This window comes from Lujinxingia sediminis, from assembly GCF_004005565.1.
Classification (GTDB): domain Bacteria; phylum Myxococcota_A; class Bradymonadia; order Bradymonadales; family Bradymonadaceae; genus Lujinxingia; species Lujinxingia sediminis.
The window spans coordinates 1-57,671 of sequence record NZ_SADD01000020.1 but is presented as its reverse complement, the minus strand read 5'-3'; the positions used below and the strand labels follow the sequence as shown (position 1 = coordinate 57,671).

General features: G+C 63.5%; 42 protein-coding genes (1 of these 42 running past the window's edge). 23 read left to right on the top strand and 19 right to left on the bottom strand.

Annotated elements, in window-relative coordinates:
• Positions 1 to 348 carry the start of a WD40 repeat domain-containing serine/threonine protein kinase gene (locus tag EA187_RS19680; protein WP_127781406.1) on the bottom strand. Its footprint begins 1,620 nt before the window's first position, so 348 of the gene's 1,968 nt are visible here — the first part of the coding sequence; the start codon lies at positions 346 to 348; its stop codon lies off the left edge, out of view.
• 19 nt (positions 349 to 367) lie between these two features.
• Entirely contained in the window at positions 368 to 2,941 is a 2,574-nt protein-coding gene (locus EA187_RS19675; protein ID WP_127781405.1) for a serine/threonine-protein kinase, read from the bottom strand.
• 322 nt (positions 2,942 to 3,263) lie between these two features.
• Between EA187_RS19675 and EA187_RS19670 the strand changes: the two genes are divergently transcribed.
• The 3 genes from EA187_RS19670 to EA187_RS19660 all read left to right on the top strand — a co-directional run bounded on the left by EA187_RS19670 (position 3,264) and on the right by EA187_RS19660 (position 10,557).
• Entirely contained in the window at positions 3,264 to 5,798 is a 2,535-nt protein-coding gene (locus tag EA187_RS19670; RefSeq protein ID WP_127781404.1) for a 5'-nucleotidase C-terminal domain-containing protein, read from the top strand.
• A gap of 215 nt (positions 5,799 to 6,013) precedes the next feature.
• A complete protein-coding gene (locus EA187_RS19665; RefSeq protein ID WP_115608392.1) occupies positions 6,014 to 6,595 on the top strand; it encodes an outer membrane protein in 582 nt (193 codons plus the stop codon).
• 263 nt (positions 6,596 to 6,858) lie between these two features.
• A complete protein-coding gene (locus EA187_RS19660; RefSeq protein WP_164856426.1) occupies positions 6,859 to 10,557 on the top strand; it encodes a serine/threonine-protein kinase in 3,699 nt (1,232 codons plus the stop codon).
• Positions 10,558 to 10,615: 58 nt separating this feature from the next.
• Here EA187_RS19660 and EA187_RS19655 read toward each other — a convergent pair whose 3' ends face one another.
• Positions 10,616 to 10,900 (bottom strand): YiaA/YiaB family inner membrane protein, encoded by a 285-nt coding sequence (locus EA187_RS19655; RefSeq protein WP_115608389.1) that lies wholly within the window; start codon positions 10,898 to 10,900, stop codon positions 10,616 to 10,618.
• Between the two features lie 265 nt (positions 10,901 to 11,165).
• Between EA187_RS19655 and EA187_RS19650 the strand changes: the two genes are divergently transcribed.
• The 7 genes from EA187_RS19650 (at position 11,166) to EA187_RS19625 (ending at position 19,598) form a co-directional block, all read left to right on the top strand.
• Positions 11,166 to 12,677, top strand: coding sequence for a sigma-54-dependent transcriptional regulator (locus EA187_RS19650; RefSeq protein ID WP_127781402.1), 1,512 nt, complete (start codon positions 11,166 to 11,168; stop codon positions 12,675 to 12,677).
• Between the two features lie 227 nt (positions 12,678 to 12,904).
• Entirely contained in the window at positions 12,905 to 14,074 is a 1,170-nt protein-coding gene (locus EA187_RS19645; protein ID WP_164856425.1) for a THUMP domain-containing protein, read from the top strand.
• Positions 14,075 to 14,160: 86 nt separating this feature from the next.
• Positions 14,161 to 14,790 (top strand): hypothetical protein, encoded by a 630-nt coding sequence (locus EA187_RS19640; protein WP_115608384.1) that lies wholly within the window; start codon positions 14,161 to 14,163, stop codon positions 14,788 to 14,790.
• 1,502 nt (positions 14,791 to 16,292) lie between these two features.
• Positions 16,293 to 16,631, top strand: a complete 339-nt coding sequence (locus EA187_RS20515; protein WP_164856424.1) for a hypothetical protein — start codon at positions 16,293 to 16,295, stop codon at positions 16,629 to 16,631.
• A gap of 168 nt (positions 16,632 to 16,799) precedes the next feature.
• Positions 16,800 to 17,144, top strand: a complete 345-nt coding sequence (locus EA187_RS20510) for a hypothetical protein (protein WP_164856423.1) — start codon at positions 16,800 to 16,802, stop codon at positions 17,142 to 17,144.
• Positions 17,145 to 17,415: 271 nt separating this feature from the next.
• Complete coding sequence (locus tag EA187_RS19630; protein WP_164856422.1) at positions 17,416 to 18,285, top strand: hypothetical protein; 870 nt, start codon at positions 17,416 to 17,418, stop codon at positions 18,283 to 18,285.
• 311 nt (positions 18,286 to 18,596) lie between these two features.
• A complete protein-coding gene (locus EA187_RS19625; protein ID WP_127781399.1) occupies positions 18,597 to 19,598 on the top strand; it encodes a hypothetical protein in 1,002 nt (333 codons plus the stop codon).
• A 790-nt stretch (positions 19,599 to 20,388) separates the two neighbouring features.
• On the opposite strand, the gene EA187_RS19620 is transcribed toward EA187_RS19625, so the two are convergent.
• Positions 20,389 to 21,282: a pseudouridine synthase gene (locus tag EA187_RS19620; RefSeq protein WP_127781398.1), complete on the bottom strand. Its 894-nt coding sequence runs from the start codon at positions 21,280 to 21,282 to the stop codon at positions 20,389 to 20,391.
• 364 nt (positions 21,283 to 21,646) lie between these two features.
• Here EA187_RS19620 and EA187_RS19615 point away from each other — a divergent pair, with 364 nt between their 5' ends.
• On the top strand, positions 21,647 to 23,983 hold the full coding sequence (locus EA187_RS19615) for a DUF1156 domain-containing protein (protein WP_164856421.1): 2,337 nt from the start codon (positions 21,647 to 21,649) through the stop codon (positions 23,981 to 23,983).
• Positions 23,984 to 24,189: 206 nt separating this feature from the next.
• On the opposite strand, the gene ubiE is transcribed toward EA187_RS19615, so the two are convergent.
• The 8 genes from ubiE to EA187_RS19575 all read right to left on the bottom strand — a co-directional run bounded on the left by ubiE (position 24,190) and on the right by EA187_RS19575 (position 30,624).
• A complete protein-coding gene (gene ubiE, locus EA187_RS19610) occupies positions 24,190 to 24,930 on the bottom strand; it encodes a bifunctional demethylmenaquinone methyltransferase/2-methoxy-6-polyprenyl-1,4-benzoquinol methylase UbiE (protein WP_206524435.1) in 741 nt (246 codons plus the stop codon).
• Between the two features lie 2 nt (positions 24,931 to 24,932).
• Positions 24,933 to 25,724, bottom strand: coding sequence for a LytR/AlgR family response regulator transcription factor (locus tag EA187_RS19605; protein ID WP_127781396.1), 792 nt, complete (start codon positions 25,722 to 25,724; stop codon positions 24,933 to 24,935).
• Positions 25,725 to 25,760: 36 nt separating this feature from the next.
• Positions 25,761 to 27,086, bottom strand: a complete 1,326-nt coding sequence (locus EA187_RS19600; protein ID WP_115608371.1) for a sensor histidine kinase — start codon at positions 27,084 to 27,086, stop codon at positions 25,761 to 25,763.
• A 681-nt stretch (positions 27,087 to 27,767) separates the two neighbouring features.
• Positions 27,768 to 28,019, bottom strand: coding sequence for a hypothetical protein (locus EA187_RS19590; RefSeq protein WP_127781394.1), 252 nt, complete (start codon positions 28,017 to 28,019; stop codon positions 27,768 to 27,770).
• A gap of 2 nt (positions 28,020 to 28,021) precedes the next feature.
• Complete coding sequence (locus EA187_RS19585; protein ID WP_127781393.1) at positions 28,022 to 28,393, bottom strand: hypothetical protein; 372 nt, start codon at positions 28,391 to 28,393, stop codon at positions 28,022 to 28,024.
• 49 nt (positions 28,394 to 28,442) lie between these two features.
• Positions 28,443 to 28,985: an RNA polymerase sigma factor gene (locus EA187_RS19580; RefSeq protein ID WP_164856420.1), complete on the bottom strand. Its 543-nt coding sequence runs from the start codon at positions 28,983 to 28,985 to the stop codon at positions 28,443 to 28,445.
• Positions 28,986 to 29,022: 37 nt separating this feature from the next.
• The gene (locus EA187_RS20505; protein ID WP_164856419.1) at positions 29,023 to 29,196 is read right to left on the bottom strand and encodes a hypothetical protein; all 174 of its coding nucleotides are present in this window, start codon (positions 29,194 to 29,196) and stop codon (positions 29,023 to 29,025) included.
• Positions 29,197 to 29,463: 267 nt separating this feature from the next.
• Positions 29,464 to 30,624 carry a phosphopentomutase gene (locus tag EA187_RS19575; protein ID WP_127781407.1) on the bottom strand — a complete coding sequence of 387 codons (1,161 nt, stop codon included), beginning with the start codon at positions 30,622 to 30,624 and terminating at the stop codon, positions 29,464 to 29,466.
• A 175-nt stretch (positions 30,625 to 30,799) separates the two neighbouring features.
• Here EA187_RS19575 and EA187_RS19570 point away from each other — a divergent pair, with 175 nt between their 5' ends.
• The 5 genes from EA187_RS19570 (at position 30,800) to recD (ending at position 43,917) form a co-directional block, all read left to right on the top strand.
• On the top strand, positions 30,800 to 31,795 hold the full coding sequence (locus tag EA187_RS19570; protein WP_164856418.1) for a hypothetical protein: 996 nt from the start codon (positions 30,800 to 30,802) through the stop codon (positions 31,793 to 31,795).
• Positions 31,796 to 32,334: 539 nt separating this feature from the next.
• The gene (locus tag EA187_RS19565) at positions 32,335 to 34,026 is read left to right on the top strand and encodes a ribonuclease H-like domain-containing protein (RefSeq protein WP_127781392.1); all 1,692 of its coding nucleotides are present in this window, start codon (positions 32,335 to 32,337) and stop codon (positions 34,024 to 34,026) included.
• Between the two features lie 214 nt (positions 34,027 to 34,240).
• Positions 34,241 to 37,834 (top strand): exodeoxyribonuclease V subunit gamma, encoded by a 3,594-nt coding sequence (locus EA187_RS19560; protein ID WP_127781391.1) that lies wholly within the window; start codon positions 34,241 to 34,243, stop codon positions 37,832 to 37,834.
• Positions 37,834 to 41,598, top strand: a complete 3,765-nt coding sequence (locus tag EA187_RS19555) for a UvrD-helicase domain-containing protein (RefSeq protein ID WP_164856417.1) — start codon at positions 37,834 to 37,836, stop codon at positions 41,596 to 41,598. Before EA187_RS19560 ends, EA187_RS19555 begins: the two co-directional genes overlap by 1 nt.
• Positions 41,599 to 41,718: 120 nt before the next feature.
• A complete protein-coding gene (gene recD, locus EA187_RS19550) occupies positions 41,719 to 43,917 on the top strand; it encodes an exodeoxyribonuclease V subunit alpha (RefSeq protein ID WP_164856416.1) in 2,199 nt (732 codons plus the stop codon).
• Between the two features lie 7 nt (positions 43,918 to 43,924).
• Here recD and EA187_RS19545 read toward each other — a convergent pair whose 3' ends face one another.
• From EA187_RS19545 to EA187_RS19535, 3 genes are all read right to left on the bottom strand, one after another.
• Positions 43,925 to 44,182: a type II toxin-antitoxin system Phd/YefM family antitoxin gene (locus tag EA187_RS19545; protein WP_127781388.1), complete on the bottom strand. Its 258-nt coding sequence runs from the start codon at positions 44,180 to 44,182 to the stop codon at positions 43,925 to 43,927.
• A gap of 138 nt (positions 44,183 to 44,320) precedes the next feature.
• Entirely contained in the window at positions 44,321 to 44,575 is a 255-nt protein-coding gene (locus EA187_RS19540; protein WP_127781387.1) for a type II toxin-antitoxin system RelE family toxin, read from the bottom strand.
• A gap of 131 nt (positions 44,576 to 44,706) precedes the next feature.
• A complete protein-coding gene (locus EA187_RS19535) occupies positions 44,707 to 45,075 on the bottom strand; it encodes a helix-turn-helix domain-containing protein (protein WP_127781386.1) in 369 nt (122 codons plus the stop codon).
• A 353-nt stretch (positions 45,076 to 45,428) separates the two neighbouring features.
• On the opposite strand from EA187_RS19535, the gene EA187_RS19530 reads away from it, so the two are divergent.
• The gene (locus EA187_RS19530; RefSeq protein ID WP_164856415.1) at positions 45,429 to 46,256 is read left to right on the top strand and encodes a CvfB family protein; all 828 of its coding nucleotides are present in this window, start codon (positions 45,429 to 45,431) and stop codon (positions 46,254 to 46,256) included.
• Between the two features lie 288 nt (positions 46,257 to 46,544).
• Positions 46,545 to 47,318, top strand: coding sequence for a DUF2262 domain-containing protein (locus EA187_RS19525; RefSeq protein WP_127781384.1), 774 nt, complete (start codon positions 46,545 to 46,547; stop codon positions 47,316 to 47,318).
• 537 nt (positions 47,319 to 47,855) lie between these two features.
• Here the strand turns inward: EA187_RS19525 and EA187_RS19520 are convergent.
• Complete coding sequence (locus EA187_RS19520; protein WP_127781383.1) at positions 47,856 to 49,268, bottom strand: pentapeptide repeat-containing protein; 1,413 nt, start codon at positions 49,266 to 49,268, stop codon at positions 47,856 to 47,858.
• 412 nt (positions 49,269 to 49,680) lie between these two features.
• On the opposite strand from EA187_RS19520, the gene EA187_RS19515 reads away from it, so the two are divergent.
• Positions 49,681 to 50,703 carry a helix-turn-helix domain-containing protein gene (locus EA187_RS19515; RefSeq protein ID WP_164856414.1) on the top strand — a complete coding sequence of 341 codons (1,023 nt, stop codon included), beginning with the start codon at positions 49,681 to 49,683 and terminating at the stop codon, positions 50,701 to 50,703.
• Between the two features lie 159 nt (positions 50,704 to 50,862).
• Here the strand turns inward: EA187_RS19515 and EA187_RS19510 are convergent, their stop codons facing one another.
• From EA187_RS19510 to EA187_RS19500, 3 genes are all read right to left on the bottom strand, one after another.
• A complete protein-coding gene (locus EA187_RS19510) occupies positions 50,863 to 52,839 on the bottom strand; it encodes a hypothetical protein (protein WP_115608344.1) in 1,977 nt (658 codons plus the stop codon).
• Positions 52,840 to 52,988: 149 nt separating this feature from the next.
• The gene (locus EA187_RS19505; RefSeq protein WP_127781381.1) at positions 52,989 to 53,819 is read right to left on the bottom strand and encodes a bestrophin-like domain; all 831 of its coding nucleotides are present in this window, start codon (positions 53,817 to 53,819) and stop codon (positions 52,989 to 52,991) included.
• Between the two features lie 65 nt (positions 53,820 to 53,884).
• On the bottom strand, positions 53,885 to 54,499 hold the full coding sequence (locus EA187_RS19500; protein ID WP_115608341.1) for an HdeD family acid-resistance protein: 615 nt from the start codon (positions 54,497 to 54,499) through the stop codon (positions 53,885 to 53,887).
• 673 nt (positions 54,500 to 55,172) lie between these two features.
• Between EA187_RS19500 and EA187_RS19490 the strand changes: the two genes are divergently transcribed.
• The 4 genes from EA187_RS19490 (at position 55,173) to EA187_RS19475 (ending at position 57,363) form a co-directional block, all read left to right on the top strand.
• Entirely contained in the window at positions 55,173 to 55,826 is a 654-nt protein-coding gene (locus EA187_RS19490; protein ID WP_115608339.1) for a hypothetical protein, read from the top strand.
• A gap of 12 nt (positions 55,827 to 55,838) precedes the next feature.
• Positions 55,839 to 56,471 carry an RES family NAD+ phosphorylase gene (locus EA187_RS19485; protein WP_127781380.1) on the top strand — a complete coding sequence of 211 codons (633 nt, stop codon included), beginning with the start codon at positions 55,839 to 55,841 and terminating at the stop codon, positions 56,469 to 56,471.
• A gap of 237 nt (positions 56,472 to 56,708) precedes the next feature.
• Complete coding sequence (locus tag EA187_RS19480) at positions 56,709 to 57,002, top strand: type II toxin-antitoxin system RelE/ParE family toxin (protein ID WP_111730622.1); 294 nt, start codon at positions 56,709 to 56,711, stop codon at positions 57,000 to 57,002.
• A 46-nt stretch (positions 57,003 to 57,048) separates the two neighbouring features.
• Positions 57,049 to 57,363 carry a HigA family addiction module antitoxin gene (locus EA187_RS19475; protein WP_127781379.1) on the top strand — a complete coding sequence of 105 codons (315 nt, stop codon included), beginning with the start codon at positions 57,049 to 57,051 and terminating at the stop codon, positions 57,361 to 57,363.
• The last annotated feature ends 308 nt before the right edge of the window (positions 57,364 to 57,671 follow it).

Below are 57,671 nucleotides of genomic sequence, written 5' to 3'. Positions count from 1 at the left end.
CGCGTCGACTTCGCGCTCGAAGCTTCGCAGCATGTCCTGCTGCACCTCTTCGCTATCGCCATAGCGTCGGGTGTCGACCACTTTAATGGCAAAGAGGCGTGAAACGCGCACGCTTCGCGCGCGGTAGACATGGCCTGAGGCGCCCGACCCTAAGAAGCGATCGATGATGTAGCGACTGTCGAGGATGCGTCCGAGATACGGGTAGGGGCTGGCGTGAATCGAGGTCCACCCCTCGGCCGGGAGCGTTGCGCCGCACTCGGCGCAATGCTGCGCAAGCTGCTCGACCAGAGTCGAGCAGCTCTCACAGTAGTGAGTCAGATCTGACGTTCGCAGCGGGGCGCGAACCACATGGTCCCCCTCAGGGTGGTCATCGGTTGATGATGCGCTCTTCGCCGCCGGGCTTCAGATCGACGTAGAAGGTCTTATTGAGGTTAAACTCGGGGTTCACCAGCACGATTTTGTGGGTACCGGCAGGCAGGCGATGGTTCATCAGCGGGGTGTAATTGCCGGTGTCCACATCGTTGATGTAGATGCGCGCCGCAGGGCGCGAGGCGATCGAGACGGTGCCCGTGCCGGTGCTGGCAGGCTTTGGTGCGGGCTCTTCGCGGCGCGTGGTGGTCTCCCGCGCCGGTTCGGCGCGAGCTGTTTCGGTGCGGCTGGAGCCCGACGAGGCGGAAGAGCCGGTGCGATCGGGCACCGATGCGGCGGTGGCGGGACGTGCGTCGGCGACGGCCGGCTCCGACTCGGTGCGCGTAAGCTCCGCATCAAGCGTGGCGTCGGCCTCGGTGCCCGGCTCAAAGGTGCCTTCCCAGTCGTCGTAGCCACGTCGCGAGATCACAACGCGGTAGTTGCGCGATGCATCGAGATCGCTGGCGGTATCCGGGGTGCGACCGCGGGCGACGCGCTCGCTGCCCTCGGCGGTGTAGATGGTGTAATCAGCGCGGCCGGGATCGCTGGTGACCCGGAGATCGACCTTTGCCGGGCGGAGCGCCACGCTGTGGTCGATGACCTGGTCGAGTTTGATCTCGAGTTCTTTTTCGGCCTCAAAGTACTCATCGAGAGTGACGCGCAGGGTGTAGCTCCCCGGTGCCAGATCGCGGATCTCGACCGGGGTGATGCCTTCAACTTCCTTATCGCCGATAAAGACCTTTGCCCCTTCGGGCGTGCTGGCGACGTTAAAGCCGGTGTTGGCGTAGTTCAGTGGCGTGAGCTCTTCGGCCAGGCGAGTGGGCTCGCCGGCGACGAGTGTGGCTTTGGTCTCGTAGCGCTCAAAGCCATCGCGTTCCACGGCCACGGTGTACGTCCCGGCGCTTCCCTCCCACTCGTAGGGGGTGGGCCCCTCGTGGACGAGCTGGCCGTCGACGTAGATGCGCACCGGCTCTTCGCCAAAGGCGAACATCACCGGCGCGGTGGTATCGCGGGTCATCCAGACCACGCCCAGGCCCAGCGCGATCACCAGCAGGGCCACCAGGGCGATGACACCCGGATTGACGCCGCCTTTTTTGCGTTTTTTGTAGTTGGCAGGGGGGGCCGTCACAGCGCCGGGCACGGTGGTATGGGAGTCACGACGACGTTCCACCGCGGGCATCTGAGAGGTGAGAGGGGCACTGCGTCGAGGCTCAATATCGAGGTCCAGATCGAGCTCTTCGCCCGGTCGGGAGTTATGGCGACGCGGGCTCTGCCCCAGGTCGAGGTTCATATCCCAGCGTTCAAACTCGCGGGTCGACGCTTCTTCGCTGACTGCGGCGTGAGCACCGGAGAGGTGGACCTGGGTGGCGCTCTCGTCGACACGCGCGATGCTCTCGTCGGCGTAGACGATGTCGGCGTCATCGACAATCGCGATGGCGTCTTCACGGCCAAAGATCTGGGTCTCCATCTCCTCATCGCCCCAGCTCAGATCGGCGGCCGGTCGGCGCGGGGCCTGAGGGCGCGGGGCTTCTTCGATGGGTTTGAGGTTGAGCGAGCGGTAATACTCGGTCTTTTTGTTCTCAAACTCGATGTCCGCGCTGAAGGCTTCCTTCATGTACGCGGCCAGATCTTTGTTGGTGTAGTAGTAGCCCTGGTCGCGCATAAAGCGCTCAAGCGCCTCGCCGAATTCGTAGGCGGTCTGGAAGCGCTCCTCGGGGTTGCCGCTGAGCGCGCGAAGCACGATGTCTTCAAGCGCTTTGGGGATGTGCGGGTTGTAGAGCGAGGGGGGGCTCATCTCGACGCGGCGGATCTTCTCGAGCGTCTCAAAGTCGCTCTCACCGGTGAAGAGGCGCTCTAAGGTGAGGAGCTCATAGAGGACCACGCCCATGCTGAAGATGTCGCTGCGGTGGTCGACGTGCAGACCGCGGACCTGCTCGGGGCTCATGTAGCTGAACTTGCCCTTGATCATCCCGTTGTGGGTGTGGCTGGTCTTGCCCTGGGCTTTGGCGATGCCAAAGTCGATGATCTTCACCTCCCCTTCAAAGGAGGTCAGGATGTTCTGCGGGGAGATGTCGCGGTGGATGATCTGGAGGTGGTTGCCCTGGGGGTCTTTCTTTTCGTGGGCGTAGCCCAGCCCCTCGCAGACCTTCATCATGATGTAGCAGACACGCGGGATGGAGATCTTTTCGCCAATGCGGCGTGCGCGCTCGTACTGGGTCTTCAGATCTTTGCCGCTGATGTACTCCAGAGCGATGAAGTAGGAGCCGTCGACCTGCCCAAGATCGAAGATCTGGGCGATGTTGGGGTGGGTGAGCTGCACGGCGATTTTGGCTTCATCGATGAACATCTCGATAAAGCCTTTATCTTCGGCGATGTTGGGCAGAATCTGCTTGATCGCCAGCATGCGCTCAAAGCCCTCGACACCGAAAGCTTTTGCTTTGAAGACCTCGGCCATGCCCCCGACGTTGATGCGTTCAAGGAGGTAGTATTTGCCGAAGGGGACGGGTTTTGGAAGGATTCCCGGTTCGCTCATGAGCCCAAAATTCCGATGCCAGGGCGCGCGGCGCGTCCCAAGGTGAGGCGCGGGCGCGAATAAGAGGTGCGTTGGCTGCAGGGGGCGGGCGACGATGCCCGTCAAAAGAGCCGGCGAGCGTCTGCTCACCAGGGGCGCGGAAATACGCCCGGAAAGGATGCCAACTTCGCGCTGAATCGTAGGAAATCGGCGGTGAGCTTGTCAACGTCGACTGCCGGTCAGGGGAAGTTGACTTGACGTTGGTGAGGCGGCCGTCGACGGTTGGGCAGCGCGCACAGGTCGCGAGTACATGTGAAGAAGAACATGGTGGGTTGAGGTGGGTATGATGGATGAGCGTCGGTGGATGGTCGGATGCGCTGTGATGGGTGCGGCGCTGGCGTGGAGTGTGGCCGGGTGGGCGCAGGAGGAAGCCGTCGGGGTGGAGGCGCCCGCGGTGGAGCACGAGGAGGCGCAGCGAGCCGGCGAGGAGGTGGGGCATGAGGTCGTCGCCGGGGTTGAGATGGAGCCCGAGCCGCGGGCCTCGCAGCTGACGCTGGTGCTCACAGGAAACACCGAGGGGGATCTGGCGCGGGTGGACTGCCGCGAGCCGGCCGAGATGCGCGAGTATTACCGGGCGCGCCAGGTGGGGTATGTGCGCACGCTTGGCGAGCTTTCGCAGGGGGGGAGGTTGCCGGCGCCGGTGGTGATCAGCGCGGGGGATGCGATGTATCCGGCACCGCTGAGCCGCTATCTGATGCGCAGCGGTGAGGAGGGCGCGCGCAACCTGGTCGATCTTCTCAACGCGGTTCCGGTGGATGCGCAGTCGTTGGGGAATCGCGAGCTCAGCGCGCCGCGTGGCGAACTCATCGAAGTGATGCGGGCAGCCCGGGAGCGGGGGCTGGACCTGCAGGCGGCCAACCTGCGCTGTGAGAACTTCGGCGGAGCCGAGGCGATCTGTGAGAGCACCGGTGGGCTTGTGGGGCCGCACTATAAAGTGGTTGAGCGGGACGGGGTGCGTGTGGCGATCACCTCGCTGCTTGCGCCCCACCTTCTCGAAGCGCTGACCGACGCACAGCGCCAGGGCCTGGCGCTGGCCGAGCCGGCCGCAGTCCTACCCGAGCTTCTCCGGGCGATGCGCGAGAAGGCCGACCTCACCGTGGTGCAGTATCACGCCCGCGAGGCCGACGCGCTCGACGGGGCCTACGCGCTGGCCAGTACGATTGAGGGCATCGACCTGATGGTCGCAAGCCACCTCTTCGATGAGCGCGATCTGGAGGAAGGGCGTTTTGGTGTGGTGCAGGCCGAGACCACCGGAACCCCCGTTGTTTCGGCCGATAGCGGGGCGTTTCATGTGCACACCGTAGAGCTGGGCTTGAACTATGGCACGGGGGCTCCCCGCATCCGTGAGGTGCGACCGCGGCGGGTCGACGTGACGGAGATGCCCGAAGATCGCATCACGCGTGAAGTTCTGGAAGTTGTAGCCGACGCCTACTGCGAAGACTGGGGCCAGCCCCTGGCCGCTGATGCCGGGTTGGAGATGCCCTTTGAGGCCGGTGATCTGCAGACCTTCATGATGAATGTGATGCGCTTTAGTGCGGTCGCGGAGGTGGCGTTGATCAACGCCGGGGCCTTTCGCGACCGGGGGCAGTTTCCGCTCACCGGAGAGCTGACGTTGGCCGATGTCTACAGCGCCCTGCCCTTTGATAATGATGTGGTGGTGGCGCAGATGGAGGGGCGGGCGCTCAAACGCATCGCAACCCACCTGGGCGGGAAGTTGCGCGCTGCCGGGCTGGTGCTCGATGGCGAGGAGGTTCGCGTCAATGGCCGCCCGGTTCGGGACGATCGCCTCTATCCGGTGGTGCTCAACGATTACCTGGCTGCCGGGGGCGATGGTGTCATTGAGACCGATGAGCTCAAGGACGCGCGGATCTTTGCGCCGGCCTGGGCCGCGGGCTCCCCGAGCATCGCCGAACTTGTGGTACGTTACGTCGATGCGCGCTCCGGTGTGAATACGAGCGCGGGCGATGAGGTCGGCGTGGGGCTCTCACCGCGGGGGAGTTTTCCCGATCTGCATCGCCGGTTTCTGTGGACGTATACAGGCTCGATCAACGCTTCGTACAACCAGGTCAGCGTGGCCAACCCGCTGGTGGGCGGGGCGGGAGGCTATGAGCAGAGTCAGCTGACGGTGGCCTCCACCGACCAGGTCAATCTGGAGGGGCGCCTGGCGGCCCGGGCCGACAGCCGCGATCACGGCTGGGATAACGATCTTCTGGTGCAGTACGCCACCACGCGCCTGGCGGATACCGAGGGCGCCACCTTTGAGGAGACCCGCGATCTTCTGCGACTGCGCAGCCAGTACCGAAACCTGGCGCTGCGCTCCCATCTGGGAGGGCGCTGGTATGTGCCCGGTCCGCTGGTGGAGGTGCAGGCTGAGTCGGAGTTTAACCGGCCTGAGAGCCGGGCCTGGCATCGCCTGGATGTGCGCGGCATCCTCGGTTTTTCGTTTAAGCTGGCCGAGGCGCTGGATCTGAAGGTCGGTGTGAACATCCGCCGCGATGTTATGGCACCCGACGGGGAGGCCAGCTGGGGTCTGAACACCGGTTATACCCTGCGGCGCATCGACCTGCTTGATGTGCTCGGTCGGCCCGTGCAGGTGGAGAGCGAGCTGGAGTACTTCTACAACGGTATCGCCCGCGAAAATGTGCATGAGCTGCGCAGTGCGAATCGCCTCTTCTTTGCGGTTTTCGATCAGTTCTTCTTTACGGCTTCGTTTAACGCCTACCTCTATCAAAGCGGGGCGGTGGGGGAGCCGGGCACCAACACCGAGCTGACCCTGGGGCTGAACTACCAGTGGGGGGCGACCCGTCAGAGTTTTTGAGGGGCGGCATGGCCCGGGCACCTGTGCGTGGGGAGCGGAGTGCGACGCGTGGTTACGAGGAATGGTGTGTATGATGTTGACGTGAAAGGTTTTTTTGTTCTGTTGAAGCCGGGCTTCTGGCGATGCGTTCAAGTCGCGCGTCACGGCCGGTTGTGCTACATCAGGAGCGCTGAAATCAGGTGTTGAGATATGACCCGAATGTATGAGAGGTAGCTATGAAGATGGCTGAGCAAGCGAAGACGACAACGCGATCGATGGCAGTGGTTCTGGCGGGATGCGCGCTGATGATGGCCAGCGCCGGGGTCGCCTCGGCCCAGGAGCCTGCGCAGAAGATTCAAGGAAACAGTGTCGGGGTGATGGCCGGCTATGACTTCGATCGGGAGTTTCCGCTGCTGGGGATCGACGGCAGATTTACCTTTGCGGTGGCACCCCAGGTGGCGATCTCGGTGAACCCGGCGTTGAGCTACTTCTTTACGGGAAGCTCCGAGCTCTTCGGGGCGCGCGCCAGGACGACGCTTTTGCAGTTTGACGTTAACGCCCTGGCGCATCTGGCGCTCGACGCGGTGGTCACGCCCTATCTGGGCGGTGGTCTGGCGGTGATTTACGTCGATTCGCGGGTGCTCGACAGCAACGATAACGTCATTACCTCCAGCGATGATACATTCACCGCGGCGAACCTCCTGGTGGGAGCCACCTTTGATACCGGCAGTGAGCTTGTGCCTTACCTTCAGGGGCGGATGACCTTTGACGAGGAGTCCGTCTTCAGCCTGATGGTCGGTTTGAACTACGGGTTTTAAGTGCACAGCTCGCTCGCCGATGTTCCTGATGGATGATCCGTCCAGGATGTTTTCGGGGATTGGCGAGCGTGACGTAAGTATAACGCCGTGAGTCACTTTTGACGCCCCTGGATGCGAACTCGAGCGTGATCTGAGCAGGATGCAAACCAAAGGCGATGCTTTCGCATCGTCGAGGATTTGCAACGCAGCTCAGGGGGGCTCTTGATGCAGCAGACATGGCGTCAACGTTGGCTCACGGCGTCGTAGCGCGAGAGCAGGATAGTGTGAGTCAACGTCACGATGAGACCCCCTCGCGTCTGGGGCCATTTGAGCTCGGTGAACTCGTAGGAACCGGGGGGATGGGGCAGGTCTGGCAGGCGCGTCATGTGGGGGAGGGACGCGCGGTTGCCATCAAGGTGATGCGTCGCGCGCAACTCGATGCGCAACGCTTTCGGGAGGCGTTTCAGCGCGAAGTGCGCGCGGTGGCGAGGCTGAACCATCCGGGGGTGGTGCGGGTCTTTGATTCCGGGGAGGTGCCCGCCGGCCTGGAGCGAAGCTCCGGGGGCAGGCTTGTTGAGGGCTGTGCCTATCTGGCGATGGATCTGGCGGTGGGAACGCTTGAGCGCACCGACCTGTCGCAATGGGGCTGGGAGCGTCGCCGCGCGATCCTCATCGCGCTGCTCGATGCGCTGGCGCATGCCCATGCGCGCGGGGTGATTCACCGTGATTTAAAGCCCGCCAATGTACTCTGGGTGCCTGATGCAGCCGGGGACCCGCGGCTGAAGCTCTCGGACTTCGGGCTGGCCTTTGCGCTCCACGATGAGGCGCTCCTCAGGCGCGGGGTGCGAGAGCGGCGAGTGGCCGGCACGCCGCGATTTATGGCCCCGGAGCAGATCACCGGACGCTGGCGCGATCAGGGCCCCTGGACGGACCTCTACGCGCTGGGATGTCTGGCCTACTGGTTGTTGGGCCAGCCGGCGTTCGGAGGGGCGCGCACAGAAGATGTGCTGCGCGATCAGCTGCAAAAACCTCATCCCAGATTAACGCCGGTGGTGGAGGTGCCGGAGGGGCTCCAGGGGTGGCTTGATGGGTTGTTGGCCAAGAATCCCGCCGGGCGCTATCAGCGCGCCGCCGATGCGGCCCATGACCTGCGCCAGCTTCGCCTGGCGGCACCCGCGTCTCAGGAGGCAAGCGCGAGTAACGATGCTGGATCGACCTCTTTCTATGCGGCTGAAGAGGGGGCGTCGAGAGAAGTCATCACGTTGGCTCTGCCCGCCGAGGGCGAGCCCACCGTGTCGCGGGAGAGGATGCGTGGGGGAGGGGGGCTCGGGTTAAAGGGGGAGGCTAAGGGCGAGGAGATGGCTGCGCGCCGGGCCTGTGATCTGGGCCCGGCGCCGCCGCCTCGCACCTGGCAAAAACCCCGCAACGAGGAGAGTGACGGGCAGCTTCTGGGGGTGGGGCTGGGGCTCTTTGGGCTGCGTTCGCTCCCGCTGGTGGGGCGCCAGGGGGAACGCGAGCAGCTCTGGCAGGCGCTGCTCGACGTCTATCAGACGGGGCGGCCGCGCCTGGCGCTGGTGCGCGGTGATGTCGGCGTGGGTGCGAGCCGGCTGGTGCAGTGGCTGGCCGAGCGTGCCCATGAAACCGGCGCGGCCGAGGTCCTCCAGGCCAGTCACAGTCCCACCGGTGGCCCGAGCGACGGGGTGGCGCGAATGATGGGCAATGTCCTGCGCTGTACCGGCCTTTCTCGCGATGAGATCGCCCTGAGAGTGGGGCAGCTCTTTGAAGATCAGGCCGCGCCGGGTTTGATGGCGCGACACCTCGACACTGCCAGCTCCCGCGATCAGGCTGAGCTTGTCGAGCTGCTCTCGCCGGGCTGCGATCCTGACGTTCGAGACGACGCTTTTGCGCTGCGCCTGGTGCGCCCGAGCGAGCGGCATATGACCTGGCGTCGGCTGCTGGAGCGCCTGACGGCGCGGCGCCCCGCCCTTCTGGTGCTTCATGATGTGCAATGGGGCAGCGCCACGCTGAGCTTTGTGCGTCACCTGCTCAATGAGCAGGCTCATGGCGGTCTTCCGGTGCTGATCGTGGCCACGTTGCGGGAGGGCGAGGAGGCTCGAGCGCGGCCGGTCGGTGAGCAATTACGCGATCTTCTGCGTTTTGAGCGCGCCTGGCAGCTGGGACTTGCACCGCTGGCTCGCACTGACCACGAGCGCCTGATCGAAGAGATGCTCGGGCTGGAGCGAGGGCTGGCCGAACAGGTGGCCGAGCGCACCGCCGGAAATCCGCTCTTTGCGCTTCAGCTGGTGGGCGACTGGGTGGAGCGTGGTGTGCTGGAAGTGGGGCCGCGCGGCTTTGAGCTGCGCGCAGGCACCACCTCCGATCTTCCTGATGATATCCATCAGGTGCTGCGCCAGCGCGTCGATGAGCTGGTGGGGGTGGCGGCGATCGCGGCCCACCAGCTGGAGGGTCCGGCCGGGCGCTTTGGTGGAAGTGAGCGTGCGCGTCGCGCCCTGGAGCTGGCCGCCGCGCTGGGGCGAGATGTTGAGGAGCGTCAGTGGCGCCGCGCCTGTGAGCTTGCCGAATGTGTATCGCCACCGGTTTTGCCGGGGTTGCTGGAGGTGCGCCACCTGATCGAGCGCCATCCCACCGGCTGGAGTTTTATGCACGGTGCGCTGCGCGAGACCCTTGAGAAGATGGCGCGGGAGGCGGGGCGCTGGCAGTCGCATCATCGCGTGGCCGCGGCGATGCTGGAGGAGTTCGGCGCCCACCCCGGCGCTTCGGCTGCACGGCGGGGGTATCACCTGCTCGAAGCCGGGTTGCCCGAGGCCGCGCTTGAGCCTCTGTGGCAGGGCGCACGGCTCGCCGTCGACACGTTTGCGCTGCATGAGGGGGTGAAGATCGCCGAGCGCTTTGAGTGCGCGCTGCGGACGGCCGGGATCGGTGCCAACGACCCGCGCTGGGCGGAGAGCTACATGTTGCGCGCCCTGGCGCACCTGCGACCTGGTGAGTTGGACGCCGCCGCCGGTGCTCTGGAGCAGGCGCGCATCTTCGTGGAGACGCTGGAAGCCTCACACCACCCCGACGCCTCCCTTCAGCGCGCCGAGCATACCTACCTGCTCGGGGTGTTCGCTCAGCTCACCGGCGATCCGACGCGGGGGTACGAGCTGGCCGAGCGTGCCTCGGCAACCTTTGACGCCGTGGGGCATGCTGACGGTCTGGCGCGCGCGCTCTACCTGCAGGCCGAGTCGATGTGCTGGCTCGGCGACGATCATCAGGCGTTGCCCATGTACAGGCGCGCCGAGGCCATCTTCGCCTCGTTGGATGATGTGCGCGGGGTGGCCAAGTCGAAGATGGGCGTGGGGAACCTGGAGATGCGCCATGGCGATTTTGACCGGGGCCAGGCGTTGATCGAAGAGGCCCTCACCGTGTTTCAAGAGCAGGGCGACACCTACGCCACGGCCATGTGTTATAGCAACCTCGGTGAGGGCCTGCGGGCGCGCGGTATGCTCGCCGGCGCGCTGGAGATCTGCGAGCAGGGCGTCGAGATGATGCGCCGCGCCGGCCTCTTTGAGGCATCGATTGAGCTCAACCTCTGCTGCGCGGCGCTGGCGATGGGCGATGTGGATCGGGCTGCCCGCGCGCTTAAAGCGCTGCAACCCCGGGTGATCGACATGGGAAGCGAAGGCCTGCTCGGGGTGATCTACGCCTGCTGGCTTCCGATCTACGCTTCGCGTGGCCAGTGGAAGCGCTGGGCGCGCAGCGCCGAGAAGGCCCGCACCCACCTGGAGCGCCAGCCCATTCATGATGGCGACCTGGCCTGGACCTTTGAGCTGGCCGCAGCGATGGCGCGCCGCGCTGGCAGGCTCACCGAGGCGCGCCAGGCGCTGCGCAGCGCCATCGCCCAGCATCGCGCTCTGGGTGCCTCCGAGGCGCTTGAGCGCGCCGAGGCGCTCCTGATCACGTTGAGCGATTCGAGAGTCTGAACGCATGAGCGAGGCTCGCCACGGCGATCGCCGCGCCGCTCACGGCGTACGAAGAGACTCAGGCCACATCGCGCATCTCAAACTCCCGCAAGATCTTCTCGGCCTTGGCGTCGCTCACCCGATTGATCAGACGCTGAGCCTCGTGGTTGTCGCGGATCGTCTTGGAGAGCGTGAAAGATGAGCCCAGGGTAAAGAGCACCCCCATCAGCAAAAAGCCCTTCATCCACAGGTCGACCGGGAGATACGCGATGCCGGTGATGGTGATCGTTGAGGCCAGCAGAAAGGATGCCCAGACCTGAAAGATCCACGCGTTGGTGTCTTTTTGAACCGTCGGATGTTCCATGGTGTGCTCCTGGCGTATCGGTTGAGTCCGTCACGGTGCGGGGGCGAAGCCGGATGCGTTCGCCCCATGTCTCGTCCGTAGAGCACAAGCCATGCCATGGTTTTTAATCAGGCGGTCTTTTGGTCTTAAGCGGTTGATTTTAATGGTGTTTTGATGGGTGTTTTTTGTCGGTGGCGCGCGTGCAGCTGACGAGCTTTTGTTGGAGTGTTGCGCGGTGATATACATATTGTGATCAAAGGATGTTCATTTTATGTAGGAGTGGAAGATGCTGAGTTCTGATGCCCGCGCCTTCTTCCGGGAGGTGGCCGCCGCGGCCTTTGCTAACCCCTTTTCCGAAGAGCGCGCGCGCCGCGATCGGCGCCTTGCTGCGACCCTTCAAACGCCGCGCACCCCCGCTCAGGAGGCGACCTCATCCCTTGCGTCCGGCTCCCCGAACCCGGAGCTCAACGCCGCACTGAGCGCGGTGCGCGCGGAGCTCGACCGCCTCTGGCCCCTGGATCTCAACGCGCTCCAGGGCGAAGACCGCCACCTGGTGGAGGTGGCGCTGCTCTTTGATACCTTTCACGTCTTCGTGCCCGAGTTCGACGATCTGGTCGCCCGCCAGCGGGAGGCGGGCAGCCGCCCGCTCAAAGCCAACTTCGGCCTTGAGGTGGTGCGCCGCCTGGTGGAGCGGGGCATGAGTGCGGAGCGCGCCGCGCGTTTTGTGGGCATCTTTTATCAGATGCGCCGCGCCTTCTTTATGGCGCGCGAGCGCCTCAAGGGGGGCTCCCCCTCGATGCAACGTCTGCGTGCCCGATTGTGGCAGGCGATCTTTACCGACGATCTGGCCCGCTATGAGGCGCGGCTCTGGGATCGGATGGAGGATTTTTCGATCTTTCTCATCGGTCCCACCGGCAGTGGTAAGGGGGCGGCGGCCTCGGTGCTGGGTGCGTCGAGCTGGATTCCCTTTGATGATCAGGCCGGGCGCTTTGCGCTGAGTTTTACCGACCTCTTTGTGCCCTTAAACCTCTCGCAGTTTCCCGAAACGCTGATCGAGTCGGAGCTTTTTGGCCACAAAAAAGGCGCGTTTACCGGCGCCATCGACGCCCACGAGGGGGTGTTCGGGCGTTGTCCGCGTCACGGCGTGATCTTTCTTGATGAGATTGGGGAGACGAGTCTTCCCACCCAGATCAAACTTCTGCGTGTGTTGCAGGAGCGGGTCTTTGTGCCGGTGGGGGGCCATGAGGAGCAGCGCTTTGAGGGGCGCGTGATCGCCGCGACCAACCGCGACATCGGCCGCGCGCGCCGTGAGGGGCGTTTTCGCGACGACTTCTTCTACCGGCTCTGCTCCGATGTGATCGAGGTACCCTCGTTGGCCGCGCGTCTTATCGAGGAGCCCGCTGAACTCGATATGCTTGTGGCGCATAGCGTCGCGCGCATCCTCGGCCAGCCCGATGAGGCGCTGTCCGGCGAGGTGGTCGCTTCTCTACGCGCGCATGTGCCCGAGGGCTACGCCTGGCCGGGCAACGTGCGGGAGCTGGAGCAGGCGGTGCGTCGGGTGCTTCTGGGGGCGCCCTACGGCGGGGATCTTCGCCTGGATTCGCCCGACGTGGCCGAGCTCAGCAGGCCCGCAGCCAGGCTGGGCGCGCGCATCGACGCCGGCGATCTCACCATGCGGGAGTTGCAGCAGGCCTACTGCCGGCTGCTCTACGAGCGCAGTGGCACCTACGAAGAGGTCGCTCGTCAGGCGGAGATCGACCGTCGCACTGCGCGCCGCTACATCGAAGACGAGCTCTAGGATGCGCGCATCCTCAGCGGTGCTCCGGGGTAGGTGCAGTGCCCGGGGTGGATGTAAGTCGTTGATCTTCAGATGATTTTTGTATGTCGATGGTTGCGCCCCCGGGTGAGGGGTGCGACACATGCGCCGGCCGGCGCGATGCTGTATAAGCCAGCCTTCTTTTACCCCGGGCGCGCGACGCGCCGGGCGTCTTGCCCCTGACCTCCTCCCTACCCGCTGAGATGACGATGGCTGCCACCCACTCCTTTTTTGCCACCTGCCCCAAACACCTGGAGCTACTCCTCGAAGAGGAGCTCAAAGGGCTGGGCGCCCGAAAGGTGCGCCAGACCGTCAGCGGTGTGTTTTTTGAGGGGCCGCTTAAGGTGGGTTACCGCGCGGTGATGTGGAGCCGGCTGGCCAACACGGTGCTTTTGCAGCTGAAGCGTTTTCGCGCCTCCAGCCCGGAGGCGCTCTACGAAGGGGTGCGCACCATCGCCTGGGATGAGCATCTCTCGGTCGACGGCACGCTGGCGGTCAACTTCACCTCGCGAAACTCCGAGATCACCCACACGAAGTTCGGGGCGCTCAAGGTCAAAGACGCCGTCGTCGACCAGTTTCGCGACCGTTTCGGGCGTCGTCCCTCGGTGGATCTTCGGCAGCCCGATGTGAAGATCAACTGCCACATCGAGCGCGATGAGGCCACGATCAGCATCGATCTGGCCGGTGAGAGCCTGCATAAGCGCTCCTACCGCGCCGATTCGGGCACCGCGCCGCTCAAAGAGAATGTGGCGGCCGCGGTCTTGATCCGCGCCGGTTGGCCCGAGCTCGCAAAGCAGGGAGCGCCCCTTTTTGACCCGATGTGCGGCTCGGGCACCCTGCTCATCGAAGGAGCGTTGATGGCCGCCGACTGCGCCCCGGGCCTTGTGCGCGAGCGTTTCGGCTTCGATAGCTGGCTTCAGCATGATGAGCTCGTCTGGGCTAAAATCCTGGCCGAAGCCCAGGAGCGCTTTGAGGCCGGCCGCCCCAAACTCGGCATCTACGTGGGCACCGACATCGACGGCAAGATCCTGCGCACCGCCCGCGCCAACACCGAGAAGGCCGGGCTCGACGCCATCATTCGTTACTCGCGTCGTCCGGTCACCGAGATCGCCCCGCCCATGCTCGCCACGCGTCCCGGTCTGGTGGTTACCAACGCCCCCTACGGAGAGCGTCTGGGGGCCGATGGTGAGGCCGAGCAGACCCATCGCGAGCTTGGCGACTCGCTTAAGGGACGCTTCGGCGGCTGGCAGGCCTCGGTGCTTACGGGCTCCAAAGAGCTGGGCTTTAAACTCGGTGTACGCGCCGATAAGGTGTACGCGATCTACAACGGCGCGCTCGAGTGCGTGCTCCTGAATTTTTCGTTGCGAGAGCGACGCTGAGTGAGGTTGGCCCGCGGGCGTTGATCAGGTATAGGTCGAAATGTGCTTAGATCTCAACGAGATAGCCTGACGCCTCAGGAGAGAAGATGCGAAGCAATACGCGGGTGAAAACGATGGCGCTGGGGCTGGCCGCGATGGGCGTGGCGGGGCTCTCTACGGTAAGCATTGCCTGGGCGTGCTCCATCGGCATGGACCAGGAGCGGATGACGATCCTGGAGGAAGAGCCCACCGAGCCGGTCGATTTGCCGCCGGCGGTGACCCTGCGTCAGGAGTACATCAAACGCTCCCAGACCCCCCAGCGCGAAGGGTGCAGCGAAAGGGTGACGAGCTGCGACGACACCGCCTTTTTGAAGCTCTCGGTGCAGGGCTATGATCCTGAGGCCGGTGGGCTGCGCTTTGCGATCGAGGGCGACTATCCCGACACGCTCACGATCGACCCCCACCCGCTCGTTCTCTACGGGGAGGACAGGGATGTTCTCTTTGTCTGGAGCGACATGGATACGATGTACGAGCCGATCGACGCCACGATCACCGCCACCTGGGTCGACGCCTGGGGCCGCGAGGGTGAGACGAGCGCACCGGTGCAGGTGCGCAACGATGGCGCCCGAGGGGGAGGCTGCGCGGTGGCCGGCGGTGCAGGCTCCACCGGCGCCCTGGTGCTGGGCGCGGCGATAGGGGCGATGCTGCTCAGCCGTCGTCGGAGAGTCAGCCCCTGAAGCCAGACTCTTGTTGAGGGGGGATCCACGTTTCGGCGGGGGGAAGGACGCTTTTTTTGCGAGAATCCGTAAAAAAAACGACGTACGAAGTCATGCGCTAAGATGTTGAAATAAAAGCGCAAATAGTCGTTCGTGCAGTGCTCCTACCTGAACATATATCCAAAACCCCTTTACTCGCCGCGCCGCTTTGGGCATCGTCGAGCCACGTCGTACACAACGAACGCGCAAACGCGCGAATCTCTTTGCTCAAAATTACAGGGGGCGAAGTCTGAACGTATCTCCTGCTTTGAGGCAGCGTTGCGCGTGGCGCGATGTGTGTGGCGTCTGACTAAAACAACCGCTGGCGGCCCCTTAAACGCCGGCACCGGGAGCGCCGTAGGCCACTGGAAGTTGGTTGTCGTTGGCCCTGAATCCTGGCTCGACTCAGGAGGTAGGGATGCAACATCACATGAAGGGATGGACGATCTGGATTGCGCTCGTCGCCATGCTCACGCTGGCCGCCAGCGCCTGCGGCGACACGCCGACCGACGACACGCCAGTGAACAACGCTGGCGAGGATGCGGGGGATGAGGATACGGGAGCTCCGGGGGATGCGGGAGCTCCGGGGGATGCGGAGGATGATGATCCTGAAGACGATCCGGTCTGCGAGCCGAGCGTCTGCGGCGCCGACGCATGCGGGATGGTCGATAACGGCTGTGGCGAGCAGATGGATTGTGGGGAGTGCGATGAGGCGTGCGAGCCGACGGTGACCGAGTGCCCGGCCGACAGCTGTGGTCTGATCGACAATGGGTGTGGGGAGTCCGTTTTCTGCGGTGAGTGTAATTGCACAAACGGGGTTGCGGCTGAGGAGACGTGTGGAGTTTGCGGTCTGGGGGTGCGCGTCTGTGGTGAGGGGGAAACTGGCCTGGGCACATGTGATATGCCCGAGGTGCAAAACATTACAGAAGATGTTTGTGATTCAATTGTATATGTAGACCCCTCAGGGCAACCAGGAACCGGCACCAAAATGGCGCCCTTTAATGACTTTCCCACGGCGCTGGAGCTTGCGAATGGCCGAGATATTCGAACTCTTGTTGTAGCGGAGACGCCGGAAGAGCAGCCTATTGCGATGAGATTGTTGATTAGAAATGCTATACAAATTCTGGGTGGTTATCGAGCTGATGGATGGGTGCGACAACCTTCAGGTCGTACGATTTTTCATTATGATGGAGGTAGTGGTGTTGAAATGAAAGCTATGTCAGTTGTCGATGTTCAGGGGAGGGTATATGTTGATAGTATTACGTTGTCCTCAGGAGCTAATTTTATGAAAGGTGGTTCGATGGTGGGGGTGTCGATTGTAGATGGAAACGATGTTGTATTGCATCGCGTAGACGCACTTCCAGGTCCGGGAAGTGTGGGCGAAGATGGTGATGATGGTCAGCCGGGAAACAGTGGTTCTCGAGGGAGAAGTGCTCCGACAAATTCCTCATCGTCAAGTCTTCCCGCGGATGAAGTGGCGGTGAATGAAGAATGTCCCGGCGTTTCAAGCGGAGGAAAGGGAGGAAAGGCAGGTCGGTACGGATATGATTACTTCGGCAATTTCCGTTATTTATCACCAACTTCGGGGCAGTCGCGAGGAGGTGCAGCGGGCGGAGCGCGAGGTGAGAGTGGCTCTCCGGAGGGCGAAGATGGAGAGACTGGAGACAGTGGTGAGGGACGTGGCGAGGCTGGCGCTGGTGGGGTGGCTTCGGGAGAGTTGTTTTACGATGTGTGGGTTTCGGGAGGAGAGGGCGGGCGTGGTGGCGATGGCGCTCCCGGAGGAGGAGGAGCAGGTGGAGGAGGAGGTTTGGAGAAGAATGTGACCATCTCCTTTTTGATTGGGTCAGCAGGAGGGGGCGGCGGCTCCGGAGGATGTGGTGGAAAGGCTGGCGAGGGTGGTCAGCCTGGAGGAGCGAGTTTTGGTCTGCGTGTGTTACGAAGCCATATCACACTTAGCGAGAGCTCCTTTGTTGGGAATCTAGGCGGTGCGGGTGGCCAGGGAGGAGAAGGTGGTCAGGGGGGAGTTGGAGGATCTGGTGGGAATCCGGCATTCAACCATTGCGACTCTGAAGGAACCTGTCGTGACCTTGCTCCGCATCTCGGAGGAATGGGAGGGCAAGGTGGGCGAGGAGCCCCCGGAGGTTATGGTGGTGGGGGCGCAGGTGGAGGCTCGTATGGGGTATATTGTCATGAGTCGACGTTGGCTGTGGGAGATGATGTCTCCTTCATCGCTCGAGGAGGCGGTCAGGGGGGATACTCTCCAGGAAATCAGGGTGAAACCGGTCGCTCGATGGAGAGCTTCGGCTGCAACCTCTGACGCCTTCTTAAGCGTCTAGAATCCGCGCGCTATGCGGCCGAACCCCCGAGCACCCTCCGGTGCTCGGGGGTTTTGTTTTTGGCGCAGGGTGATACCAGGTGCGTTGCGGTCTTTCGTGTAAGTGGTCGATTTTAATGGGTTATTTGTTGGTGCTTTTTTGCAACATCGCGGTGCATGTCATCCGGGGAGTGGGTTCGCTGTCCGTGGGGAGGGACGTGTTTACCTCTGAGATGGGCCCGATGGTGGGTCGTGAATCGATGATGAACGCGATGTTCCAGTGGAGGAAAACGATGGGTCATGGGCGATCGATGGCAAAGGTGTGGGCGGGGCTCTCGGCCGCGGCGGTGATGGGGCTGGCGGCGACGGCCAGCGCTCAGGAGACGGCGGAGGACACGTCGGACCGGGGCTACCGGGTGTCGACTGTCGCCGAGCTCGGCTTCAACTCGCCGGTCTACCACAAGATTCAGTTCGGGCGGGACGGCACCTACTTCGACTATGTGGAGGAGGGGGGGCAGGATGTGCTCTTTCCCTTTATGCGCCTGAGTGTGGAGGCGAAGTTCGGGGGGCGTCATAACGTGGTGTTTTTGTACCAGCCTCTCGATGTTCAGACCGAGGTGCTTACCGAGCGCGAGGTGGTGGCTGACGGGGCGGTCTTTGCCGAGGAAACGCCCCTGAACCTGCGCTACGGGTTCTCGTTTTATCGGGCGAGCTATATGTTTGATCTGATCAAGTCGGAACGCACGGAGCTCGGGGTAGGGGCGTCGCTGCAGATTCGTAACGCGACGATCAGCTTTGAGAGCGGCGACGGCACGCTGCGGCGCGTACGTCGCGATGTAGGGCCGGTGCCGATCTTGAAGGTACGCGGGCGTCACACGCTGGAGAATGGCGTGTGGTTTGGTGCCGAGGTCGACGGCTTTTACGCTCCGGGACGCTGGGTCAACGGGAGCACCGACACTGAAGTGCTCGGCGCGATCCTCGACGCCAGCCTGCGCGCAGGCGTGGTTGTGACACCTGAGATCGATGCGTTTTTGAACGTGCGTTACCTGGGCGGCGGTGCCGATGGCACCTCCCAGAACCAGGCCGGGCCGGGCGATGGTTACACCAAAAACTGGCTCAACCTGGTGATTGTGAGCCTGGGCTTCCAGTACAACCTCATCTGATGCATCTCAGCGCGGCCCCGCCGGCGGGTTGCCGCCGGGCTGCGAGTGTGCTCCTCTCGGGTTGTAAAAGGTTGAATAGTCGGCAGTGTGCGGCGTCTTTATAACGCCGTGAGGCAATTTTTTACGTCTTTGGATGCGAATTCGAGAGTGACCTGGGCAAGGCGCAAACCACAGGCGATGCTTTAGCATCGTCGAGGATTTGCAACGCAGCTCAGGGTGCTCTCGATGCAGCAGACATGGCGTCAACGTTGGCTCACGGCGTAGTAAGACATCGGCCCTGACGATGGACCACCCGGCATGAGGAGTGAGAGATGAGTGGCGTGCGCACCCGAGCGATGATGATGCTGATGGCGGCGGCCGTCGTGATGACGACGGCCTGCGATGACCGTGCTCGGCAGGAGGGCGAAGAGGGCAACGTGCAGTTCTTCTATTTGCCCGCCGACAACAGCACCGAGTTCAACCGCCCCCTGGCCGTGGGTAGCGGCATGCTGCTCTATCTGGAGGGGATCGATGACCGCCAGGTCGATCGCGTGGTGGAGATGAAGGTCGAGCCCGAAGGGATCTTCGAGGTGAGCGTCTCCCGGGATTATCCGCACGCGGTGGTGCTCTCAGGGCGGCGTGCCGGCGAGGCGCGTTTGAGCGTGGAGGTCGAGGGGGGCGGAGAGCGTTTCAGCGACGCGACGACCTTTAAGGTGGCCGATGTGGCGCGGGCGGAGCTTGCGCACGTGTGCGGCTCCACGGCCAACGCCGCCTATCTGGTGGGCACGCCGGTGACGCTGGACTTTCGACGTTACTCCTCGGGCGGAGACATGGTGGTCGGTTCAACCCGCTCCTGCGGTCTGGAGTTGAGCCCCGAAGAAGTCTCCGGACGTGGACGCTGCGATGAAGCGGGGTTCCATCTCTCGCCATTTACGCAGCCCGGGCCGGTGCTGGTGAAGTCGACGATTGCGCCTCACTCCGGCTCGCGACGTGAGCTGGGCGTACAGGTGATCACCGCGGATGTGCTCGATTTCGATACGGCCGAAGGCCGGTTGCACGAAGGTCGTACCGATGAGCTGCTGTTGCGTCCCATCACGCGTCCGCCTCACGGCGATATCTGGCCGGTGTGCAACAACCTCTGGATGAACGTGGAGGTGCTCACTCCGGAAACCTGTCTGGGCCCCGATGGCAGCGTGAACTTCGATGTGGAGCCTTCTGATGAGAACACCGTATCGCTTAAGGGAATGGCCCCCGGGCTCTGTGAGATTTCGGTGATTCTGCCGCAGCTCAACGATTACGAGTGGATCTTTGATGCGGTGGTCGAGCAGCGCTGAGCTCGCAACACGCCAGGGTCGCAAACGATGACGCTCCACCCATAAGGGTGGGGCGTTTTTTTCGTTCAGGAGGTCATGTGCGGTCGCCTGGCACCCGATCGTCTTGATTTGGAAGCAGATCGAAGGCCTGGCACCCGATCGTCTTGATTTGGAAGCAGATCGAAGGCCTGGCACCCGATCGTCGTGCGTCGATCAAGAAACGAAAAAACTCGCGACGCCGTGGAGGCGATTCGCGAGTTGCATGGGGGCAGAAAAAAAAGGCCCCGCGTGGATGCTCTCAGGTCTTCTCGGCCCGGCCGAGCCGAATCTACGCGGGGGCGGTGGTGTCAAGATACCACTAGCGTCGCGGCCACCAGCCGCTGAGCGTCTCTCTCGTAGACCCCATCAGGGGTTTGCCTGGAGCGAGAGGGACGACGCCAGACCGTGGGGGCCTGCTAGCAGGACACCACCTCACCAGCCGTATGGGTACAGTCGCTACTCACTGGATCACCTCCTTTTTGCGGCACGTCGAATGCGCGATTTATCTCGATCGCGAACGCCGTTCCCGGGTGCCGGTCCCGAACCCGACGTCGGGGCGAGCTTTGCTCGCCGGCTCAAGGGGTTAGCTCGAACCCGAGGCCCTCAGGGAGCCTCGCCATCATCGAAGACTATAACGCTCAGAGAGGGGGGGAATCATTCCGGGGGATCGAAAAAAGATGCGTTGAGAGCGGAACTTTTCGGGAGCGCCGACGTCGGGGCATCGCGGAGGGGCGCACTGTCATTGGCCGAGGTTGTGTTTTGCTTGTGCGCGTTAAGGTGTTGAAATGTTTAGTGAATCTTCGAGCTTTTGGCCGGCATGTTCCAGATAATGCTCCAGGCGAAGCTCGGGGCGCGCCTCGGTGCGGCGGTCGTCGGCGATGCGAAAGAGAGCGCCCAGGCGTCGGCGCATCACGCGTTCCTGGCCGCCGACGGCGCGCCAGAGGGCGGCAACCTCCCCCTGGCCCAACGCCCGGGTTTCGCCGAGCGCCAGCTCCCCGAGCTGAAGCTCGCCCATGCGGGCGCGGTGCAGATGTTGAAGGCGAAGATCGAGCGCACGGGCCATGCGCCGCACCAGGTGTTTGCGCCCCTCGTCGACGATGAGGCCAAGCAGGCTGTGATCCTCATCCGAGGATACGACACGGGCGCTGAGCGCACGGGCCGGCCCGTCGTTGAGCTCGACGCCTTCCAGGGCGCGGGCGATGCGCGGATCGTCGGGGTGAAGTAGGCCGGGGATGCGCAGGATGTACTCTTTTTCGATATGAAATTTCGGGTGGAGAAGAAGGTGCGCGAGATCGCCGTCGTCGATCATCAGCATCAGGCCGGTGGTGTCGCGGTCGAGGCGTCCCACCGGGAAGGTGCCCTCCGGTAGCGCGTCGAGGGTCGGGCCCAGGCAGGGGGCGCCGGAGGGGGAGGAGGTCGTGGAGACGACTCCCATGGGCTTGTGGTGCATGAAGTAGCTCGACGGCGCGCGTGGCTGCAGCAGCGTCTGCTCAAAGAAGACGCGATCGTCGGCGTAGATCAACGTCTCCGGCCAGGCCTGCGGCGACTCCCAGGGGGCGGGGCGCTCAATGTGCACGACGTCATGCTTGAGGCGGCGGTGGATCTCGCGCCGGGGAAGTCCGGTGCAGTCCGCGATAAATTTATCGAGGCGACGGGGGATCATCATAGCGGTGGGTGAGGGCCGGGGGAAAGAAGGCGCGGGTGAGCGTTGCAGGCGGCGTACGTTAAGCCGCGCCCCCGCGCTCTGGCAACGCCCTCGTCATGGAGCGGCTGGTGAGTATGCAGCTGCCGGTGCGCGGCGTTGCGCAGTGTGGTGAAGCCTGCGTATCACACAAAAAATAGAAATGTTGAAATATGTAAAGTTTTGAGTCGTTATGTAGGTCATAGGCGAGGCTCCGTGTCGATTGAGCGCCATAGGCTCTGATTGTCATACGCCGTCGGACGATCGGGGGTGGCTAAGATTCGATATGTATACCCCTGCCGGGGCTAGTTGTGTAACTATGTTGGTAACCCTGATGAGGACGAAAGCCATGACCGAAGAAGAGCAGGTCACATGTCTGGGCACGCATTTTGTGGTGCTGGAGCCGCAGTGTGGGCCGGAGCGTCTGCAATGGGTGCGTTTTCCCGATCGGGAGGGCGTGCTGGTCGGGATGGAAGACGAATCCTCGGGGGTGGAGGAGGTGTCCGGTGTGGACCTCAGTGAGCCGAGTCTGGCGGAGCTGGGCTTGCAGGAGAGCACCGGGCCGAAGGACGCGACGGCGGTGCGCCTGATTGAGCGCTTCTTTCCCTCCGACGCGGTCAGTGAGGCCAGCCGTAAGGAGCGCTACCAGCGGGGAAAGACGCCGCATACGATCTTTACCTGGTGGGCGCGTCGGCCTTTCGCGGCGGTGTGCGGCGTGGTGGCGACATCCTTGATTCAGGGGGATGTGAATGTGTCGCAAGCTCGCGCATTGATTGAGGATTATTGTCGCGAGGCTGGCCGTGGTTTGAGCAAGTTCGGGGTCGAGCAGCTGATGCGCCAGGGGGAGCAGCGGGTGCTGGATATGTTCAGCGGCGGGGCAACCATTCCGCTGGAGGCGGCGTACATCGGGACGCGAGCCTATTCGGTGGATAACAACGAGCTGGCGCATTTTATCCAGCTGGCGCTTTTGAACTATTCGCAGGTCGGCGCGGATCTTCCGGAGCTTGTGGAGCAGGAGGGGCGAGCGCTCCTGGAGGCGTTGCATGAGGAGACGGCGACGTTTTTTCCGGCGCGGGATGCCGGGGAGGCCGGTCGCACGATCGCCTATGTGTGGAGCCGGCAGGTGGATTGCCCGGAGTGCGGCGGGGAGCTCGCGCTCTCGAAGCGGCCCTGGCTGGTCAAGCGCAAGGGGCGGCTGACCCATGTGGCTCGGCGCGTCGACCCGGTCTCGAAGCGCTACTTCGTGGCGCTGCGCGATCATGGTGATCCTCCCGAGGACGGCTCGGCGTGGGCGGGTCGGCGTGTGATGTGCCCCTTTTGTGAGACGACGCTGGAGCGTGAGGCGCTGGTGGAGGCGCTGGCCGAGAGCGGCCGTGAAGAGCTCAGCGCGATGGTGCGGTCGACCGGTCGCAGCGCCAGGGGGCATAAGAGTTATGTGCGCGCTGAGGGAGCGCTTCCCGAGGAGGCGGTGCTCGATGAGGCGTTGGAGAGTGATCTTGCGGCGCTGGCCGGAGCGTTGCCCGGCGCCACGCTTCCGCAGTGGTCGGGGGTGACCAACCCCTCGCTCTATGGGCTCGCCAGACATGCGGATCTTTTCAGCAAACGTCAGCTCGCCACGCTGGTGCGGCTGTGCCGTCTGCTCAGCGAGTCGTTCGGGCGTTGGGAGTCGTCCCATGGCACCGAGAAGGCGCGGGCGTTGGCGGCGTTTCTCTCCGCGCTGATCGACCAGCTGGTGGACTGGAACAGCGAACTTGCGACCTGGATTGCGCAGAATGAGCAGGTCGGTCGTGCGCTCAGCGGGCCGGGGATCCCCATGGTCTGGGACTTTGCCGAGATCGATCCCACCGAAGAGTCGCCGGCGAACCTCTGGGATAAGCTCGATCGTATTGTGCGCGGGCTCAAAAGCGTGCCGGACTTCAAACACGCCCCGGTGGTGCTTAAGTCGGATGCGCGCGAGCTGCCTTTTGAAGACGGTTTTTTTGATGTGGTGGCCACCGATCCGCCCTACTTCGATAACCTCTATTATAATGTGTTGGCCGACTGCATCTTTGTATGGAAGCGCCTGGCGCTCGGGAGGATCTTCCCGGAAGTTTTTGAGGAAGTGACCACCGATCAGAGCCGGGAGTTGACGATGAACCGGCACGAGCATGATTCGGCACAGCTTGCACAGCGCTACTACACTCGGGGGATGACCCGGGTGCTTCAGGAGGTGCGTCGGGTGTTGAAGCCGGGCGGCGTGCTCTCGATGATCTTTGCACACAGCGCGGTGGCGGCCTGGGCGGCGATTGCCCAGGCCTTTGATGAGGCTGACCTGGAGCTGGTGGCCGCATGGCCCATGACCGTGGAGCGCTCGGAGCGCCCGCGGGCGATGCACTCGCGGGCGGTGAACACGTCTTTTGTGCTGGTGGGCAAGCGCCGCCATGCACGGCCGACGGAGGTGGCCTGGAGCGAGGTGGAGTCGGCGCTCGTCGCCAGGTTGCTCAACGACTACCAGGCGCTCGCTGCCGAGGAGGGGATGTCCGTGGATCAGAGCGGGCGCACGCTCTTTGGCGCTGCGGTGGCGAACCTCTCCCGGGCCGGACGGCCGGTGGAAGAGGGGGAGAGCGTGGGCTGGGAGGAGCGTCTGGAACGCGCGGCGCTCATCGTCGAGGGGATCGTGGAGGGCTTTGAGATGAGTCGCCGCTGAGATGTGTCGGGATGGATGCGTCGGACTCTGGGGTGCGCTAACTCTTTGATACATAAATGAAATCTGGCGATATGTTGCGCGGCGCTGAGACGGGCGCAGGCTACAAAAAAAACCTCCGGCTGTGGGGCCGGAGGTTTCGGAGCTGGAAGCGTCACACGTGTTTTGCGAGGTGCGCCGACGCCACCGGCCGGTCGTTCGGAGTGAAATCAGTGGCCTGCGTTGGCAGTAAAGAGATTCACCGCGCCAAAGGAGAGGGTGGAGGCGTTGACGTTGGTCAGGCCCACCTCGCGCATCAGGTTGGCGAAGGCGTCGGCGGTGGGGAAGGCGGCAATAGACTCCTGGAGGTAGCGGTATTCTTTGCTGCCGGAGATCAGCCCCCCGATGCGCGGGACGACGTGGTGGATGTAGAAGCGGGCCGGGCTGGCCAAAAGGCCCGTGCGGGGCTCGCTGAGCTCCAGGATGACGACGCGACCACCGGGGCGCGCCACGCGGTTCATCTCCTGAAGGGCCTTGCGGCGGTCGGGCACGTTGCGGATGCCAAAGGAGATGGCCACGCCGTCGAAGCTGTTGTCTTCGAAGGGGAGGTTCTGGGCATCGCCGAGCACAAGCTCGACGCGGCCATCGAGGTTGGCCTTCGAGACTTTAACCCGGCCATTGGCCAACATCTCGGCGCTGGGGTCGAGGCCGACGACCTTAAGGTCGCGGTGGCGTTTGGCGCTGACGATCGCCAGGTCGGCGGTGCCGGTGGCCAGGTCCAGGAAGCGCGCGCCTTCGGGAAGCTGCAGGGCCTTGACGGCCTTATTACGCCAGTAGCCGTCCTGCCCCAGCGAGATGATGCGGTTAAGCAGGTCGTAGCGCGCGGCGATGGCGTCGAAGAAGCGGCCGTCGCCCCCGTCGATCTTCTTGATGGCGGCGTCGTCAGTCGAGATAGGTTCGGTGGTAGACACAATTACTCCTCAATCGCATGGGCGGACCAGGGGATGCGGGCTTTGAGCTCGGGGGCGCGGCTTCGGGCCAGCGGCACGCCGGTGGATGCGTCGCCCAGGAGCAGACGGTAGGTGCCGGCTCCGGTGGGGGCAATAACCGAGATGGCGCTAAGACGCACGATGAAGCTGCGGTGAGAGCGAAAAAAATGCTCCGCGGGCAAGTTTTCTTCTAAAAATTTCAGGCTGAAATCCGTCAGATAGCCGCCTGTCGGGGTGTGAACGGTGGCGAAGCCCTCGTCGGCTTCGATCCAGATGATGTCGTCGACAGGGATAACCCGGTAGCTGCCGTGTTCTTCCACAGAAATGCGGGTCAGCGGTGAAGATGCGGGAGCGGCCGGTGGCGCGAGCGTCTCATTGGCCTCGGAGGATGCGGCCGCAGAGCCTTGATGTAAGCGGCGCTCGGCGCGCTCAATGGCCTGTTGCAAACGGGCGAGGCGCACCGGTTTGAGCAGGTAGTCGGCCGCATCCAGCGAAAAGGCGTCGACGGCGTGGGCGTCGTAGGCGGTGACAAAGATGAAGATCGGGGCCTCATCGCCGAGGCGGTCGCGCCAGAGCTGGGCCAGGCGCACGCCGCTTAATCCGGGCATGTCGATGTCGAGGAAGACCACGTCGACCGGGGGGCCACTCTCCAGGCGCTCCAGCGCGGCTTTTGCGCTCTCGGCCTGGGAGGCGGCCGAGATCTGCGGGCATTGCTCCAGCAGCCAGAGCAGCTCTTCGCGGGCGGGGAGCTCGTCGTCGATAACCAGGGCGCGCATAGGCAAACGTCGGGGAAGAGGGCGGATCGGAAAGGCTTAAGGCTCCACGACCTCGCGCAGCTTCTTTCGGACGTGGTCGCCCAGGCGAGTGCGGGGAGGTGGGGAGGCGTCGCGGGGGATGGTGATGGTGGCGACGGTGCCTTCGGCGTCGTCGCGGCGATGCAGGCTAAGGGAAGCCTGGCCGTTATAAAAGCGAGAGAGGCGCTCAAAGACGTTGGTCAGTCCGACGCCGCCGCGGGAAGTGCGTGTGTGCTCAGCCGGAGTGGGGCGCCAGGGGGTGGCCGGCGGTGAGGGGCCGTCGTCGAGGACACGGATATGCAGGTGGGTCGGGTCGGCCTCAAGCTCCACACACACGCTGACCCGCCCCTGGCGGGCGGCATGGCGAAAGGCGTTTTCGACCAGCGGCTGCACGATCAGCGGCGGCACCCGCACCTCCTCAGCAACCTCAAGTGCGTCGCCGGCGTCGATCTCAAAATGAAGCCCCTCGCCGAAGCGCGCGCGCTCCAGATCGACGTAGCGGCGAAGTTGCTCAAGCTCCTCGTCGAGGGTGGTCTGATCGGCGTCGTTGGCCAGGGTGTAGCGCAGGAACTCGGCCAGATCGAGGGTGAGCTCGCGGGCGCGCGGCGCGTCGGTGCGGATGAGGTACGAAAGCGTATTGAGCACATTGAACAAAAAATGCGGCTTGAGCTGGTACTGCAGGGCCTCCAGGCGCGCGTCGCGGGCGATGGCGCGGGAGGTGGTGGCATCTCGGCGCGCGAGCTCCAGCTCGCGCACAAGGCTGAGCATGCCCATAAAGAGCAGGATGCCCACGGCGTTGGCGGCGATCTTCGCGCTGTGCAGCGGGATGCGCTCGACGTGAAAGGTAGCCGTGGCGGTGTCGATCCCGCTCAAAATAGCCCCCAGACCGGCGTGGTGAATGGCCTGGATCGCGATGGCGCCCAGAGCCACCGAGGCCATCGCCGTGCCGAAGCGGCGGCTCCAGAGGCCGGCCAGCGCGCCCTCAAGCAGGCTGGCGGCAAAGACCAGCCCGAAGAAGTGGGAGGGGACCTCCATCGCATAGACGACCCCGGCGGCTGCGCCCACCGCCAGCCCCACCCACACGCCACCGAGATACCCGGCAAGGATGACGCCGACCGAGCGGATGTTGAACTGCATCCCGTCGATCTCAAAGCCCAGAAAGCTCCCCCAGATCGCCAGCCCGCTGAGCAAGAGCACAAGCAACAGACGGCGGCGCACCGACGCCTCGGCGCCGCGCTGGCTGAGCCAGACCTCCGCCGGGCGAAGAAGCAGCAGCGAGAGGGCCAGGGCCACGAGCACCGAGACCTTCTCAAGCAGGTTTAAGACCAGGTGCAGCGCTTCCATAAGAACGTCGGGGCGGTCGCAGCCGGGAGAGGGGCGAAAAAAACGAGGCAAGAAACACGAGAGGCAACGCCCCACCTAAGGGGGTTGCCTCTCGCGGTTGGCATCCACCACTGTGCCGGTCTTGAGACAAGATTTAGAAACCCTGGTAATCACCAGGTGGGAGCAGTAGATAACACTTCTTAAACGTCCTCGCCGACTCACTTGCCGAGAGGCATGTTCGCGTCATGTCAGTGACCGCCCCCGTGTCTCTGCTTACGGGGTTTCAATAGAATCGCGTCTCGCACGAACACGGCAGAGTGCCAAGTTGGGGAACTCAAGCCACCGCCGATACTAAGGGCCCTCATGGCGTGGGGCAAGCGGAGAGTGCGCGGTGGTTCGCGATGTTGGAAGTTTTGTAAGGGCGGCTGGTGGGGCGCGGGTTGTGGTTGGGTGGTTGTGTGGTTGTGTGGTTGTGGGGCGCCGGTGGTTCGCGAAGTGGGTCGATTCGTGCGGGCGTTAAGAGGTTCACGAGCCCGAGCCCGAGCCCGAGCACGAGTTCGAGCACGAGACCGAGATCGAGCCCGAGCCCGAGCCCGAGCCCGAGCCCGAGATCGAGCCCGAGTCCGAGTACGAGTCCGAGTCCGAGCCCGAGTCCGAGCCCGAGAACGAGCCCGAGTCCGAGCCCGAGATCGAGCCCAACCCTCAAAAAGGCACCTCACCCTCCCCGATCTCCCAATGATCACACGCCACCGCCCGCAACCGCGCGACGTACTCCGCGTCTGCTAAACGCTCCGCAAGCGGGGCGGGAATCGCGTTGTCTTTGGGGTAGCCGTACCGCTCGCAGGCCAGCTCCTGGTCGACCCAGTGGGTGATCAGCAGGATGTCTTCGGCGAGCGCTTCATCCACGCCAAAGATCGCCTGGATCAGCGAAACGGGATCGGGCTCAGCGCTCATGCTTATGCATCTTCAGGGGGCAGGCCGCCGATGAGGAGGTCGAGCTCCTCGAAGACGATCTTTTCGTCGACGGTGCAGAGCTCGCGGAAGCGGGCGTAGGCGGCCTGGTCGACCTCATCGGTGCGCTGGGACTCCCAGGCCTGGCGGCTCTGCCAGCGGGAGATGGCGGTGGCCACGATCCAGTCGGGGGGCAGAGATGCGTGTTCGTCGTCGGGCGCTGCTGGCGCGTCGGGGGCATCGACGAGCAGCACGCTCTCCAGGGTCTGGTGGCCGGCGCGGGCGTGGGCCTGAACGACCGCGCGCCAGGCCTTTTGAAGCTCGGGAAGATCGCCCGGGCGGCAGCGGAGTTTGTAGAGGACGCGGATCGTGGACATCGCAGGCACCGAAGGTCAGGCGGTGAGCAGGAAGCAGTGGGGCGACGGTTCAGGCGCAGCCGCAGCTCAAACATTCGCGGGTGGAGGTGGTGCCGCAGCGCTCCAAAAGCTCCTGACGCAGGGCCTTTCGGGCGCGGTGCAGGCGCACCGATGCGTTGGTGTCGCTGATGCCCAGGGCGTCGGCGGCGTCCTGGACGGCCTCGTCGTTGAGGATCACGCGGGTGAGAATCTCGGCGTAGGCCGGGGAGAGATCTTCAAGCGCGTCGATGCCGCAGGCGCAGGTGGGGTCGAGATCGTCCGGGGCGCGGTAGGCTTGAGGGGCGGGCTCAATGGCCAGGCGGCGGCGTTTGTGGGCGTCGCGGCTCCTGCGCCGGAGCTGGTCGATGGCCTGGCGGCGCACGATGGTGGCGAACCAGCCTTCGAGCTTGTCGGGGTCGTCGAGGGTGTGAAGCTGCTCGGCCGCGCGCACCAACGCCTGCTGGACGGCGTCCTCGGCGTCGGCGCGCGCTTGAAGGCTGCGCGCGGCCAGCCCCACCCAGCGCTCCCAGTGGCGCATCAACTCGGCGATGGCTCCGTCGGGGTGGTGTCTCATGGAATGACTCCGGGGGGAATTCATGCGTTCAGGCGCTTCAGCAGCAGCAGGAGGAAGGGGAGGAAGGCTGATTGTCGGCGCAGCCGCACTCCGGGGGGCAGTCGCACTCCGGGCCGCACGTGCAGGTCTCACCGCAGCAGCAGCCTCCTTCGACGGCGGGTTGGCCACAGGAGCAGGAGGTGCAGCAGGTTTTTTCGCTCAGATCGGTCATGGTCTTCTCCGGGGTTTTGCACGATTGCGGTCAAGGCCGGGCACGTTGCCGGGCCCGTGTTGAAGGACCGTCGGTGGCCTTCATAGAGAAGACGGGTGCTCTCCCGGAGATCTTACAGGTGAAGGGATGATTTTCTGCCCGCTGCGGGGGGCTGTGTCCGACCGGGGCCTGTGTCCGACCGGCGGCTGTGTCCGACCGGGGGACGGACATCGGCCCGTATGTATGCGGCCCATATCCGTCTGAAGGGACGGTCGACATTCCCGGAGATCACCCCAATGCCATCGCCTCGCCGACCTCCCAGTCGATGCCAAAGTAGGCGGCAAGCGTGGCGCCGATGTCGGCAAACGAGGCGCGTGTGCCCAGCGGACGGCCCGGCTCGGTGCGGCCTTTTTCGACGATGATCAGGGGCACGTACTCCCGGGTGTGGTCGGTGCCCGGGTAGGTGGGATCGTTGCCGTGGTCGGCGGTGATGATCAGCAGATCGCCCTCGTCGAGGGCCTCGATGATCGAGGGGAGCTGGCGGTCAAAGGTCATCAGGGCGTCGGCGTAGCCGCGGGGGTTGCGGCGGTGGCCGTAGAGGGCGTCGAAGTCGACGAGGTTGGTAAAGATCAGCCCCTTGCGATCCTTGATGCACTCGATGGTGAGCTCGACGCCGTGATCGTTGGAGGTGCTCTTGAACTCGTCGCTCAAGCCCTGGTGGGCGTAGATGTTGCCGATTTTGCCGATGCCGGTGGTGCGCACGCCGGCGGCCTGCAGGCGGTCGAGCACCGTCTCGTCGGGCGGCGGCAGCGTATAATCCTTGCGATTGGGCGTGCGCTTAAACTCGGGAAACTCGCCGACAAAGGGCCGCGCGATCACCCGGGACTGGCCGCGGGGAACGACGATGTCGTAGGCGATCTCGCACCACCTGTAGAGGGTCTCCAGGGGCACGACGTCTTCGTGGGCGGCGATCTGGAAGACCGGGTCGGCCGAGGTGTAGACGATGGGCTTGCCGGTCTGGATATGCTCCTGGCCGAGCTCTTTGATGATCACGGTGCCGCTGGCCGCGCGGTTTCCCAGCACGCCGGGTACGCCGGTTTTTGCGATGAATTCCTGGAGGATGTCGTCGGTGAAACCATCCGGGAAGGTGCGAAAAGGCTCGTCGGGGATGATGCCCACAAACTCCCAGTGGCCGGTGGCGGTGTCTTTGCCGTGGGCTTTTTCGGCCATGCGCCCGTAGTGGGCCGAGGGGGCCTCAACCGGGGGAATCTGCGGGATGCCCTCGATATTGCCCAGGCCCAGCGCGCGCATATTGGGCATCTCAAAATCGCTGATGACCTCGGCGATATGCCCCAGCGTGTGGGAGCCCACGTCGCCGTAGTCGGCTGCGTCGGGCAGTTCGCCCACGCCAACGGAGTCCAGAACGATGAGAACGGCGCGTTTTTCCAGAAAGGGAGGCTGGGTCATGATCTTGTCCCGGGGGTTGAGGTTGGGGTATCCCGGCGCTGCTGAAAGTTCGAGAGCGGGGCGTGCGCGCCCAACTTAGCGCGCGGGCTAAGCGATGGCCAGAGGGTCATCTCCGCTGTGCGCAGACCTGATGGGACGTTCAATGAAGGTGGTGGTGATGCGACGACTCGTGGTGTGGATGGTGGCGTGCGTGGTGCTGGGGTGGAGCGGGGCGCTGAGCGCCCAGGAGAGCCTGGAGCGCCGCGTGTTTCAGGGCCCGGAGACCGGGCTTCTGCGGGGCGACGCGTACTATTACGAGGGCGACTATTACCGCGCGCTGACCGCCTACAAAGACTTTTTGCGCGAGGCCCCCGATGACCTGCGCTCCGAGCGGGTGCGCCTGAAGGTGGCCTGGGTCTATTTCAATGTGGGCGAGCACGGGGAGGCGGCCCGCGAGCTCGATCGGCTGGCGAAGGAGGGCCGCGACATCATCGTGACGTGGTGGGCACGGTATTACTACGGGCAGGTCGCCCTGGCCTCGGACAGGCGGCCGCTGGCCGAGGCCGCCTTTGAGGAGGTGATCGTCACCTGTGCGCCCTACGTGGCGCGGGTGGGTGAGCCCACCGACGACCCGGAGATCCGCGAATGCCTGGAGCTGAGCAGCGCCGCCACCGTGGGGCTGGCGCGTCTGGAGGCGGTGCGCCACGACTTTGACGCGGCCGGCGAACGGCTGCGCGCGATGCCCGAGCGCAGTCCCCTGGCTCAGGAGGCCACCGAGATCGCCGGGCTGGTCGAAGGCTTAAAGATCCCCCGAAAGAGCCCGGCGCTGGCCGGGGTGCTCTCGATCGTGCCCGGGCTGGGGCATGTGTACCTGGGGCAGTACGGGAGCGCCTTTGTGGCGTTTTTGTGGAACGGCGCCTTCATCTACGCCATCGTCGACTCGGTGCTGGCCGGGCGCTACGGGCAGGCCGTGCTCATCGGGCTGGTGGAGTCGATCTGGTACGGCGGCACGATCTTTGGCGCGGTGGGCGGCGCTCACCGCTTTAACCGCGATGCGATGCGGGTGGTGGAAGACGGGCTGCGTCGCGATCTCCTCCAGCTCTACCGCGACGAGCCCTGGCCGGCGCGCTATCCGGCGCATCCGGCCTATCTGGAGCTCTCGATTCCCTTTTGACGCCCAAAAGGTGAGATCGGCGGTCGGGAAGGCGTTCTGGGTTTCTAAAACACGCGATCGGTGGTTGTTGGCGGGGCTTTGGGTTCTTAATACATGCGATCGAGCGTCGCGAACGCGTTGACGTGCGGATCATCGTGTGGGCGAGTGTCGCGGTCGCGACCGACCTGCTTTACGCGACGATAGCGAGCGTCGCGAACGCGAGTTCAGTCTGCAAAAGACGAGCTCGGAGAGCTGCGAACGCGTTTTGAGTTTTCAAACCAGGAGCGCGAGGGGCGGGGAGAGGTTCTCACGTGGAGGCGGGCTGATAGCGGCGCTCGCTCCGATGTTTTGATCCGTGGCGGGCTGATAGCGGCGCTCGCTCCGATGTTTTGACCCGTGGCGGGCTGAGAGCGACGCTCGCCAGGCCCGGAGGCGTTTGAGGAAGGGGGCAAGCGCTTCAATTGATTAAAGAATCCGAGTTTGAAGCCCCGACGCCGGCGGCGTAAGGTTGGCGCGAGCTGGCGAGCCAGGTGCCGGCGACGGAATGGAAAGGACAAGGTATGTCGAGCAGGTTTCGAAATCGGCTGGAGCGTCTGCATGGCGCGCATCAGCGGGGGCGAGAGAGTACGTCGGGGCCCAGCGGGGTGTTTGAGGCCGGCGCGCCTGGCGAGGGGGAGGTGCACCAGGTGAAGGGGGAAAGCTCCCCGGATACGGGTGGTTTCGATGATTCGGGAGAGCGCGCCGAGGGGCCTTCGGGGTCGATCGTGCGCAAAGCGTCGTCGACGAGAGCGTCGCGGGGAGTGGCGAGCGCGCGACACAGGAGTTCGGGAGGAGCTCGGCGGTCGCGTCGTCAGAGTTCGTCGGGAGGGGCGCGGCCGGCCGCATCGACACAGGGAGCGGCATCGGCTCAGAGAAAGGATCGCTACAATCAAAACACCCCGAACGAAAAAAATTGGGGGCAGTGGGGGGCGGAGAATCAGGGGGAGTTCTGGCTTCTGCGCGAGGAGGTGCCGCCGGGGGAGGTGCACGGGCGTTTTGAGGTGGGGGCGTGTCGGGAGATCGACCATCGTCTGATTTCAAAGGTCGATCCGGGCTGCCCGGGCGTGCGGCCGGAGGGGCTGCTCTATATGGACACCGAGACCAGCGGGCTGGGGCAGGGGGCGCTGGCCTTTTGTGTGGGCATCGGGTTCTGGGCTGGCGAGCGCTTTGTGGTGGAGCAGCTTCTGCTCGATGGCAGCGACGCGGCCGGGGAGCGGGCGATGCTTGCGTATTTCGCAAACATGCTGCGGGAGCGGCACCTGCTGGTGACCTTTAACGGGCGGCGTTTTGATGTGCCGCTGCTCGCGCGCCGGTACGCGCGCCACCAGCTGAGCGATCCTTTCGGGGGGCGTCAGCATCTGGATTTGTTGCCCACGGCCCGGCGGCATTTTGTGGGGCGAAAGCGCTACAAACTCTCCAGCCTGGAGGAGGATATTCTCGATTTTCACCGGGTGGATGATGTACCGGGGCGAGAGATTCCGGCGTTGTGGGAGCGCTTCGTGGCGGGGGAGGTGGTGCCGAAGATGGGGGGGATGCTGGAGCATAATCGCCACGATATCGTCTCGATGGCTGCGCTGTTGGCCGCGCAGATCGAGGCGGTGGGCGGTGTTTCGATCAGGGAGGCTTCGGCAAACGCGGCGAGGAGGCGGAGCGCTTCGGGGGCAGTGCGGGCTGGAGAGCGTGAGTCGGAGACGGGCGGGGGGGATTTTGGGCGAGCGTCGTCGGGGGGCTCAAAGGTCAGTGAAGTGGCGAGTCGGCTGGAGCGGACCTACCGGCTGAGGTCGAGTTTTTCGGAGAGTTCGGGGCGGAGCTCAGAAGGTGGCGGGCTGAGCGCTGAAAGGCCGAACGGGCGCATGAATGCTGGCGATGGTACGACCGTGGGTCGGACATCGGCGCGCCATGATGGCGCGGATCGTGCGGGCGAAGGGCGCCCGTCGTCGGCGAGGAGCGTCGATGAGGATCGGGACCCGGGGTCGGGCGAAGGGGAGGACCCGAACGTGAAGGAGAGGGTGCGCTCGTTGAGGGCGGCGGCGCGTGCGATGATCGACGCGCAGCTCTTTCATCAGGCCGCGCCCACGCTCTTTGAGCTGGTGGCGCTGGCACCCGACGATCGTTTCGGGCTGCAGATGCTCGCGCGCTATTACCGCCAGGCCGGTGAGGCGCAGCTTGCCGGAGTGATGGAGGCGCGCTTTCGGAGCGCCGGGGGTGGCTGATCGTTTTCAATGATTTTGCCAGGCGCTTTGCGTTGAGGTGCATCGGATGTGATTTTTTGTAAATGCCCTGATCTGGCGTGATTTCAGACCCTTACGCCCCTTTCTGACGTTCTTTTCGCGTTATTTCGATCATAACTACCTTCGACGGGCCCGGTTTTTGAGGCTATAACCCTCGAAATTGCCTGGAACCTCTGTCGCGCGGTGGGAGCCTTTTATGTTGCATGTTTTTCAATCGGATCGGGTCGAGGACCTGGTTGATGGTCTGGTCAAAGTGCTGGATGCGACCTCGCCGGAACATCCGGTGGAGCGGGCGTTTTTTGAGCACCGTCTGGTGGTGCCCAACGCCAACCTCAAAGAGTATCTGACCTTCCAGATCGCCGCACGCCGAGGGGTGGCGAGCAACATGCGCGTGGAGACGATGGAGACCTTTCTGGAGAGTCTCCTTCCCCTCGATGAGCAGGGTGAGCCGCGGGCGCAGATCGCCCAGTCGGTGACGATTGAGCGCCTGCTTATTGAGCTATTGAGTGACGGGTCGCTCCTCCAGTCGCCGGAGATGAAACCGGTCCTCGAGTTCTTTGAGGCCGCCGGTGATGGGGACGATGCCGAGGTGCAGCTGGAGCGCCGGCGTTTTCAGCTCAGCCGCCGGGTTGCCGCGCTCTTTCGCGAGTACGGCTTCTCGCGTCGCGACATGCTCAAGGCCTGGCGCAGCGGAGCGCTGATGGTCGACGCCGACTCGACCTACGCGGCCACCGAGCGCTGGCAGCGTCGCCTCTGGCTCGAACTTTTCAAAGCCGGCGGCAAGCTGGAGCAGGCCCGTGGTGAGGGCCCGGAGCTTGTGGCGCTGACCGATGTGGTGTCGCGTTTCGGGTATGAGGCGCTCGCGCTTCCGCCTTTTGTGCACCTGGTCGGCTTTTCGTACCTGCCGCCCTTTTTCAACGATGTGTTCGGGCCGCTCTGGGATGATGAGGCCCGCAACGCGGCCTTTTACGTGCTCTCCCCCTGCCTGGAGGAGTGGGGCACGGTGGTGCTGGCCGACGACGATCCGCTGGTGGAGCTGGGCGACGAGAGCGAGCTCTTGAGCGGCGATGAGCTTCCGCTGGCGCTGACCCTCTGGGGCGGTCCGGGACGCGATTTTCATCGGATGTTGCTGGAGCTGAGCCAGGGGGATCTGAAGACGATCGCCGAGCGTGAGGAGCGCCCCGACGACACTCTTTTGCAGCGCCTCCAACGCGTGATCCGCGACCGCGCCGATGCCCGAGAGGTGCGCGAGACGTCGCCGCCGATCGACGAGTCGCAGAGCCTGCGTTTTCTGGCGTGTCCGAGCATCCAGCGCGAGTGCGAGATCATTGCCAGTGAGATCTGGGAGCTTGTGACTCGCCGCGAGGATCTGCGTTTTAATGACATCGCGGTGGTCGTGCAGCCGGGGCAGCGCGAGCTTTATCAGACGCACCTGCGCGCGGCCTTTGAGGCGACCCACGGCATCCCTCACAACGTCATCGACATCGACGCCTCGCTCTCGTCGCCGGTGCTCGACGCGGCGCGCCAGCTCTTTGAGCTGCCGCTGGGCACCTTTAAGCGCAACGAACTTCTCAACGTGCTCGTGCACCCGGCCGTGGTGGCCAAACATCCCGGGGCGGACGCGCGCCAGTGGGTGCGCTGGTGCGATGAGCTCAACATCTTCCACGGGGCCGACCGCCGCGATCATGAGGCGACCTATATTCGTCACGACCGCTTCAACTGGCAGCAGGGCCTCGATCGTCTGGTGCTCGGGAGCTTTATGACCCAGCCCGACGCCGCAAGCCCCGAGGCGCTGGCGCTGGGCGACTCGCGCTACCTGCCGCTGGAGACGGGGCACGGGGAGGGCGACCAGGTGGCAGCGCTTGTGGCGCTGGCGCAGTCGTTGATTGTGCGCTCGCGGGAGGTGCGCGAAGAGCGGCGCCCGCTGGCGGAGTGGATGGCGCATTTTAAGGAGCTGGTTCGCGACTTTATCGGCGCGAGCGGGCGGGGGGAGGAGCGCACGCTTTTGCGCCTTCATGGCGAGTTGTCGAGCATCGCGCGGGCCGACCGCTGCCCCGAGGTGCCGGTGGGTTACCGCACGGCCTATGAGTTTGCGATGGCCGCGCTGGGCAGCCTCGAAGATCGTTATGGCAAGTACCTGGCAGACGGCGTGGTGGTCTCATCGTTTAAGCCGATGCGGCCGATTCCCTTCGAGGTCGTCTTTGTGACGGGGCTGGGGCAGGGGAGTTTCCCGGCGCCGACGCCGCCCGACTCGCTGGATCTGCGCGAGGATAAGCGGCGATTGAGCGATGTGCGCCCGCGCGACCAGGATTTTTATATGTTTCTGGAGACGCTGATGTCGACGCGCGCCGAGATGGTGCTCTCCTGGGTGGGGCGAGATGCGCAGACGGGCGATGCGCTGGAGCCGGCCTCGGTGGTGCTGGCGATGCGCGAGATGGCGGAGTCGCTGGAGGGCAGGGAGCAGGTCGCTGCGCGTTTTGTGCGCCATCCGCTGCGCCGCTACGACGCGCGGTATTTTCCAGAACTCAGCGGCGAAGGTCAGGACGATGCGGCGCTGGAGGTGTTGCCCAACCACCACCGCGAGGCCCTGGCCGAGGCGGTGGTGCGCAAGAACCGCCAGGCGCTCGACAGGGAACTTCCCACGGGCTTTCGGCCCACGATGGTGGAGCTGGCCGAGGGGGCGCGCGCAAAGGCTGGCGACGCGTATGAGGAGCTCGTAGGCCTGACCCGTTGGAGCGAGCCTGCGCAGGAGGCGGAGTCTGGCGAGCGTCGGCGCGTGGTGCTGCAGCTGCGCGAGCTCGGCAAGTTTTTGCAGTGTCCGTTGCAGGCGTCGGCCCGCACGCGGCTGCGTATCTACGATGAAGACAACGACGACCTCATCGACGCCGAAGACGAGCCCTTTGAGCCCGAGTTTCTGCAGCGGCTGATGGTGATGCGCGCCACGATCCACGACGCGCTGGTCGCCGGCGACTTAGGTGACGCGGCGCTGAAGAAACATCTTCGCCGGCGCGCGGAGCTGGAGGAGCTGCGTGGGGCGTTTCCCTCCGATCTCTATTTTGAGGCGGCGATCACCCGCTGCCTCAACGAGCTTGGCGAGTGGGCCGAGGGCGTGAAGAAGGTCACCGGCAGCGAGGCCCCGCCGGTGCGGCGCATCCGCATCGGGGCGCCCCGCACCCGCCAGGATGTTGCGGTCGGAGCGCCGGCCGAGGTCGAGGTGCACGACGTGCTGCGCCTGGTCGTCGACGACCCCAACGCCGAGGGCCAGGAGCTTGAGATCGAGCTGCATGGCGAGGTGATGGTGGTCGGGGAGGGGCAGGTTGTGATGGATTTTCATTCCAGTGGTGAAGTGAAGTCAAAACACTTTACGCATGGTGCGATTGAGCAGGTGGCGCTTGCTGCGTTGGGGTTGGGGGGAGCGGAGCCTGAAGTGGCCGCCATTATTAAAAAGGCAAAAGTATCAGCATCGAAAGCACTGGTGATTCAGGGTCAGGCCGACGCGCTGCGGTATTTGAGTCAGCTTAGTACCGAACTGATTGGCGACGTGCATGACTACTATCTGCCGGTAGAGCTGGTCGAAAAGCTCGTCGAAGCAAAAACCAAAGAGCAGCCGATCGATCTGGATACGTTTTGCGAAGCCATCGATCCTGATACGTCGAGCCGAAATAGAGTGTCGACGATGTATGGTCCGATAAAGCGCTGGAAGGACTACAAACCACCGGCGCTGGAAGACATTCATGCGATTCTGGAACGTCGCTACAAAATGATGTGGAACGCGCTGGGAGGTAAATGATGGCGACGCTCTTTTATGAAAAACCCGAAGCGATTTCGCATCTTCAACGCGGCCGTCATGAGGTGATCGAGGCCAGCGCCGGCACGGGGAAGACCTATACGATTCAGCATATCGTGGTGGACCTGCTCTTGCGCCGAAAGCTCAGCGTGCAGGATGTGCTGATCGTGACGTTTACGCGGGCGGCCACCGGCGATCTGAAGAAAAAGGTCCGCGAGACGCTGCAGGAGCTCACCCGGGCGTACGCGACGCTTGAACCTGGTGAGGTGAAGACGCTGCGGGGCGGTCAGCTCGAAGAGGGAGCGCCGGCCGACCGCACCCATGTTGGGGCGATCGACGAAGAGGGCTTTAAGCGTTTGCGTCGCGCGCTGCGCACCTTTGATCAGGCTTCGATCTACACGATTCACGGCTTCTGTCAGCGCATTCTGGTGGAGCATGCCTTTGCCAACAAGCGCCTGCTAGAGCAGGAGCACGTCGATGGTGATCGTCTGATCAACCGCGCGATCTCGGAGGTGCTGCGCGAGGATGTTCCTGGCAATCCGGAGCTCTGGAAGTGGGTTCAGACGTTTTTGGGGGCGGGGAAGCAGATCGACGATCTGCGAAAGGCGTTGCGGATTTATGTGACGACCACTGGTGAGTATCTGCCAGGTTTCAATCGGGCAATCATCGAGGAGGAGCGCGCGCGGCTGGGCCAGGTGTTTGCCCGAACTGAGCTCGACGCGCTTTATCAATGTTTGGTCGATGCAGGTACTAATAAGCGGACGTGCACAAGTGTCGCGAGGACGCATCTTCCCCATGTGCTCGCGGGTTGGGAGGCGATGGAAGGGCGTCTGGCCGATGCGTTGCTCGAAGGGATCGAGGGAGACTTTAAAAAGGCGCTCGAGTACCTGCGAAAAGGTAATGGATGTGCCGCGTTGGACGTCGATCCGGATCTGCAGCAATCCATTCTCGACTTTTATGCGTTGTCCAAATCCGTGCCGAGCACCGAGATACTGGCAGTTCAGGCCCTTGGCCCCGTCGTCAAAGATCGCGTGGAAGCCATCAAGCAGGCCGAGGGGGTCTACACCTACGACGATATGCTCACGCTGGTGCGCGACACGCTGGCGAAGGATGGCGAGGAGGGGGAGCTGCTCAAGGTGCTGCGGGGACGCTTTAAAGTGGCGCTCATCGATGAGTTTCAGGACACCGACCAGGTGCAGTGGGAGGTTTTTGAGCGCCTCTTTGTGGGCGGCCGTGATGGGTGGGCCAGGACCGAGGGTCATGAGCTTTACCTGATCGGCGACCCGAAGCAGGCGATCTACGGGTTTCGCGGCGGGGATGTGCATACCTACATCGAGGCGCGGGACATCATCCTGGAAGGGAAGCGCGAGGCGGTGCCGCTCAAGCAGAACTTCCGCAGCACGCCGCAGGTGATCGGGGCGTACAACGCCATCTTTGATCAGTCTGCCGAGCGGGCCATCGACCTGGGAGAAGGCATCGACTACGCGCATCCGGTCAGCGCCGGTAAGGGCTGGTTTGAGGCGAAGCTCGGCGAGCAAAACGCCCCGGGGGTGCGGGTGCTCAACCTGACAACCAGCGCAGATAAATTGGGGCTTCCGGCGTTGCGGAAAGGGCTCGCCAACGCCATCGCCACGCGGATCCGCGAGCTCATCGACGCGCGCGGCACCGACCGGGCCCTGCGCTATCGCGAGCAGGAGGGTGGCGATTTCAGCGGGGAGGTGGGGCCGGAGTCGATCTACGTGCTCTGCCGCAAACGCGCTCATGGCAAGTTCGTGGCCGATGCGCTGCGCGAGCAGGGCGTGCCCTTTGCGTTTTTGAAGATGGACGGCCTCTTTGAGACCCAGGAGGCCCGCGACATCTACGACCTCTTGATGGCGCTTGCCGACCCGCACGACCGCAGCGCGCGGGTGCGCGCGTGGATGACGCCCTTCTTTGAACTTCGAGTCGGGCAGCTGGATAACCCCGGGGCGATCACCGAGTCCGACGCCATTTACCGTCGCCTCACCGGCTGGGCCAGACTGGCTGAGCGTCGCGCGTACCATAAGCTCTTTCACGAGCTGATCGAGGAGAGCGGGCTCTTGCGTCGTCGTCTTCTCCTCGACGTGAGCGAGCGCGAGCTCACCAACTACCAGCACATTCTCGAGCTACTCGCCGAGGACTGCACCCGCGAACGCCTGAGCATCGACGAGTTGGCCGGGCGCCTGATGAGCTACATCGAGGGGCGCGCCAAGCCGGAGGGAGAAGACGTGGATCAGCAGCGTCTGGAAGTTGAATCCCAGGCTGTGCAGATCCTCACCGCGCACGGCAGCAAGGGGCTGCAGCGCGGCGTGGTGTTTTTGATGCCCTCGTTCTCCGAGCCCGTGGATCCAAGGCGCAAGGATTATCGCCTTCGTGTGGTCAACGAGGAAGGACGCCCCACCCAGGTGCGTTGGATGGCGTCGACCTCCGGGATGCCTGAGGGATGGGAAGATACGCTCTTTGAGCAAACCTGCGCCGAGGAGCATCGCCTTAACTACGTCGCGCTCACACGCGCCGAGCTGATGCTCTATCTGCCGTATGTGGACGAAGACTCACCCGCGTACAAACCCTTCAAAGAGAGGAACTGCAACCGCGATCCCTACTTCGACATCATCGACCGCCTCACCGCCATCAAAAACGCCGGCGGCAAGAGCGCCGAGCTGCTGGAGTGGATCAACGTCGAGCTCGACGAGACGCCCGACTCTCCAGACCCGGAGGTGGCGAAAAAGGCCATCGCCAGATTGGAGATCGAGGGGTTGGAGCATCTTCAAGAGCCGCAGAGCGACGGCGCGCTGCGCAAAGATCTGCTGGAGCGCCGCTGGGAGGTGACCTCCTTCAGTAAGCTGCGCGGCGATGGCAAAGAGGGCTACGCCAGCAACTCCGATGACTCGCCAGAGGACGCCAGAGGCGACGGGAACGACGATGAGGACGTCGAGGGCGCGAAGGTGTTTCCGGGCGGGATGGCCACCGGTAACTTCGTGCACGGGGTGCTCGAAGACCTCCCCTTCGCCCGGGTGCGCGACGTTGAGAGCGTGGAGGCCTGGCAGGCCGATGAAGAGCTGCGGGAGTTTTTTGAGGTGCGGCGCGCCCGCACCGGAGCGAGCCCGCGTACGCTGGAGCCGGCGATGCGCGCGGTCTACCACACGCTGCTGGCCAGGGTGGAGATGCCCGTCGAGGGCGTGCCCCCCATTGAGGCGCTGCACCTTCTCGACCCGGCCCAGATCAAGACCGAGCTGGAGTTCCTCTTCCCCATCCCCGAGCCTGTGACCAACGCGGAGGGCGTCAGCGAGATTCGCCGGCGTTTTGGCGATGACGTGACCGTGAGCGGCGGCTTCGTCAAAGGGTTCGTCGACCTGCTCTTCGGGCACGAGGGCAAGATCTACTTTGCGGACTGGAAGTCGAACCTTTTGAGCAATTACGACGCCGCCTCGCTGCGCGCCAACGTGTCGGCCAACTACGCCGAGCAGGCCCACCTCTACACCCTGGCGCTCTGTCGGGTGCTCGATATCACCACGGAAGCCGAGTACGACGCGCGTTTTGGCGGGCTCTTCTATTTCTACGTGCGTGGCATGCACCCTGAGCACCCGGGCCGCGGCGTGTACCGAGCGCGCCCGAGCTGGGAGCAGATCCTGGCGTTTGAGCGCAGCCTCTTCGGGCGCATCACCCGCTTCAAACGTGGGGAGTCGCCGGCCGAGGAGACGCCGAAATCCACGATAAAGACCAACGCGGCAGCCGCCTCCGAGGCCTGAGGGCCCTGGCCGGCGAGTCGTTGCGGTGATGCGTGGATGGCAGGCGCGTGCGGCCGCAGCATAGAACTTCGATGAATGTGGCCCCGATGGCGGGGCGACGATGGGTTGATGAGGGAAGCGATGACACAGCTGGATCTGTTGGGCGAGCGCGCGGGCGAGCAGGCGCAGGATGGCGCCGAAGAGCGCGAGGTGAGCGGCGCGCGCGGGGTCTTTGCGCGCGCGTTTCGTGTGGACGCGAGCCTGCTCAGCGCCCGCGACGTCTCGTCGCTGGCCGACCACCTTGATGGGCAGGGCATCTCGAAGGCGCGCTTTAATCTGGCGCTCAACCTGGTGTCGATGCAGCGCGACTTAAGCGCCAGCGAGCACCGCGCGCTCCTGATGGTCGTGCTCGCCAGCATTCTCGCGCAGTCGATGGGGAGCACGTACATGCCCCTCGATGAAGATGGCGGTGCGTATTTGAAGGCGACGCTGACGCAGCTCCTGCCCCAACCGGTGCCGGCGGGGTGGGAGATCGATGAGCTGATCGACGCTTTTCAAACGCTGCGTCGGGAGCGGCGCGCCGGGCAGATTCTCGGTCAGCCTGGCGAGTTTAAGCCGCTGATCGAGGAGGGCGGCAGGCTCTACCACCAGCGGATGCTCCTGCATGAAGAGCGCCTGGCCCATGCCATCGACCAGATGCTGCAGCGCCCCGATCAGGCGCTGGAGCCGGGGCGGGTGCGCACGGAGCTCAAAGACGTGATCGAGGTGCACCCGGCCACCTACACCGACGGCAAGAAGTTCTACCCGGTGCAGCCCGGCAAAGAGCAGCAGCTCGCCGCGCTCACCGCCCTGCACGCTCCGCTGGCGCTGATCACCGGGGGGCCGGGCACGGGTAAGACGACGATCGTCGTGACGATTCTGCGTCTGGCCGCGCGCCTGGGCCTGGAGATTGCCGACATCGCGCTGGCCGCGCCCACTGGCAAGGCGGCAAACCGTATGGCGGAGTCGATCCGCGGGCAGCTCGGCGGCGTGCTCGACCCGACCGAGCTCGACACTCGCCTGCTCACCGAGCTCCCCGCCCCCGCCACGCTGCACCGCCTGCTCGGCTACTCGCCGCGTACCGGCACTTTTCGGCATAACCGCAACCACCGCCTGAGCGCGAAGCTCGTGGTGGTGGATGAGGCCTCGATGATCGACCTCTTTATGATGGAGGCGCTCGCACAGGCCCTGGCCGACGACGCGCGCCTGGTGTTGTTGGGCGACGCCGACCAGCTGCCCTCGGTCGATACCGGCGCGGTGCTGCGCGATCTTCTCCCGGAGCTGCCCGCCACCGACGTGCCCTGGCGCGAGCTCGCCATCGAGCCGATGGCAGCCCAACCCGGAAAAGGTCGCACTGCGCGCAACGCCGTGCGCCTGACCAAAAGCCACCGTATGCGCGACGACGACCCCTTCGGCAAGGCGATCCTCGAGGTGGCTCAGGCCGTGGGCAACGGATTTGAAGGCCTGCCCGCGGGCGAGCTTCCCTCGCAGATTCAGCGTGTTGAGGATGTGAGCATGGCGAGCTGGCAGGGCGTCGAGCTCTGGACCCCGCCTTCTCGCGGCGGCGACGCCGACGAGAAACCGACGGCTGACCTCAAAGCCTTTGTGGCCGCCTGGTTCAAGACCCACATCGGCAGCGAGCGCTGCAAAAAGCTCAGCTCCCACACGTACAAGCGCCAGGCCGACGGTACGTTTGATGAGCAGGCGGCGCTCAAAGAGCTGATGGGCCACTACGCCCGCGCTCGCGTGCTCACCCTGACCCGCGTCTTTGCCACCGGCTCCGAGTCGCTCAACCGCCAGTTCCACCGCGCCTTTGGCCAGTTCCGCGGCTCCAAAAAAGCCGAAGCGCAGGGGGGGGCCGGCGACAACCAAACCCGCTACGGCCATTACGTCGGCGAGCCGGTGATGATGCTGCGCAACGACTACGGGCGCGATCTTTTCAATGGGGATCAGGGCGTCGTCGTCCGGTGCAACGACGCCGGCGGCCAGACCCAGCCCTTCGCCGTCTTCGAACGCGGCGAACGCCTGGTGGCCTACCCCCTTGGCGAGCTCCGCGACGACCTGGTGCACGCCTACGCCATGACCGTCCACAAGAGCCAGGGCTCGGAGTTCCGCCACATCGCCGTGGTGCTCCCGGCGCAGGACATGCCGCTTTTGACCCGCGAGCTCCTCTACACGGGCATCACGCGGGCGAGTAAGAGCGTGCTTCTGGTGGGGTCAGAACGCCTGCTCGGCGTGGGGGCGGAGCGCCGCGCGCGGAGGTTCTCGGGGGTGGGGGGGCGGTTGGGGGGCGACGACTGACTTCGCGTTATTCGTCGTCCAGGCCGAGCTCTTTTTTGAGGTCGGTCCACTTGACTCGCCCACCCTCTTTGCGCGCTTTAAGCGCGGCTTTGATGTCGAGCTGATCTTCGAGTGCTTCCAGCAACTCCAGGTCTTCGCACGAGATCAGCGCGGCGGAGGGCTTCCCGTTGCGGTGGAGGATCAGCCTTTCTCCGGCGTAGGAAACACGGTTGAGGCTGTCCGAGAAGTTCTGGCGCAGTTCGGTGACGGATAGCTGATTGGTCATGGGATTCTCCTGGGGGCCGGGCGCACATAATGACCAGAATGGTCAAAATGTACGTTTCTTATAATTTATGCATTTTTCAAACAATTTCCAAATCTAAAAGTTTTGCGAGCGCCGACGGCGCGTTGGGCAGATAAGCCGCTAGTAGGCGTCCTTCCGGTTGGCCACGTGAAGGACGTAGATAATCAGCTTCGCGTCTTCAATTTCGTAAATGATACGAAAATCACCCACCCGAACCCTCCAGAGAGCCTCTCTCCCTTTGAGCTTCTTTACGCCATCGGGCCTGGGGTCGTCGGCCAGGGCTTCGATCGCCGGGACGAGTCGACGCCGAATCTGGGGATCCATTTTTCTCAGCGTCTTGGCTGCCGCCGTCGAAAGTTCGATGTCGTATGCCATCCAGCTACCTCGCTTTTTTTGCTTCAACTGCTCATTGCCGACCGTTCCCGCCATGGCATAGAGCTCCAGATAGTCATTGCCAAACCAAAGGTAAACTCGCCGGAGAAAGAGGGGCTAGCGTTGTTGTCGTCTCACCGATACGCATACCCCCACCCATCCGCCACGCTGGCAAAAATCGAAAGCAGCACATCCCTCCCCCCACCACCCCCAAACCGACTCACCTCCTCAAACACCCGTGAGATCGTGACGCGCGGCGAAACCCTGGCCACAATCCGCGCACGCAACACGATCTCCGTCGCCCGATTCATCTTCGCCGGCTCATCCCCGCGCGACTCCCATTGCATCACGGCCTGGTGCGACGACACCTCACAAAACGACGCAAACGCTTTGAGCGTGAGGTCGAGTTGTTGGCGGATGAAGCGGATCTCATTGCCGGTGAGGGGTGCGGGCTTGTGGGGGAGCGCGCGCAGTACGACCTCCGAGATCTCGCTCCAGTTCACCTCGGCGACCCAGTCGTCGCGAAATCGGCGAAGCTCGACCTTTTCGATGATGAGGGGGAAACCCGGCGCGCGGGTTTCATACTGTTCGATGGCTTTTTGTCTGCATGGTCGCTCTCCGGTGCGTCGACATCGCGGGTGATTGCTGGCACAAGGGCCTGGAGGATGCGCGGTCGTCGAACGCTGACAGCCCCTCCCGACCGGCGCATTCGAATCTTAGATATGTAGCTTACTTACATGCGTCGAGAACATGGTCCGTTGCGTTCGACTCTCGGAATGCGTGTTCCGCGCTGCGCTCGTCCTCTTCAGACGCGCTTGCCTCCCCACCCCCCCGAACCCCCAAAACCGGCACCCCCATGAACATCGGCCAACACTCCATTCTCACCGTGATCTCCAAAGGCGCCGAGGGCTACGTCCTCGAAGGTGCCGGCGCGCGCGAGCGCGTCACCCTGCCCCGGCGAGAGGCCGGAGAGGAGCTTGAGATCGGGGAGCACGTGCGGGTCTTTGTGTATCTGGACTCCGACGATGAGCCCGTGGCGACGACGCGGGAGCCCAAAGCGCGCGTGGGGCAGTGTGCGTGGCTGCGGGTCAAAGAGGTCAACCGCATCGGGGCGTTTCTGGAGTGGGGGCTGCCCCGGGATCTTTTTGCGCCTTTTGCCGAGCAGGTCGGGCGGATGAAGGAGGGGCGCTCCTATGTGGTGCATCTCTACCTGGATAACACCGGGCGGATTGCGGCTTCGCAGAAGATCGACGCCTTTCTCTCGACCGAGGGCAAGAACTTTCGGGCGGGCGATGAGGTCGAGCTTTTGCTCTGGGAGCGCAGCGACCTGGGGTTCAAGGCGGTGATCGACCACACCCATCTGGGGATGCTCTTTCAGCGGCAGATGATCGGTGATCTGCGGCCCGGGCAGTCGCTGCGCGGCTATATTCTGGAGGTGCGGCCCGACGGGAAGATCAACCTGAGCCTGCAGCGCCACACCCCGGCAGCCCGCGACGCGTTGCAGACGGCGATTCTCGACCATCTCAAGGCCCACGGCGGGGTCTCCACCCTCACCGACAAGAGCTCGCCGGACGCCATCTTTAAGGCCTTCGGGGTGAGTAAGAAGAATTTTAAGAAGGCGCTGGGCGGGCTGTATCGCGAAAAGGTGATTGTGATCGGCGAGGGGGAGGTGCGTTTAGCTTGAGGGGTGCCGAGCGCCCCAGGACGACGCTGACGGCGTCGCCCTGGATACGCTCGGTGCCGAGCGCCCCAGCGCTCCGCTAGCTGCGTCGTCTGGGACTCGCGGTAGCGTTGCTACAGCTTCATCCCAGCCTCCTTGCTATCGAAGGCGCTGGATGCGCTCGGGTTGGGGGGCACACGAAGAGGCGACCGCCCGAATCGCCCCGCGGGGTGTGGCCCGTCACCAACAATGATATGATGACGCGAAACATGGATAGATGATCAACGAAACCATATTTTTGAGGGGAATCGAATGATGGTCGAGCTTGCATCGATAAGGGAAATTGTTGGCCTGGTTGGATTACGTGGCGTGGGTGGATATCGAGTTCCTCCAGATGATACCTGGTCAGTGGACTTCAGCCTCGATTGGTGGCGAGATCCGTCGGGAGAGCTTCGGAAAGAGCCACTGAAAGTGACGATAAAGGTGAAGAGCCATTCCGAGGTTCAGAGCGTTCAAAGTGTCATTCGCTCCTGCCATATTTATCGGTTTCGTGTGCGTCTTGCAGATGACGGAAGTCGGGCCGAGCTGGTGGAGCCAGAAGGAACGCCCGTGGAAGATGAGGTGCTCTTCCAACGTGCCGAAGAGCTCAAACAGCCGGTGACCGTCGAAAACGATGTCTTCGGAACCCTCACCTTCGATTCCGTGTTGGGATGGTACGAGGTGCGATACGTCTGGAATGCGAAGGACATTGTTCTTTATCTTTCTACGGAACATGAGGAAGGGTTGGAGGAGCTTTTAGACGCAGTCACCACATTCGGAGCCCGGCAAGCTCAATGGGATCGTCGGGTACGAAAGTATGCAGCATCCCAATTGCTGGAGCTTCGGAATACTGTGTGGCGACACGATGATGAAGATGTTCTCTCCGAGGATGAGTTCATGCGCTCCATGATCCCGGAAGCGATCACAATGTATCCGGGGGGGCGATTCGAAATGTCTTTTGATGATGGGGGGGGGGTCCTCGGCCATCTTATTATGGTGGGCGGGTGTCTGGATGGGGCTTTCGAGTACGCAGATATCTGTGGGTGAGGCGCGGAGATTGAGCCGGCACACGACGCGCGGGCCTGCGTCAACACCCGAAAGCTCGTCACTCCTGATGCAACCTTCCCTCGTAGTCGACGCCTGAACCGGAGCGAAAGGCACGAAACACCTGCTAGAGAGGCACATGCGCGTTCGACTCGACCCGCATCGCAAATCCCCGATCCTCCAGCCCCCATGCACTTCAACGCCTCTATTTCAATGTAAAACCGGTGCGTTATTCGCTTCGACAAGGCTCTTTCATGTTCAAAGAGCCCTGCCGAGCGCCCCAGGACGACGCTGACTGTGTCGCTGCGTCGTCGCGGTGGCGCTGCCACAGCTTCCTCCTTGCTCCTTGTCAGGCGTCGCCCTGGATACGCTCGGATCTTTTGGTTCGCGTGAACCCCCCACCGCGCACACGAATCGATCGCCATCGCGAATTTGGGCGCTTCATAACCACCCAACCACCCAACCCCAAAGCGAACCCCCCACCGCGCACACGAATCGATCGCCATCGCGAACCCCTCAAGCCCCAACCCCCCCGCACGTTTACCACGTCCCCTCACACGACTCGCCATGCTCCTCGCTCATCGAGCCATCGGGGCAGGTCGTCTGGTGCCAGAGGGCGCCTTCGACGTCGGCGCCCTCCAGGTTTGCGCCGGTGAGGTCGGCGTGGGCGAAGTTGACGTTGGGAAGGGCGGCGCCCCGCAGATCGACGTCACGCAGGATGGAGCCGGAGAAGCTGGCGTGGGGATGCGCGATGTTTTGCAGATCGGCGCCGCTGAGGTTCGTAAAGACGCTCACGCCCCCGCTGCGCTTGAGCCAGAGGCGAATCTCGTCGGCGCTCCTCTCGCGAAAGTCTCTCTCGACCGTGACCTCGCCATCGATAAAGCCGTTTTGAATGAGAAAATTCGGGGCGTAGCGGTCGATGGTATCCTCCTGAAAGCCACCGATGCGGTAGTCCACCGGGACGCCGCGTTTTAGTGCGATCAGCGTGGGCGTCGCCAGCCGAGCGCCATAGATCGACTGCAAGATCGCCGTCGAAGGGTGCCTGAACGAGACTACAAAGGTGCGGTCAATAAGCCCGTGCTCCTCGAAGACCGGCGCTGCCCAGCGGGCGAAGTTTACGGAAGGGTTACACCCGGCGCCGCCCAGGAAAATCAAAAAGACTTCGTCGCTCTCGCGCATGGCCTCAAGGGCCTCTTCGGTGAGCATCTGCGCGCCTACGACGCCCGGGGAGGCCAGGGCCTCTTCGTCGGTGAGGGGCGGGGTTTTGGGGTTGAGTCTGGCGAGCAGGGCTTCCGGGGCGTCGACGTAGGTGGGGGGCTCGGGGCTCACGAGCTCGGTGAAGGGTTGAAATTCGTCGGGGTGCCAGAGGTGACGGGTGGCCTGGCAGAGCTCGGCGGCGGAGGTGTCTTCGACAGACATAAGCTCAAACGCGTTTTCAAGATGTTCACGCCAGGACGGTGATGCTTCGGCGATGAAAGGTTCAAATTTATAGACATGGCGCTCGATGCCGGAAAGCATGGATGCGTCGTTGCTCTCACGCATCTTATCTTGCACCTCTTGCGGGATGCCTTCGGGGTAAAGCGCGAGCGGAAAAACACAATGAAAACTCAGAGATGCCTGGGTTTTTCGGTAAAGATGCCAGCCAAAAACTTCGTGATCGCCTTGGGATGCGACAAAGAAATCTTCGGCGTCGGCGATCAATCGCCGCAGGCCGGGGCCCTTTTCATCCCTAAAGATAGCGTGGCTCTCCTCCTCCAGCGGGGACTCGCCGGGGGCGAGCACGCGAAGGTAGTCGACAAGCGCGTCTTCAAAGGCCTGGCGTTCCTCAGCGAGCGCGAGGGTGGGTGGCTCGGCCGGCGGCAACACCTTGTCCTGGTCGGTGCTGGACGGCGCGGGGGTGGCGCAAGCGATGGTGGTGGCGAGTGTGGTGAGGAGGATTTTTGAGTTCTTCATAGGATGATGGGGTATGAGGGTTAAGTGTTTAAAATGATAGAAGGTTTCAGTCGTGTTTGGCAAAACCTTAAAAAGGTGTTTCGCGGGGAAGAGGGCGGTGGAGGACGAAGCATAGCGCTGGTTCTTCAGGCGTACAAACACCCACCCCGGTCGTGGCGAGGGATTCGTCGAGTTACCCCCTTTTCGGATCCGCGATGCTGACTTATATACAACCCCTCATTACTACGCCGTGAGCAGAAGTTGACGTCGATGGGTGCGAAGCGGAGAGCTTCTCGGGCAAGGCGCGACATGCAGGCGATGCTTTAGCCTCGTCGAGGCTTTGCAACGCTGCCCGAGGTGCTTTCAACGCAGCAGACGTGGCGTCAACGATAGCTCACGGCGCAATAAACCTATGTTGCAGACGGGGACGTCTATGAGTTTTGCATCAAGCAGCGCGTCGGGAGACCTTCTGGAGCCTTATGCCGTGCCCAACGCCCTGGTGGAGCTTGTGCGTTCGGCGGAGAGCTGGCTGGTGATCGTCTCGCCATATTTCGACCCCTGGCGTCACCTGCGCGACGCCCTGGTGGATGCGCGGGAGGCCGGGGTCAAAATCAAGTTTCTGATCCGCGAGGATCAGATGCGGGAGAAGCAGGTCATCCGCCATTTTCGGGATCTGGAGCTCAAGCCCCTGGCGCTGAAAAGGCTGCACGCCAAGATCTACATCAGCGATAAAAAGGCGCTCCTCACCTCGATGAACCTCTACGCGGGCAGCCGCGAGAGCGTGGAGTTCGGGCTCTGCATCGACCGCCAGAGGCACGCGGAGCTCTACGAAGCGGTCTTTCGCCAGGCGTATAGCCTCCTTAAAAAGTCGGAGCTTGTGGAGCTTCCTTCGCCGAAGCCACGGGGTGCGCCAGTGCAGAAGGCCGCGCCAGTGCAAAAGGCCGCGCCAGTGCAGAAGGCTGCGTCAGTGCAGAAGGCTGCGCCAGTGCAGAAGGCCGCGCAGGCAAAGACGTGGACACCCCCGGCGAAGGCTGTGGCGAGTATCAGCGCGCCGGCACAAAGCGCGGCGAAGGGGGCGGCGTCATGTACTGAGGTGGATGAAGAGGCGTTGAAACGTCTCTCCAAAACCCAGGCTGAGAGTTATCGGCTTTGGTGCGAAAAACACTCCGTTCACAGGGTCGCGAAAGAGCGTCAGTGCACCGAAAGCACCATCCGTTATCACCTGGCCGCCGCCATCGAGGTGGGCCTGATTCCCGTCGAGCACGTTGTTACGGAGAAGCAACGCAACATCATCGCGGAGGCCATAGGCAGGGTCGGCCCGAACGCCGGGCAGGGCGCGATCGTCAAAACGAGTCAGGGGCCGGTGTGTTACGGGGAAGTCGCCTGTGTATTGGCTGCAATGAAGTTACTACGATGCCGAGCGCCCCAGGTGCCGAGCGCCCCAGGACGACGCTGACTGTGTCGCTGCGTCGTCGCGGTGGCGCTGCCACAGCTTCCTCCTTGCTCCTTGTCAGCCCCGCCCTGGATGCACTCGGGTTTTTTAGTGTGCGGGAACCCCCCACCGCCCACACGAATCGCCCGCCATCGCAAACCCCTCAAGCCCCCCCGGCGTGCGTTATTCGTTATGTATGTTCAACACATCAAAGCCCCCCGGCGTAAGATCGCCTTCTGAGACAAGCGCCCCGATGCCGTCGCCTCGTTTGATGGCCTCCAGGTATTCGGGGCGCGGTTTCACCCAGAGCTTCAGGGTGATGAAGTCGGTCAGGTGCACCGCCTCGTCACTTGTGACTGCCAGATACATCTTGACCAGGCCGCGTTCCTCGTCAAAGGGGCCCAGGACGTAGGGGCCTTGCGCCAGTTCGACCTTCTTGTAGTCGACTCTTTCGTTGAACATGGTGCTGAGCTCCTCCGGGGAGTCGGAGGCTTCAAAGCGGGCCACCCACTCTCGGACCTCTTGCAGACGCTCATCGGTCTCGTCTCCTCTGGCGTGCCGCTCCTCGATACCCTGCACATACGAGGTGATCTGCTCGTCGACCCAGGGGTCTTTTTTAAAAGCCTCGATCACCGACGCCATCTCCACCAGCGCGTCGACCGGCGCCTCCTCACCACTTCGCAGGTCGTAGCTCTTCCAGTATCTGAAGACGGTGGTGCGGGAGTCGGTGGACTCCCACGCGTGAGAGACCGTCAGAATGGGCCCCACCCATGAGACCAACGCAACGGAGTCGCCATTGTTCGATCGGAATCCGCTGCAATACGAGTCCCTGCGATCGATCAAGACATGGTCGTTCGTTACGACGCGATAGGGCTCGAGCTTCACCTCGAAGCCTTCCCAACGCCACACTTGTGGCGCGAGCACGTCCGCTGCCAGCTCCATGGCCTGGCGGCACTCGACGTAAAATTGGGTAGACGTCTGGTCGAGTGTGAGGTTCACGCGCACATGGCGATCTTCGTCGTCGGGGTCCGGGACGCCATCGCGATTGAGCTGCCAGTAATCCTGGTAGGTTTCAAACTTCCCTTGCTCCTGCTTGAAACGCTCCATTCCGGCGCGCAGGGGGATCAGGGAGGCTGCTGCGTAGGCCTCGGTCCAGAGCATGCGCACCGTGTGCTCTACGGCTTCGTCCACCTTGGAGTAGCACTTGCGCCTTTCGCCATAGAACTCGCTGTACATGTCGTTGACGTCGCCCGGGACTTCCGCCGACAGAAAGCAGCGTCCGTGGTCGCGGCAGTCCTGCGAGGCCTCGCAGAGCTCCTGGGATTGGGCATCACATCCCCCCCGCTCGGTGTAGGAGCAATCCCCATAGATCCGGCAGCTATCACTTCGCAGACAGCTGGCATCTCTGTCGATGGTGCAATAATCGCGACCCTCTTGCAGGTCGCAACGCCCACTTTGCTGGCAGTTCTGACTCTGCAGGCAATGCTCGTCCCGGGTGGGTACGCAGCTCCCCGAGCTGCCGAGCGCGCAGTTGCCTTTGAGCGCGCAGTTCGCGCTGCGGGCGCATCCGGCGTTCGAGGCCTGGCATAAGGCAGTGTCGCCGCAAGAGAGCACCCCGGGCGAGGCGGCGCGCGAGAGCAGCAGGGCGGGCATCAGCTCCTTGAGCCAGGAGCCGTCATTGGGCGGGACGGCCTCGCAGATTCCTTCGCTCCGGCATTCTTCTGAGCGCGCACAGCCCTGCGAGATGCTGGACTGCACGTAGGTGGAGCGCATCAAAAACTGGCGCAAGGACTCGCAGGTGCAGCCCTCAACCCCCCGGCGGTCAGCGCAATGGTGGCGAAGTCCCTCGGCGGCCAGGTCCTGGTCGGGTGAGAGGTGAATGGCTGCGGAATACATCTCCCGGGCCATATGGATCAGCTTGAACTCATCGCAGCTTCCGGCTTCAAAGACGTCGGACATATCCGGCAGGGGCCGGGCGGCCTGGCCGGGGTCGGCGGCCTGCTCGGCCCCTGCGTCTTCTGGTGAGGTGCCCGTTGCCGGCGTGGGCTCCGAAGCCTTTGCGGCGGGCGGCGCCGATTGACATCCCAGGTTCTGCATCATCATCAGCGCCACGCCACTCAACACCAGAGTTGTAGCGACGATATCACGTTTAAAATCCATGAGTTACATCCTTAAAATCATAGAGGTCAGGGGGTTAGTCTTTGAGGAGCGCGGGCTTAAATCTCGGGGAGCTAAAGGGTGGTTTCTTGTTATAGGCCGTCGACAACCAACCGACCAGACCGAACCCCCGACGCCTCAACGCCCAACCCCTACTCACTCTCCTCGTGTGGCCCCCCTCCGACACCATGGCCCTCCGCCATCGTCTTTTGAATCGAGGCCTGCGTATCTTCCAGAGGCGACTGGCTGACGGTGAAGAGGCGTTGGTGCACCTGGTCAAGGTCGACGATCAGCAGCAGCACGGCGGAAAACGCCATCACCAGGGCCACGCTGGCGAGCATATTGCGGGTGCCGGCCAGCCCGAAATTCAGCCCCATCACCACCATCGATAAGAGCGCCACCAGATAGAGCGTCCAGATAAGGCTGGGCGGGATGCGATAATGAATCGCGACGGTCACGCGCTCCTCGTGGCGGTCAATCACGTCATTGAGCGAGTCGATATAGAGCCCCACCGGCACCGAACGCGGGTGGGCCGCCGCGGCGATCGTTGCCTGCTCCCATAACGCGCTCTGAAGCTCGACGGAGTCGTGAATGGCCGCATCCACATCGGCCGTTTCCAGCGGACGAAGGCGCGTATCAACGTATGCGGCGAGCAATGTTTTGGAGGTATCGCCCTGGGCCTGGGGCAGAAAGTTGGTGCGCAGAAAGGTCGTGCCGATGTCGTTGGCCTCCTGGAGCACCAGCGCCTTGCGCTCGGCGAAGCGGTCGGCCGCGATGCCGAAGCTGATGGCCAGCAAGAAGCCCAGCAGCGCTAATAAGGCGGCGAGGATGGTCCCGGTCTGGGATTTCTGCTCGGGGTCGGTGTGCTCGCGTCGCCAACGCCCGACCCAGTAGCCGCCCTCCACCATGAGCAAAAAGAAGACGATCGTCCCGGCAAAGAAGAACCACCAATGCGTCTCGCTGGACAGGATTCTGTCGATCATCGCCGCCTCCCCTTAGTACGCCGCACGGCCGGTGGCGCCGAATTCGCGCCCTGGAGCTCGTGCGATCAGGTCGGCGTAAAGTCCCCGGGGCGGTCGGGCGGCGAGGTATCGAGCGTGCGCTGGCCACCGTGAAGCGCGCGGTTCATCTGCCAGGCCAGCCCCAGGAACACCACGCCGGCAAGAAGCGCATACCCCCCGACGATCCAGAAGAGCATACGAAGCCCCACCGCGGGCCAGACGACGAGGGCGATTCCGAAGAAGAAGGTCAACACGCCACTCAGCCCCAGGAGCCAGCTGCCCTGAAAGGTCTCGCGCAATTCCAGATAGGCGACCACCTCCAGCGCCCCGCGGATCATCGCCCAGATGGCCAGGATCAGCATCAGAACTCCGAGCGTCATCTGAGGCCAGACGTAGGTGATCACAGCCGCGCCGATCCCGGCCACCCCGACCCCTACCAGGGGCCAGGCCTTGCCCCGGGCGGTCCGCCCGCCGCTGATCGCGTAGACCAGCGCGATGATCCCATCGACCAATAAAAGGGTCGCCAGGAGAATCACCAGCACGGCCAGGGTGGGGCCCGGCAAGACCAGGAGTAGCAACCCGAGCAGCAGGGCGCTTACGCCGCGTGCCAGCATCCAACCCCAGTTCTCGTACGCAACGCGCTCCTGAATCGTCGTGGCCATGGCATCTCTCCCGCTGCAGCTGAGTCGGCACCTGCCGGCATGACTGCCAGCGACGTGCACAGAGTGATATTTTTTGGAAAATAGGAACGATTTCAACACTTTCCATCGTTTCGAGCGCCTGCCGAGCGCACCAGGACGACGCTGACTGCGTCGTCTGGGATTCGCGGTAGCGTTGCTACAGCTTCATCCCAGCCTCCTTGTCAGCCCCGCCCTGGATGCGCTCGGTGCCGAGCGCCCCAGGACGACGCTGGCTGCGTCGTCTGGGATTCGCGGTAGCGTTGCTACAGCTTCATCCCAGCCTCCTTGTCAGCCCCGCCCTGGATGCGCTCGGGTTTTTTATTGTGCGGGAACCCTCCAACGCGCACACGAATCGCCCGACGTCGTGAACCCGGGCGCCCCCCACCACCCAACCACAGAGCGTGAACCCTCCAACGCGCACACGAATCGACCAGCATCGCGAACCCCCGGCGCCCCCCAACCACCCAACCACCCAACCCCAAAGCGAACCCCCCACCCCCCACACGAATCGCCCCACATCGCGAACCCCCGGCGCCCCATAACCACTCAACCTTAGTGGTGGAATGACCACGCACCTGCCCTATGTTTGATTAACGCGCTCTAACGCGTTAGCCTTCGTTAAAAGCGTTTCGGATCCCGCCACCAGGAGGCAGCCATGGCCGACCACAACCCGCAACGTCTCGACGCTATCTCCGACGCGCTCTTGCGCTCCCGGGGGATTGACCTCTCCTCGGAAGAGCTGCTGCGGCGAAAGGGCATTGATATGTCGGTCGCGGAGATTTTTGAGCTGGTGTTGCGCCAGGTCGCGGAGTTACCGGATGTCAGCGAGCGCGATGCGTTTGAGATGCCGGACCGGGAGACTCGCACACGACTTCGCGCGTTGGGCATCACCTTCGAGCCTTTTGAGGGGGAGGATGATCCGGTCGCGAGCTCGATCGCGGCGTACAGCGACGTGTTGGCGGCCAGTCTCACGACAACCGAGGCGGCCCACATCATCGGAGTCAACGCCAGCCGGGTGCGCCAGCTCCTGACCGCCTCGCCGGCTCGCCTCTACGGAATTAAGTCCGATGCGCGCGCGTCCTGGCGGATTCCCCGCTTTCAATTTGATGCCGGCGGTGTGATTCGAGGCCTGGACCAGGTGCTCGAGGTGCTCGATCCCACGTTGCATCCCATGGAGGTGATCACATGGTTTGAGTCGCCTTGCCCGGATCTGGTGGTAGGTGAGGACGTGCCGGTGTCGCCGATTCAATGGCTGCGTGCGGGGAACGCGATTGATGAGGTGGTGGCGATCGCCCGACATCTGTCCTGAAAAGGGGGAGCTTTGCCAAAACTTCCACGTACGCCGCCCTCGGTGGAGGCGCTGCGCGAGATAGGTCCCGATATCTACGCGTTTTCAGGTGGGGAGAGTCTGCTGCGCATCTACTCGCGGGGAGGCGACTATCCCTGTGAGTGGGGTAGTTTTCGCCGCTTCGGCCCCGTGAATGCGCGCTTTGATCATCATCCAGCGCCGGCGCAACTCCATCGGGAGCATGGGATCTACTACGCGGCTCTGGAACTCACGACCTGCCTGGCCGAGACCTTTCAGGACACGCGCATCATCTCGCTGAGCCGCCGGTCACCGTGGCTCGTTATGTTTGCGCCCACGCGTACGCTCAACCTTCTCGACCTCACCGGAAGTTGGCCCACACGCGTAGGTGCCTCGATGAAGATCAACACGGGGCCTCGTTCGATCACGCGCGCGTGGTCGCGGCACTTCTATATGGCGTTTCCCGAGGTGGACGGCCTTTATTACGCCTCGTCGATGCACGCCCATCGCCCCTGTGTGGCGCTTTATGAGAGGGCGATGGCTTCGATGCCCGTGGCGCCGCAATTTAGGTGCGCTCTCCATGACCCTGTGCTTCTCGGAGATGTGAAACGAAGCGCGGCGGCGATTGGATATAAAGTCATCCCCTGATCCTTGCCCAGCCCCGCCCTGGATGCGTTCGGATCTTTGGGTTCGCGTGAACCCCCACCCCCCACACGAATCGCCCCACATCGCGAACCCCCCGCGCTTCACAACCTGCGATCACCAACCTGCCTTTACCACGACGTGGTAAGTGTCTGTTGCGTAGCTTCGCGCGGGGGCGTATCTTTACCACGGCAAGGTAAAGGATGTCTTCGACACGTTGCGGATACCTGACCACGAGGAACCATGGCCATCCAGTCCTTTGGCGACAGCACCACCGAAGCGTTCTTCTTTTCCGGCCGGTTGCCGTCCAAGGGCTGCGGCTGGAAGCGACAGAGCAGGGTGGTTGCGCGCAAGCTCGATATGCTGGAGGCCGCGACTGACGTGACGGATTTGCGCATCCCACCGAGCAATCGGCTGGAGAAGCTCAGCGGCGACCGAAAAGCGTGGCATAGCATTCGAATCAACGCTCAGTGGCGCATCGTATTTGTCTGGACCGAAGAGGGCCCGGCTCAGGTTCAGGTCGTCGACTACCATTGACCGTCAACCCCCCACACCGGCCCGCGTTTCAAGCCTGGAGGCACCCATGTTAGAGCGCTCCCTAACCCGCGTCCGCACCCGCAAACCCACCACCCCCGGCGAAGTCCTGCTGGAGGAGTTCCTCAAACCGGCCGGGATCTCGCAGAGCGCGTTTGCCCGCCACCTGGGCTGCGACGTGAAGACGATCAACCGCCTGGTGCGCGGGCATACCTCGCTGGACGTGGGGATGGCGCGGCGCATCGCGGCGGCGGTGAACACGTCGGCGCAGTTCTGGATCAACCTCCAGCAGGCCGTGGATCTCTTCGAGGCCGAGCATTGCGGCGAGGAGCTGCCCGAGGTGTTGGACGCATTTAAAAGGTAAGCCGAGCGCCCCAGCCGCCGAGCGCATCCAGGACGACGCTGACTGCGTCGATAGGGATTCGCGGTAGCGCTGCTACAGCTTCATCCCTATCTCCTTGTCAGCCCCGCCCTGGATGCGCTCGGATCTTTTAGTTCGCGTAAACCCCCCACCCCCCACACGAATCGCCCGCCATCGCGAACCCCCGGCGTCCCACAACCACCCAACCACCCAACCACCCAACCACAGAGCGTGAACCCCCCACCCCCCACACGAATCGCCCGCCATCGCGAACCCCCGGCGCCCCACAACCACCCAACCACCCAACCACC

Excerpts from the sequence above, each read along its gene's own strand:
- EA187_RS19675 (WP_127781405.1), bottom strand. The coding sequence starts at position 2,941 with ATGAGCGAACCGGGAATCCTTCCAAAACCCGTCCCCTTCGGCAAATAC.
- EA187_RS19670 (WP_127781404.1), top strand. The coding sequence starts at position 3,264 with ATGATGGATGAGCGTCGGTGGATGGTCGGATGCGCTGTGATGGGTGCG.
- EA187_RS19665 (WP_115608392.1), top strand. The coding sequence starts at position 6,014 with ATGAAGATGGCTGAGCAAGCGAAGACGACAACGCGATCGATGGCAGTG.
- EA187_RS19655 (WP_115608389.1), bottom strand. The coding sequence starts at position 10,900 with ATGGAACATCCGACGGTTCAAAAAGACACCAACGCGTGGATCTTTCAG.
- EA187_RS19650 (WP_127781402.1), top strand. The coding sequence starts at position 11,166 with ATGCTGAGTTCTGATGCCCGCGCCTTCTTCCGGGAGGTGGCCGCCGCG.
- EA187_RS19645 (WP_164856425.1), top strand. The coding sequence starts at position 12,905 with ATGGCTGCCACCCACTCCTTTTTTGCCACCTGCCCCAAACACCTGGAG.
- EA187_RS19640 (WP_115608384.1), top strand. The coding sequence starts at position 14,161 with ATGCGAAGCAATACGCGGGTGAAAACGATGGCGCTGGGGCTGGCCGCG.
- EA187_RS20515 (WP_164856424.1), top strand. The coding sequence starts at position 16,293 with ATGAAGAATGTCCCGGCGTTTCAAGCGGAGGAAAGGGAGGAAAGGCAG.
- EA187_RS19630 (WP_164856422.1), top strand. The coding sequence starts at position 17,416 with ATGGGTCATGGGCGATCGATGGCAAAGGTGTGGGCGGGGCTCTCGGCC.
- EA187_RS19625 (WP_127781399.1), top strand. The coding sequence starts at position 18,597 with ATGAGTGGCGTGCGCACCCGAGCGATGATGATGCTGATGGCGGCGGCC.
- EA187_RS19620 (WP_127781398.1), bottom strand. The coding sequence starts at position 21,282 with ATGATGATCCCCCGTCGCCTCGATAAATTTATCGCGGACTGCACCGGA.
- EA187_RS19615 (WP_164856421.1), top strand. The coding sequence starts at position 21,647 with ATGACCGAAGAAGAGCAGGTCACATGTCTGGGCACGCATTTTGTGGTG.
- EA187_RS19605 (WP_127781396.1), bottom strand. The coding sequence starts at position 25,724 with ATGCGCGCCCTGGTTATCGACGACGAGCTCCCCGCCCGCGAAGAGCTG.
- EA187_RS19600 (WP_115608371.1), bottom strand. The coding sequence starts at position 27,086 with ATGGAAGCGCTGCACCTGGTCTTAAACCTGCTTGAGAAGGTCTCGGTG.
- EA187_RS19590 (WP_127781394.1), bottom strand. The coding sequence starts at position 28,019 with ATGAGCGCTGAGCCCGATCCCGTTTCGCTGATCCAGGCGATCTTTGGC.
- EA187_RS19585 (WP_127781393.1), bottom strand. The coding sequence starts at position 28,393 with ATGTCCACGATCCGCGTCCTCTACAAACTCCGCTGCCGCCCGGGCGAT.
- EA187_RS19580 (WP_164856420.1), bottom strand. The coding sequence starts at position 28,985 with ATGAGACACCACCCCGACGGAGCCATCGCCGAGTTGATGCGCCACTGG.
- EA187_RS20505 (WP_164856419.1), bottom strand. The coding sequence starts at position 29,196 with ATGACCGATCTGAGCGAAAAAACCTGCTGCACCTCCTGCTCCTGTGGC.
- EA187_RS19570 (WP_164856418.1), top strand. The coding sequence starts at position 30,800 with ATGCGACGACTCGTGGTGTGGATGGTGGCGTGCGTGGTGCTGGGGTGG.
- EA187_RS19565 (WP_127781392.1), top strand. The coding sequence starts at position 32,335 with ATGTCGAGCAGGTTTCGAAATCGGCTGGAGCGTCTGCATGGCGCGCAT.
- EA187_RS19560 (WP_127781391.1), top strand. The coding sequence starts at position 34,241 with ATGTTGCATGTTTTTCAATCGGATCGGGTCGAGGACCTGGTTGATGGT.
- EA187_RS19555 (WP_164856417.1), top strand. The coding sequence starts at position 37,834 with ATGGCGACGCTCTTTTATGAAAAACCCGAAGCGATTTCGCATCTTCAA.
- recD (WP_164856416.1), top strand. The coding sequence starts at position 41,719 with ATGACACAGCTGGATCTGTTGGGCGAGCGCGCGGGCGAGCAGGCGCAG.
- EA187_RS19545 (WP_127781388.1), bottom strand. The coding sequence starts at position 44,182 with ATGACCAATCAGCTATCCGTCACCGAACTGCGCCAGAACTTCTCGGAC.
- EA187_RS19540 (WP_127781387.1), bottom strand. The coding sequence starts at position 44,575 with ATGGCATACGACATCGAACTTTCGACGGCGGCAGCCAAGACGCTGAGA.
- EA187_RS19530 (WP_164856415.1), top strand. The coding sequence starts at position 45,429 with ATGAACATCGGCCAACACTCCATTCTCACCGTGATCTCCAAAGGCGCC.
- EA187_RS19525 (WP_127781384.1), top strand. The coding sequence starts at position 46,545 with ATGATGGTCGAGCTTGCATCGATAAGGGAAATTGTTGGCCTGGTTGGA.
- EA187_RS19520 (WP_127781383.1), bottom strand. The coding sequence starts at position 49,268 with ATGAAGAACTCAAAAATCCTCCTCACCACACTCGCCACCACCATCGCT.
- EA187_RS19515 (WP_164856414.1), top strand. The coding sequence starts at position 49,681 with ATGAGTTTTGCATCAAGCAGCGCGTCGGGAGACCTTCTGGAGCCTTAT.
- EA187_RS19510 (WP_115608344.1), bottom strand. The coding sequence starts at position 52,839 with ATGGATTTTAAACGTGATATCGTCGCTACAACTCTGGTGTTGAGTGGC.
- EA187_RS19505 (WP_127781381.1), bottom strand. The coding sequence starts at position 53,819 with ATGATCGACAGAATCCTGTCCAGCGAGACGCATTGGTGGTTCTTCTTT.
- EA187_RS19500 (WP_115608341.1), bottom strand. The coding sequence starts at position 54,499 with ATGGCCACGACGATTCAGGAGCGCGTTGCGTACGAGAACTGGGGTTGG.
- EA187_RS19490 (WP_115608339.1), top strand. The coding sequence starts at position 55,173 with ATGGCCGACCACAACCCGCAACGTCTCGACGCTATCTCCGACGCGCTC.
- EA187_RS19480 (WP_111730622.1), top strand. The coding sequence starts at position 56,709 with ATGGCCATCCAGTCCTTTGGCGACAGCACCACCGAAGCGTTCTTCTTT.
- EA187_RS19475 (WP_127781379.1), top strand. The coding sequence starts at position 57,049 with ATGTTAGAGCGCTCCCTAACCCGCGTCCGCACCCGCAAACCCACCACC.